The 57,671-nt window shown below is 35.0% G+C and carries 55 protein-coding genes and 2 tRNA genes (2 of these 57 cut by a window edge); 35 read left to right on the top strand and 22 right to left on the bottom strand.

Annotated features, from left to right (window positions below; all coding sequences use genetic code 11):
• The 5 genes from AO58_RS0108645 to AO58_RS0108625 all read left to right on the top strand — a co-directional run.
• Positions 1-171, top strand: the final stretch of a protein-coding gene (locus AO58_RS0108645; RefSeq protein ID WP_024981333.1) for an AAA family ATPase. It extends 372 nt beyond the left edge of the window; only the last 171 of its 543 coding nucleotides appear in the window; the start codon falls outside the window, past its left edge; the stop codon is at positions 169-171.
• A 45-nt stretch (positions 172-216) separates the two neighbouring features.
• Positions 217-2,109, top strand: coding sequence for a RecQ family ATP-dependent DNA helicase (locus AO58_RS0108640; protein WP_024981332.1), 1,893 nt, complete (start codon positions 217-219; stop codon positions 2,107-2,109).
• Positions 2,110-3,054 carry a methionyl-tRNA formyltransferase gene (fmt, locus tag AO58_RS0108635; protein WP_024981331.1) on the top strand — a complete coding sequence of 315 codons (945 nt, stop codon included), beginning with the start codon at positions 2,110-2,112 and terminating at the stop codon, positions 3,052-3,054. It abuts the gene before it with no gap.
• 177 nt (positions 3,055-3,231) lie between these two features.
• Positions 3,232-3,504 carry an HU family DNA-binding protein gene (locus AO58_RS0108630; RefSeq protein WP_024981330.1) on the top strand — a complete coding sequence of 91 codons (273 nt, stop codon included), beginning with the start codon at positions 3,232-3,234 and terminating at the stop codon, positions 3,502-3,504.
• A gap of 119 nt (positions 3,505-3,623) precedes the next feature.
• A complete protein-coding gene (locus AO58_RS0108625; RefSeq protein WP_024981329.1) occupies positions 3,624-4,184 on the top strand; it encodes a YqgE/AlgH family protein in 561 nt (186 codons plus the stop codon).
• Here AO58_RS0108625 and AO58_RS0108620 read toward each other — a convergent pair.
• Positions 4,181-5,017, bottom strand: a complete 837-nt coding sequence (locus tag AO58_RS0108620; RefSeq protein WP_024981328.1) for an aminotransferase class IV — start codon at positions 5,015-5,017, stop codon at positions 4,181-4,183. The two genes, AO58_RS0108625 and AO58_RS0108620, sit on opposite strands and share 4 nt — an antisense overlap.
• A 53-nt stretch (positions 5,018-5,070) precedes the next feature.
• Positions 5,071-5,463, bottom strand: a complete 393-nt coding sequence (locus AO58_RS0108615) for an START-like domain-containing protein (protein WP_024981327.1) — start codon at positions 5,461-5,463, stop codon at positions 5,071-5,073.
• A 150-nt stretch (positions 5,464-5,613) separates the two neighbouring features.
• Here AO58_RS0108615 and AO58_RS0108610 point away from each other — a divergent pair.
• A tRNA-Met gene (locus AO58_RS0108610) sits at positions 5,614-5,690 on the top strand.
• 179 nt (positions 5,691-5,869) lie between these two features.
• Complete coding sequence (locus AO58_RS0108605; RefSeq protein WP_024981326.1) at positions 5,870-6,052, top strand: hypothetical protein; 183 nt, start codon at positions 5,870-5,872, stop codon at positions 6,050-6,052.
• A gap of 50 nt (positions 6,053-6,102) precedes the next feature.
• Here AO58_RS0108605 and AO58_RS0108600 read toward each other — a convergent pair whose 3' ends face one another.
• Complete coding sequence (locus tag AO58_RS0108600; RefSeq protein WP_024981325.1) at positions 6,103-6,555, bottom strand: DUF4442 domain-containing protein; 453 nt, start codon at positions 6,553-6,555, stop codon at positions 6,103-6,105.
• 286 nt (positions 6,556-6,841) lie between these two features.
• On the opposite strand from AO58_RS0108600, the gene AO58_RS0108590 reads away from it, so the two are divergent.
• The 4 genes from AO58_RS0108590 (at position 6,842) to AO58_RS0108575 (ending at position 10,222) form a co-directional block, all read left to right on the top strand.
• Positions 6,842-7,297: a DUF4870 domain-containing protein gene (locus tag AO58_RS0108590; RefSeq protein ID WP_024981324.1), complete on the top strand. Its 456-nt coding sequence runs from the start codon at positions 6,842-6,844 to the stop codon at positions 7,295-7,297.
• Positions 7,298-7,419: 122 nt separating this feature from the next.
• On the top strand, positions 7,420-7,752 hold the full coding sequence (locus AO58_RS0108585) for a PadR family transcriptional regulator (protein ID WP_024981323.1): 333 nt from the start codon (positions 7,420-7,422) through the stop codon (positions 7,750-7,752).
• 2 nt (positions 7,753-7,754) lie between these two features.
• A complete protein-coding gene (locus AO58_RS0108580; RefSeq protein ID WP_024981322.1) occupies positions 7,755-9,479 on the top strand; it encodes a PspC domain-containing protein in 1,725 nt (574 codons plus the stop codon).
• Positions 9,480-9,481: 2 nt separating this feature from the next.
• Positions 9,482-10,222, top strand: a complete 741-nt coding sequence (locus AO58_RS0108575) for a head GIN domain-containing protein (protein WP_024981321.1) — start codon at positions 9,482-9,484, stop codon at positions 10,220-10,222.
• 211 nt (positions 10,223-10,433) lie between these two features.
• Here AO58_RS0108575 and trxB read toward each other — a convergent pair whose 3' ends face one another.
• Together trxB and AO58_RS0108565 are read right to left on the bottom strand one after the other, a co-directional pair.
• Positions 10,434-11,381, bottom strand: a complete 948-nt coding sequence (gene trxB, locus AO58_RS0108570) for a thioredoxin-disulfide reductase (protein ID WP_024981320.1) — start codon at positions 11,379-11,381, stop codon at positions 10,434-10,436.
• 253 nt (positions 11,382-11,634) lie between these two features.
• Positions 11,635-11,709: transfer RNA gene (locus AO58_RS0108565), tRNA-Pro, on the bottom strand.
• 231 nt (positions 11,710-11,940) lie between these two features.
• Between AO58_RS0108565 and AO58_RS17070 the strand changes: the two genes are divergently transcribed.
• From AO58_RS17070 to AO58_RS0108530, 7 genes are all read left to right on the top strand, one after another.
• On the top strand, positions 11,941-12,579 hold the full coding sequence (locus tag AO58_RS17070) for a PliI family lysozyme inhibitor of I-type lysozyme (RefSeq protein WP_024981319.1): 639 nt from the start codon (positions 11,941-11,943) through the stop codon (positions 12,577-12,579).
• 346 nt (positions 12,580-12,925) lie between these two features.
• Positions 12,926-13,693, top strand: a complete 768-nt coding sequence (locus tag AO58_RS0108555; protein WP_024981318.1) for a ParA family protein — start codon at positions 12,926-12,928, stop codon at positions 13,691-13,693.
• A 5-nt stretch (positions 13,694-13,698) separates the two neighbouring features.
• The gene (locus AO58_RS0108550; protein ID WP_024981317.1) at positions 13,699-14,598 is read left to right on the top strand and encodes a ParB/RepB/Spo0J family partition protein; all 900 of its coding nucleotides are present in this window, start codon (positions 13,699-13,701) and stop codon (positions 14,596-14,598) included.
• Positions 14,598-15,158 (top strand): DUF5683 domain-containing protein, encoded by a 561-nt coding sequence (locus AO58_RS0108545; protein WP_024981316.1) that lies wholly within the window; start codon positions 14,598-14,600, stop codon positions 15,156-15,158. The genes AO58_RS0108550 and AO58_RS0108545 overlap by 1 nt, the downstream gene beginning before the upstream one ends.
• Positions 15,159-15,184: 26 nt before the next feature.
• Positions 15,185-15,889 (top strand): 4-hydroxy-tetrahydrodipicolinate reductase, encoded by a 705-nt coding sequence (gene dapB, locus AO58_RS0108540; RefSeq protein WP_024981315.1) that lies wholly within the window; start codon positions 15,185-15,187, stop codon positions 15,887-15,889.
• A 35-nt stretch (positions 15,890-15,924) separates the two neighbouring features.
• Positions 15,925-17,481, top strand: a complete 1,557-nt coding sequence (lepB, locus tag AO58_RS0108535) for a signal peptidase I (RefSeq protein WP_024981314.1) — start codon at positions 15,925-15,927, stop codon at positions 17,479-17,481.
• A gap of 76 nt (positions 17,482-17,557) precedes the next feature.
• Positions 17,558-18,178, top strand: coding sequence for a WbqC family protein (locus tag AO58_RS0108530; RefSeq protein WP_024981313.1), 621 nt, complete (start codon positions 17,558-17,560; stop codon positions 18,176-18,178).
• Between the two features lie 574 nt (positions 18,179-18,752).
• Here AO58_RS0108530 and AO58_RS0108525 read toward each other — a convergent pair.
• From AO58_RS0108525 to AO58_RS0108500, 6 genes are all read right to left on the bottom strand, one after another.
• Positions 18,753-19,796, bottom strand: a complete 1,044-nt coding sequence (locus AO58_RS0108525) for an endonuclease/exonuclease/phosphatase family protein (RefSeq protein WP_024981312.1) — start codon at positions 19,794-19,796, stop codon at positions 18,753-18,755.
• A 98-nt stretch (positions 19,797-19,894) separates the two neighbouring features.
• Positions 19,895-20,761, bottom strand: a complete 867-nt coding sequence (locus tag AO58_RS0108520; protein ID WP_024981311.1) for a rhomboid family intramembrane serine protease — start codon at positions 20,759-20,761, stop codon at positions 19,895-19,897.
• Positions 20,762-20,819: 58 nt separating this feature from the next.
• A complete protein-coding gene (locus tag AO58_RS0108515) occupies positions 20,820-21,578 on the bottom strand; it encodes a rhomboid family intramembrane serine protease (RefSeq protein ID WP_024981310.1) in 759 nt (252 codons plus the stop codon).
• The gene (mutL, locus tag AO58_RS0108510; RefSeq protein WP_024981309.1) at positions 21,575-23,434 is read right to left on the bottom strand and encodes a DNA mismatch repair endonuclease MutL; all 1,860 of its coding nucleotides are present in this window, start codon (positions 23,432-23,434) and stop codon (positions 21,575-21,577) included. The genes AO58_RS0108515 and mutL overlap by 4 nt, the downstream gene beginning before the upstream one ends.
• 168 nt (positions 23,435-23,602) lie before the next feature.
• A complete protein-coding gene (ribH, locus tag AO58_RS0108505) occupies positions 23,603-24,175 on the bottom strand; it encodes a 6,7-dimethyl-8-ribityllumazine synthase (protein ID WP_024981308.1) in 573 nt (190 codons plus the stop codon).
• A gap of 319 nt (positions 24,176-24,494) precedes the next feature.
• Complete coding sequence (locus AO58_RS0108500; protein ID WP_024981307.1) at positions 24,495-25,268, bottom strand: tetratricopeptide repeat protein; 774 nt, start codon at positions 25,266-25,268, stop codon at positions 24,495-24,497.
• A gap of 201 nt (positions 25,269-25,469) precedes the next feature.
• Between AO58_RS0108500 and recF the strand changes: the two genes are divergently transcribed.
• The 9 genes from recF (at position 25,470) to AO58_RS0108455 (ending at position 34,636) form a co-directional block, all read left to right on the top strand.
• Positions 25,470-26,549 (top strand): DNA replication/repair protein RecF, encoded by a 1,080-nt coding sequence (gene recF / locus AO58_RS0108495; protein WP_024981306.1) that lies wholly within the window; start codon positions 25,470-25,472, stop codon positions 26,547-26,549.
• A gap of 10 nt (positions 26,550-26,559) precedes the next feature.
• Positions 26,560-28,689: an ATP-binding response regulator gene (locus AO58_RS0108490; RefSeq protein WP_024981305.1), complete on the top strand. Its 2,130-nt coding sequence runs from the start codon at positions 26,560-26,562 to the stop codon at positions 28,687-28,689.
• Positions 28,690-28,716: 27 nt separating this feature from the next.
• Complete coding sequence (locus AO58_RS0108485; protein WP_024981304.1) at positions 28,717-29,415, top strand: thioredoxin domain-containing protein; 699 nt, start codon at positions 28,717-28,719, stop codon at positions 29,413-29,415.
• A 3-nt stretch (positions 29,416-29,418) separates the two neighbouring features.
• On the top strand, positions 29,419-30,090 hold the full coding sequence (locus AO58_RS0108480) for a DUF2461 domain-containing protein (protein WP_024981303.1): 672 nt from the start codon (positions 29,419-29,421) through the stop codon (positions 30,088-30,090).
• A gap of 31 nt (positions 30,091-30,121) precedes the next feature.
• Entirely contained in the window at positions 30,122-31,135 is a 1,014-nt protein-coding gene (murB, locus tag AO58_RS0108475; RefSeq protein WP_024981302.1) for a UDP-N-acetylmuramate dehydrogenase, read from the top strand.
• Between the two features lie 148 nt (positions 31,136-31,283).
• A complete protein-coding gene (locus AO58_RS0108470; protein WP_024981301.1) occupies positions 31,284-31,898 on the top strand; it encodes an FMN-binding negative transcriptional regulator in 615 nt (204 codons plus the stop codon).
• 73 nt (positions 31,899-31,971) lie between these two features.
• Positions 31,972-33,078, top strand: a complete 1,107-nt coding sequence (locus tag AO58_RS0108465; protein ID WP_024981300.1) for a glycosyltransferase — start codon at positions 31,972-31,974, stop codon at positions 33,076-33,078.
• A complete protein-coding gene (locus AO58_RS0108460) occupies positions 33,069-33,620 on the top strand; it encodes an RNA polymerase sigma factor (protein WP_024981299.1) in 552 nt (183 codons plus the stop codon). The genes AO58_RS0108465 and AO58_RS0108460 overlap by 10 nt, the downstream gene beginning before the upstream one ends.
• A 197-nt stretch (positions 33,621-33,817) precedes the next feature.
• Entirely contained in the window at positions 33,818-34,636 is an 819-nt protein-coding gene (locus AO58_RS0108455) for an energy transducer TonB (RefSeq protein WP_024981298.1), read from the top strand.
• Between the two features lie 298 nt (positions 34,637-34,934).
• Here AO58_RS0108455 and AO58_RS0108450 read toward each other — a convergent pair whose 3' ends face one another.
• Positions 34,935-35,687 (bottom strand): glycerophosphodiester phosphodiesterase, encoded by a 753-nt coding sequence (locus AO58_RS0108450; protein ID WP_024981297.1) that lies wholly within the window; start codon positions 35,685-35,687, stop codon positions 34,935-34,937.
• Positions 35,688-35,902: 215 nt separating this feature from the next.
• Between AO58_RS0108450 and lipA the strand changes: the two genes are divergently transcribed.
• Genes lipA through AO58_RS0108435 form a run of 3 tightly spaced genes read left to right on the top strand, consistent with a single transcriptional unit; the run spans position 35,903 to position 40,011 of the window.
• The gene (gene lipA / locus AO58_RS0108445; RefSeq protein ID WP_024981296.1) at positions 35,903-36,772 is read left to right on the top strand and encodes a lipoyl synthase; all 870 of its coding nucleotides are present in this window, start codon (positions 35,903-35,905) and stop codon (positions 36,770-36,772) included.
• Between the two features lie 47 nt (positions 36,773-36,819).
• Positions 36,820-37,812: a type I glyceraldehyde-3-phosphate dehydrogenase gene (gene gap, locus AO58_RS0108440; protein WP_024981295.1), complete on the top strand. Its 993-nt coding sequence runs from the start codon at positions 36,820-36,822 to the stop codon at positions 37,810-37,812.
• 21 nt (positions 37,813-37,833) lie between these two features.
• Positions 37,834-40,011 (top strand): tetratricopeptide repeat-containing hybrid sensor histidine kinase/response regulator, encoded by a 2,178-nt coding sequence (locus tag AO58_RS0108435; RefSeq protein WP_024981294.1) that lies wholly within the window; start codon positions 37,834-37,836, stop codon positions 40,009-40,011.
• Here AO58_RS0108435 and AO58_RS0108430 read toward each other — a convergent pair.
• The 3 genes from AO58_RS0108430 to AO58_RS0108420 all read right to left on the bottom strand — a co-directional run bounded on the left by AO58_RS0108430 (position 40,008) and on the right by AO58_RS0108420 (position 42,624).
• A complete protein-coding gene (locus AO58_RS0108430) occupies positions 40,008-40,820 on the bottom strand; it encodes a purine-nucleoside phosphorylase (protein WP_024981293.1) in 813 nt (270 codons plus the stop codon). The two genes, AO58_RS0108435 and AO58_RS0108430, sit on opposite strands and share 4 nt — an antisense overlap.
• Positions 40,792-41,817, bottom strand: a complete 1,026-nt coding sequence (gene lpxK / locus AO58_RS0108425) for a tetraacyldisaccharide 4'-kinase (protein ID WP_024981292.1) — start codon at positions 41,815-41,817, stop codon at positions 40,792-40,794. Before lpxK ends, AO58_RS0108430 begins: the two co-directional genes overlap by 29 nt.
• A 66-nt stretch (positions 41,818-41,883) precedes the next feature.
• Positions 41,884-42,624 (bottom strand): BamP family beta-assembly machinery protein, encoded by a 741-nt coding sequence (locus AO58_RS0108420; RefSeq protein WP_024981291.1) that lies wholly within the window; start codon positions 42,622-42,624, stop codon positions 41,884-41,886.
• Between the two features lie 230 nt (positions 42,625-42,854).
• Here AO58_RS0108420 and AO58_RS0108415 point away from each other — a divergent pair, with 230 nt between their 5' ends.
• The 4 genes from AO58_RS0108415 (at position 42,855) to rluF (ending at position 46,541) form a co-directional block, all read left to right on the top strand.
• A complete protein-coding gene (locus AO58_RS0108415) occupies positions 42,855-43,970 on the top strand; it encodes a Nif3-like dinuclear metal center hexameric protein (protein ID WP_024981290.1) in 1,116 nt (371 codons plus the stop codon).
• A 3-nt stretch (positions 43,971-43,973) separates the two neighbouring features.
• Positions 43,974-44,753 carry a zinc ribbon domain-containing protein gene (locus AO58_RS0108410; RefSeq protein ID WP_024981289.1) on the top strand — a complete coding sequence of 260 codons (780 nt, stop codon included), beginning with the start codon at positions 43,974-43,976 and terminating at the stop codon, positions 44,751-44,753.
• 36 nt (positions 44,754-44,789) lie between these two features.
• Positions 44,790-45,641 (top strand): alpha/beta fold hydrolase, encoded by an 852-nt coding sequence (locus tag AO58_RS0108405; protein ID WP_024981288.1) that lies wholly within the window; start codon positions 44,790-44,792, stop codon positions 45,639-45,641.
• A gap of 87 nt (positions 45,642-45,728) precedes the next feature.
• The gene (gene rluF, locus AO58_RS0108400; RefSeq protein WP_024981287.1) at positions 45,729-46,541 is read left to right on the top strand and encodes a 23S rRNA pseudouridine(2604) synthase RluF; all 813 of its coding nucleotides are present in this window, start codon (positions 45,729-45,731) and stop codon (positions 46,539-46,541) included.
• Between the two features lie 142 nt (positions 46,542-46,683).
• Here rluF and AO58_RS0108395 read toward each other — a convergent pair whose 3' ends face one another.
• The 7 genes from AO58_RS0108395 to argS all read right to left on the bottom strand — a co-directional run bounded on the left by AO58_RS0108395 (position 46,684) and on the right by argS (position 56,871).
• The gene (locus tag AO58_RS0108395; RefSeq protein ID WP_024981286.1) at positions 46,684-47,610 is read right to left on the bottom strand and encodes a magnesium transporter CorA family protein; all 927 of its coding nucleotides are present in this window, start codon (positions 47,608-47,610) and stop codon (positions 46,684-46,686) included.
• A 224-nt stretch (positions 47,611-47,834) separates the two neighbouring features.
• Complete coding sequence (locus AO58_RS0108390) at positions 47,835-48,713, bottom strand: bifunctional 5,10-methylenetetrahydrofolate dehydrogenase/5,10-methenyltetrahydrofolate cyclohydrolase (protein WP_024981285.1); 879 nt, start codon at positions 48,711-48,713, stop codon at positions 47,835-47,837.
• Between the two features lie 94 nt (positions 48,714-48,807).
• Positions 48,808-50,160, bottom strand: a complete 1,353-nt coding sequence (ffh, locus tag AO58_RS0108385) for a signal recognition particle protein (protein WP_024981284.1) — start codon at positions 50,158-50,160, stop codon at positions 48,808-48,810.
• A gap of 312 nt (positions 50,161-50,472) precedes the next feature.
• Positions 50,473-52,167, bottom strand: a complete 1,695-nt coding sequence (locus AO58_RS0108380) for an MBOAT family O-acyltransferase (protein WP_081764656.1) — start codon at positions 52,165-52,167, stop codon at positions 50,473-50,475.
• Between the two features lie 11 nt (positions 52,168-52,178).
• Positions 52,179-53,507 (bottom strand): LysM peptidoglycan-binding domain-containing protein, encoded by a 1,329-nt coding sequence (locus tag AO58_RS0108375; RefSeq protein WP_162150400.1) that lies wholly within the window; start codon positions 53,505-53,507, stop codon positions 52,179-52,181.
• Between the two features lie 64 nt (positions 53,508-53,571).
• The gene (locus tag AO58_RS0108370; RefSeq protein WP_024981281.1) at positions 53,572-55,050 is read right to left on the bottom strand and encodes an SGNH/GDSL hydrolase family protein; all 1,479 of its coding nucleotides are present in this window, start codon (positions 55,048-55,050) and stop codon (positions 53,572-53,574) included.
• Positions 55,051-55,092: 42 nt separating this feature from the next.
• Positions 55,093-56,871, bottom strand: coding sequence for an arginine--tRNA ligase (gene argS / locus AO58_RS0108365; protein ID WP_024981280.1), 1,779 nt, complete (start codon positions 56,869-56,871; stop codon positions 55,093-55,095).
• Positions 56,872-57,213: 342 nt separating this feature from the next.
• On the opposite strand from argS, the gene AO58_RS0108360 reads away from it, so the two are divergent.
• Positions 57,214-57,671: the 5' end (the start) of a TonB-dependent receptor gene (locus AO58_RS0108360; protein WP_024981279.1), read on the top strand. Its footprint extends 1,957 nt past the window's final position; the window shows 458 of its 2,415 coding nt (coding positions 1-458); the start codon lies at positions 57,214-57,216; its stop codon lies off the right edge, out of view.

Genomic DNA, 57,671 nt, shown 5'->3' with positions numbered 1-57,671 from the left:
GAAATTTACATCAGCGACAATGAACGCTATGAAGATTACGAACAAGCACAACAAATTCACGTACATTTGAAAGAGACTTACCAAAAATACGGTTATGCTATTACTGAAGTCCCAAAAGATACGGTAGATAACAGAATTAAGTTTATCTTAGATAGAATTAGCACTCCATAAACCCTAAACCATCGCTGCTTTTATTGAACAACAAAATATTTATCCATGGAAGAGGCCTTAGCTATTTTAAGTAAGTATTGGAAACATGATCGTTTCCGCTCTCTCCAAAAGGAAATTATTGAGTCAGTAGTTGACGGAAAAGACACGCTAGCCATACTTCCAACAGGTGGAGGAAAATCAATTTGCTTTCAAATTCCAGCTTTAATGAAAGAAGGAATTTGCCTTGTAGTGTCGCCATTGGTAGCCTTAATGAAGGACCAAGTCAGCAATTTACAACAACGCAATATAAAAGCAATCGCACTTACTGGAGCTATCGGTACGGAGGAAATGATTGATTTATTGGACAATTGTCAATATGGCAACTATAAATTTTTATACCTTTCGCCTGAACGTTTACAATCTGAATGGATTTTAGATCGTATAAAAAGTTTACCGATCAACCTAATCGCAATTGACGAAGCACATTGTGTTTCGCAATGGGGGCATGATTTTAGACCGGCTTATTTAAAAATAAAACAACTAAAAACGCATTTTCCAAACACCCCTTTTTTAGCGTTAACCGCCACTGCAACTCCAAAAGTTAAAGACGACATCATTAAAGATCTCGATTTAAATGCACCTACAATATACCAAAAATCATTTGCCAGAGAAAATTTGGCCTACATGACTTTTGAAACCGAAGACAAGTTGTATCGCGTACAGCAAATTCTCAAAAAAAATCCTGCTCCTTCTATTATATATGTAAGAAATAGAAAATCGTGTTTAGATATTGCAGCACAACTTAATGCTTTGGGTTTTAATGCAACCTATTACCATGGCGGTTTACCTCATAAAGAAAAAGAAAAAAACATGCAGCGCTGGATGCAAGAGCAAGTGCAGGTAATGGTCGCAACCAATGCTTTTGGGATGGGAATCGACAAAGCAAATGTAAAAACAGTTATTCATATTCAATTTCCTGAAAATCTTGAAAACTATTATCAAGAAGCAGGAAGAGCAGGAAGAGACGGCAATAAAGCTTTTGCAATTTTACTCTACAGCCCGTCCGATACTGCACAAGCCATCACACAATTCACCAATAATCTCCCAGATCGATCTTTTGTAAAAACAATTTTCATTAAACTCTGTAACTATTTTCAAATTGCTTATGGAGAAGGAATCAATGAGAAGTTTACCTTTAACTTAAACCATTTTTGTACAAAATATACTTTTCCTATTTTAAAAACCTACCATGCCTTACAATTCCTAGACCAACAAGGCATCCTTAACTTATCACAAGAGTTTTCAGAAAAAGTAACATTGCAATTCCTTATCTCATCTAAAGAAGTCATGCGTTTTATTAGCCTCAATCCAAATGACGAGGAAATTATCTTGACTATCCTTAGAAACTACCCAGGAATATATGAACTTCCCACAGCGTTCAATCATTCATTGATTGCAAAAAAAGCAAACGTTAAAGAGGAAACTGTTCATGCTGTTTTAAAAAAAATGGCCGAAAAAGAAATCATATCCTACCAAGCAAAAAATAATGATGCCACCATCATCTTCAATGAAGTAAGAGAAGACGATCGTACCATAAACCGTGTAATCAAACACTTAGAACAACAAAACCAACTAAAAGAAAAACAATTACAGTGTGTTATTGAATACATTAACAACAAAGAGCAATGCAAAAGCCAATTACTACTAGCCTATTTTGGAGAAAAATCAAGTCAAAAATGCGGAGTTTGCTCCTACTGTATTGTAAGATCCCAAAAAAAAGCCACACCTGAACATCTAGCCAGTACAATACTTTCGCTCTTACAAGACCAAGATTTAAACTCTCGAGAACTCGAAAAAGTGACTAAAAATAAGAGTGAGGCAATTATCTTTGCACTACAACAATTATTAGAGCAAAACAAAATTAGCCTTCAACCCAATAATAAATACACTATACTATAAATGGAAAAATTACGCATCGTTTTTATGGGAACTCCAGAATTTGCAGTAGGCATTCTAGATACAATACTCAAAAATAATTATGAAGTAGTTGGCGTAATCACAGCTGCAGACAAACCAGCCGGAAGAGGTCAAAAAATCAAACATTCCGCTGTAAAAGAATTTGCCTTAGAAAAAGGACTCACTATATTACAACCCACCAATTTAAAAGACGAGGGATTTCTTCAGGAATTAAAAGACCTACAGGCCAATCTTCACATTGTAGTAGCTTTTAGAATGCTACCAAAAGTAGTTTGGGACATGCCAAAACTAGGCACCTTTAATTTACACGCATCACTATTACCAAACTATAGAGGCGCAGCGCCAATTAACTGGGCGATCATTAACGGCGAAACTAAAACCGGTGTAACTACTTTTTTTATCGACGATAAAATTGATACTGGCGCCATGATTCTGAGTAAAGAAACAAACATTGAACCAACAGAAAACGCGGGTCAATTACATGACAGGCTCATGCATCTTGGTAGTAAAACCGTCATTGACACACTACAATTCATCGCAGCTAATGAAGTGAAGACAACCACACAAGAAGACAATGAGAAAATAAAAACAGCTTATAAACTCAATAAAGAAAATTGCAAAATAGATTGGCAGGCCTCAGCCACCACCATTCACAACCTGATTCGAGGACTAAGTCCCTATCCTGCTGCATGGTGCCATTTTAAAGACGATAAGGAATATAATATCAAAATTTTCGAATCTAAAATAATCGAAGAACCGCACACAAAACCTATTGGAAGTATTATATGTAGCAAAAAAGAAATTAAAATAGCTGTTAGAGACGGATACATTCAAATTTTAACCTTGCAATTCCCAGGAAAAAAACAAATGAAAGCAGCAGATCTCTTAAATGGAATTGTTTTTTCAGAAAAAGCAATAGCCCTATAAAGTCAATAAAAACAGGCTTTCCCACCAATACACATCGATTTCGAAAGACTTTTATGAACAAAAAAAGTAAGTTATTAACAAATTTCACTAAAAACCCCAAAATTACTTGTAAAGAATGTAAATCCTACTAAATTTGCTTTGATAACATTTTTAACCAACAATTAATAACTATTTATTATGAACAAATCAGAATTAATCGACGCTATTGCTGCTGATGCAGGTATTACTAAAGCAGCTGCAAAATTAGCATTAGAATCATTTTTAGGAAATGTAGGTGAAACTTTGAAAAAAGGAGGAAAAGTATCTTTAGTAGGTTTTGGATCTTGGTCAGTTTCTGCTAGAGCAGCAAGAGATGGTAGAAACCCACAAACTGGTAAGACAATTCAAATTGCAGCTAAAAATGTTGTAAAATTTAAAGCTGGAGCAGAACTAGAAGGAGCAGTAAACTAATCTTTTCTAACAATAATACAATCAAAACCTTTCTCATGAAAGGTTTTTTTTGCTTTTTAACGATTGTTTTTGGGAAACCATTTGTTTTTTTGTTAAATTTATTTAAAAAAACAGGGGTTATGATTACAGAAAAATTAAAAAAAGGACATTTGCTCATTGCAGAACCTTCATTAATAGGCGACTTATCTTTTAATAGATCTGTAATACTTTTGGCAGATCACAACCAAGAGGGCTCGATCGGGTTTATCATCAACAAACCTCTAAAATACACCATTAACGACTTAATCCCAGAGATTGAAGCTCGTTTTAAGATTTACAATGGTGGACCAGTAGAGCAAGACAACCTGTACTTCATTCATAATATCCCGCAATTAATCCCCAATAGTGTAGAAATTTCTAACGGCATATATTGGGGTGGTGATTTTGAATCAGCAAAAGAACTCATCAACTCAGGATTAATAAGCAAAAACAACATTCGTTTTTTCTTGGGCTATACTGGCTGGGACGAAAAACAATTAGAAAACGAAATGGAAAGCCACTCCTGGATTATTGCCAAAAACCCGTATGAAAACAAAATTATAGGCAAGTCGTCGTCTCGTTTTTGGAAAGAACAACTTATGGAACTAGGAGGCGATTATCTAATTTGGTCCAATGCACCAGAAAATCCGTATTTAAACTAAATTCCAGCATTTTTATTAAGTGCAGCGGTAAGCACTATTGCTGTCTGAACGGAATAGATTTTTTTCCTGTATTTGGTTATGGGCTGTAGGCCTTTTATTACATTAGTCACAAACAACTCATCCGCTTTTTGTAAATCAAAAGGTGAAATTATAGCTTCAACTACTTCTAAATCCGTCTCTTTTTTTGCTAATGCTAAAATTTGTTTTCTCATAATTCCATTTAAACAACCTTCAGAAATTGGGGGTGTTATCAATTTATTTCCCATTCGCATAAACAAATTTCCTTGCAAAGCCTCAACCACATTCTTACTATCATTTAACAATAAACAGTTTTGCAAATCATTTTCTTTTGCAAAAACACTTCCTGTAATATGAATCATTTTATTGGTCGTTTTTAACGAGGAAAGCAACTGCTTGGTGATATAAAAATCCTTAAACAAATCTACTTCATACTCGCCCTCGCTAACACTATATGCCGCATTGCCCAATACAGATGTTTGTATTATAAATGAAACCGAATTATCTGTTGGCAAATAAAATCCACCATCGTTTCTGTAAACCGTTATTCTCACTCTAGCTACCGAATCTAGATTGTTGTTTTTAACCAATAACAATATTTGTTCTTCCAGATATTCTAAGGTGAAATCCATAGGGATTTCCATGCGAACAATACGCATAGTGGCCATTAACCGAAAATAATGATCTTCAAAAAATAAAATTTTTCCATTTACCACTTTTAGTGTTTCAAAAACACCATCCCCGTAAAGAAAACCCCTATTTTGCACTAACAAATTTGCATCAGTTTCCTGTAATGAACCATTAAAATTAATCATAAAAAAAGCCCTAAAATTTATTAGGGCAAATATAGAATATAAAAAAGACTTTCCTAGACAGAACCTATGAGATGTTTTAAATCAGAAATTTGATTTTCCCATAATTGCGAAGCTTCTTTTACCTCATCTTGTTCAGCAAAATCAACAATTAACAAAGAAACATCCTTAGTTAATTCATCTTCTAAAATATGCAGTTCAAAGAAGTAGTCTGTATCTTTATTTTTGTCATCAATCCATCTAAATTTAACCTTCTCACCAGATTTTTTTGAAGCTAAACGAGCTTTCTCTTGTGTATCATTCCAAATAAAGGTAAAAAACTCACCTCGTGAATTAACATCATCAGCAAACCATTCTGCTAATCCAGAAGGCGTAGAAATATATTGATACAATAACTGAGGGGATGAATTTATAGGGAATTCAATCTCATATCTAACTTTTTGAACCATAAGAGCTTTTTTTTTTGGAAATATAAGGATTAAATACTAATCGAAAAGTGTTTTTCAAAAAAAATATTTTTTTTTGAAAAACACTTGCTAGCTCTAAATTTATTTCTATATTTGCACCCGCATTCAGGAAGCAATATAGATCCTGATAATGGCGAGATAGCTCAGTTGGTTAGAGCGCAGGATTCATAACCCTGAGGTCCCGAGTTCAAATCTCGGTCTCGCTACCAAAAGCCTCAAATTTTGTATTTGAGGCTTTTTTTTTGCATCATGATAAAGATCTCCCTGTCAGTTTAAACAAATACAAAAATTTCAAAGAAAGATAAAACTATAACGCTACAGTATGCGAATCATTTAATTCTTATATTTGGGCGTAAAAATAGTCTTTAACTCTATTAATCACTTTACAATGAAAAAATTAGCCACTATTCTAGCCGTTTCATTCTTTGCTTTATCTATTCAAGCACAAGAAGCTCCAGCTAAAGAAAAAACAAAAAAGGAAGCTGCAGCAACTAAAAAAGAAGCTACAAAAACAAAGTCTTCTTGTAAAACAGAAGGTAAAAAATGTTGTTCTTCTAAAAAATCAGAATAAAAAAATGCCTCGATTGAGGCATTTTTTTTGCATTCTCCAAAGCTGAAGAATTATTTCACTCGAACACTCCACTCAAAATCCATTTCAGAAACCTGAACTCCTTTTTCATCGCTTCCAATGGATTTCATCCAAAACGTTTGCCCCTCGCCTGTCGCAATAGTTTGTTTTATTGCTTCTTCTATCAAATGTCCATTATTACAGATAAATGTAATTCTGCCTGTGGCTTTCTTGGTAAAATTCCCTTTGTTGTTAGCTACCAACATGGATATTTTTCTACCACTCTTTTGAATTTGATACATAACTAATGCTCCTGTAGACAATTCAGCCGCCATAGCTTGAACCGCAAAGTACATTGAATTAAACGGGTTTTGATTGATCCAACGGTGTTTTACACTTACCACACATTGCTTTTCATCAATAGCCTTTACTCTTACTCCACAAAAAAAAGCAGATGGCAATTTGAATAATAAGAATTTATTCAATTTTGATACATTTATTTCCATTATTGGTTGGTTTTTGGGTAAAAATACAAAAAAATACTATGCGTACATATAAAAAATAGGCTAGACCTTTATCAACCCTTTTAAATCCAAAAGATTCAATTCCCTTTTTTACTTTTCTACTACAATAACAGCACATATTTACTAATTTCCATTCACCAAGGACAAAAAAGTAGCCCCTATTTCGCTTTGTTTTTGTTAATTTTTTGTTAACATTTACTACTATGCGATACAAGATACTTTCTTTTAGACATATATTTGCATAAGAAATTACTATATACTTTAAATCATGGAAACAGTATCAGAAAAAAACATCGCAACCTTTACTCATTTGAGTACATTGAGCCAGTATATAATTCCGTTTGGAAATTATATCTTCCCTATTTTGATTTGGACTTCAAAAAAGGATCAATCAGAATTTGTAGACCATCACGGAAAACAAGCTATTAACTTTCAATTGAGTATCCTTATTTACTCACTGGTTATGGCGGCAATTGCTTTACCCATTTTAATTTTTACTGTTTTTAACAATATGACCTTTGATGAATTCTACCACAATCAAGGATTAGTGATAAGAAATTTTAATTTTGAAGACCATATTGGACTTATTACAGTTGGAATCATCGCTGCGCTTGCCTTTGTTGGATTTAAAATAGCAGAATTCTTCTTAATAATTATTGCAGCTGTGAAAACATCAAATGGAGAAAAATACCAATATCCATTCACTATTCCCTTTATAAAGTAATCAATTATAAAGTAGTATATAGTAGTCTAATCAACGCTATAAATCATCTCAACTATCACCAGTAATGGAAAGTAATCAAAAAACGAACAGTTCTAATCAAACAAAAAATCAAAACGAAAATTATGAACATTGAAAACACAAAAGCCCAGATGCGTAAAGGTGTTCTCGAGTTTTGCATCTTATCAGTTTTAAAAGAAAAAGATGCCTACACTTCTGAAATATTAGACACTTTAAAAGACGCAAAATTGTTAGTAGTTGAGGGAACCATTTATCCTTTACTAACACGATTAAAAAATGACGGATTACTCAACTATCGCTGGGAAGAATCCAACTCAGGACCACCAAGAAAGTATTATGGTCTTACCGAAATAGGTCAAACCTTTTTAACTGAATTAAGCGGCACTTGGAATGAATTATCCGACGCTGTAAATCTAATAACCAACCAAAAACAATAGTCATGAACAAAACTGTAAATATAAACCTAGGAGGAATGTTCTTCCATATTGATGAAGATGCATACCAAAAATTAACCCGTTATTTTGAAGCTATCAAACGCTCTTTGTCTCAATCTTCTGGACAAGAAGAAATCATAAAAGATATCGAAATGCGTGTTTCAGAATTATTGAATGAAAAACAAAAAAGTGAAAAACACGTTGTAGGGCTGAAAGATGTTGACGAAGTTATCGCAGTAATGGGACAACCTGAAGATTATATCATTGAAGAAGAAACTACACAGTCTCAAAATTTCAATAATTACAACGCCAGAAGCACAAAAAAACTATATCGTGATAAAGAAAAAGGAATGATTGGTGGTGTAGCTACAGGTCTTGGACATTACTTTGGTATCGATGCGGTTTGGTTAAAAATCATGTTCCTAATCTTTGTTTTTGCTGGATTTGGTTCAGGTATATTGGCTTATATCATTCTTTGGATTGTAACTCCAGAAGCCATCACCACTTCAGAAAAACTAGAAATGACGGGGGAGCCCGTAACGATCTCCAATATTGAAAAAAAAGTTCGTGAGGAATTTGAAAATGTATCTGGCAAATTCAAAAATGCCGATTACGATAAAATGGGAAACCAAGTAAAATCTGGAGCCGAAAAGTTGGGAAACTCTTTAGGTGATTTTATCATGACCCTTTTTAAAGTGTTTTCTAAAGTCTTGGGTGTTATTTTAATCTTAATAGGACTTTTTACTTTAGTTAGCTTATTCATTGGGTTGTTTACCTTAGGATCTTCTGCTTTTATTGATTTTCCATGGCAAAACTTTATTGAAGCAGGGAATTTTGCTGACTATCCAGTTTGGAGTTTCGCGCTATTGATGCTTTTCGCTGTTGGCATTCCATTCTTTTTCTTAACAATCTTAGGATTTAAATTATTATCCCCAACAATTGGATCAATTGGAAACATTGCTAAATATAGTTTGTTGGCTTTGTGGTTAATATCTGTTGCCATCTTAATCTCTATAGGAGTAAAAACAGCCACTCAAGTAGCGTATGACGGAAAAACTGTAGCCAAACAAAATATTCCTTTGAATACAAATGATACTTTATTCGTGAAATTCAGATATAATGATTATTATACTAAAGATATCGACGATCATACTGAATTTGAATTTGTACAAGATTCTGCGAACAACAAATTGATCTATTCTAATAATGTAAGCTTAAGAATTTTGTATACTGATGAAAAAACACCTTACATCCAAATTGAAAGAACGGCTAAAGGAAAATCCTTTCAAGATGCTAAATTCAGAGCTGAAAAAATTCAATATGGTATAAAAGTAGAAGGAAATCATTTGTACTTAGACAATTATTTATTGACCGATGTAAAAAACAAATTCCGTGATCAAGAAGTAGAATTGTATTTGTATTTACCAGAAGGTACTTTATTAAAACCAGATGCATCAGTACAAAACTACGATCGTTCAGATAATGATTTCTTCAATTTACACTATAGCTCTGACAATTACGTATACAAAGTAACAAATTCACAGATAAAATGTTTAAATTGCCCTGAGGATGAAAACGAATGGGATGATGTAGAAAACAACAACGATTCGGCCAATGTAACAATTAACGAAGAGGGCATCACGATTAAGAAAGACACTGTCATTAAGTCGGATAAAGATTTCAAAGAATTGAAAATTAACAAAGACGGTATTATTATTAAAACCAAATAGTCATGGTAAAAATCATCACCATAGTAGCAAAATTTATCATTGTTACCTTAGTTGCTTTACTTTTTGCTTCTTGCAATTTAGTAACCAACATGAATTCGATTACCGGCAGTGGTTCTGTAACTACAGAAAAAAGAATCGTTAATGGCGATTTTAAAAGTATTGAAGTAGGAAACGCTATCGATTTGGTACTAGAACAAGCCGATAAAATTGAGATCATAGTAGAAGCCGATGATAATTTGCAAAAAGAAATCACTACCAAAGTAGAAAACGGTAAGCTTATTATTGGATGTAAATACAGTTCTTTCTTGAATATCACTTCGAAAAAAGTAATTGTTCGAGCTCCTATTATAGAAGGTATTGAAGCCAATAGTGCTTCGACTGTAAATAGTAAATCTACCTTTAAAGCTACAGAATTTAAGATTGATGCATCGAGTGCGGCCTCACTAGATTTGAACATAGAATCTGAAAAAATAATTTGTGATTCTGGAAGCGGAAGTAGTATTGAATTGAAAGGTAAAGCCATTAGTTTACAAACCAATTCTTCGAGCGGAAGTTCTATTAATGCTGGCGAGTTGTTGGCAAACGATATCAAATCACAGGCTTCATCAGGAAGTATTCAATCGCTACATCCGTTGGTGAGTCTTGATGCCGAAGCGTCTAGTGGAGGAAATATCTCCTATAAAAACAATCCTAAAAGACTAAAGAAAAGTGAAAGTTCTGGCGGTTCGATAAGCCAAGAATAGTTTTTAGTTGAAACAAAAAAAAAGTCCTTCGCTGTGAAGGACTTTTTTTTGTAATACAAATTTCAGTATGTAACTAAATAAGAGACCATTGCTATTCTTTAGCCTTGATCGCAGTGAAAATCCTTTGTTGCCGGGGTTCGGCAACAAAGATTGTAACGGAGAGCGGGACTTTGAACACAAAAAAGCGCTTTGAATACTGCTCCGAAAAAAATTACTCTTTGGCTGCCAAATAACGCTCGGCATCCAATGCTGCCATACAACCTGTACCTGCAGCGGTAATGGCTTGGCGGTACACGTGATCGGCGGCGTCTCCTGCTACGAAAACTCCTGCCACATTCGTTTTTGAACTTCCTGGAACGTTAACGATATAACCCGTTTCGTCTAAGGTCAAGTAATCTTTGAAGATGTCGGTGTTGGGTTTATGACCAATGGCTACGAAAAATCCAGTTGCTGGAATGTCATACACTTCATCGGTGGTTTTGTTTTTTACTTTGATAGCCGAAACCACTTGCTCATCTCCTAAAACTTCAACGGTATCGTGGTTTAAAAGGATTTCGATGTTTTCGGTTTTGCGTACTCTTTCTTCCATAATTTTGGAAGCTCTGAATTTTTCGCTTCTAACCAACATCGTAACTTTTTTGCACAACTTAGATAAGTAGTGTGCTTCTTCGCAAGCTGAATCTCCTGCTCCAACTATTACTACTTCTTGATTTCTATAGAAAAATCCATCACAAACGGCACAAGCTGAAACTCCACCACCCATTTTTAAATAATGTTGTTCTGATGGTAAACCTAAATATTTTGCAGAAGCTCCTGTAGAAATAATTACAGTTTCGCAGTGTAATTCGATAGTGTCATTAATCCAAACTTTGTGAATATCGCCAGAGAAATCAACTTTTGTAGCCCAACCGTCACGCACATCAGCGCCAAAACGTTGTGCTTGTTGTTGCAACTGAATCATCATTTCTGGTCCAGTTACACCGTCTACATAACCTGGAAAATTTTCAACTTCATTGGTCGTTGTCAATTGTCCACCAGGTTGCATTCCTTGGTACAAAACTGGATTCATATTGGCTCTAGCAGCATAAATAGCCGCGGTATAACCCGCAGGACCTGAACCTATAATTAGGCATTTTATTTTTTCGATAGTATTTGACATTGTGTTTTGAGTTTTTTAAAATACACGCAAAAATAGGATTTTAAAAAATAATAACTCGATTTGAAGTATTTGTTTTGATTATGGGGTAATAAAAAAAAACCTTTTTGAATTTCAAAAAGGTTTTTTGTCGGGGTGGCAGCGTTTATTCCGTTTAACGGAAATTCGATGTTTATCAGCCGATTTTGAAAATAATATGTAAACTGTAAATTCCATATATACAAAAAATCCCTTCTGAAAATCAGAAAGGATTTAGTCGGGGTGGCAGGATTCGAACCTGCGACCTCCTGCTCCCAAAGCAGGCGCGATAACCGGGCTACGCTACACCCCGTAACGCGGGTGCAAATATAGAATACTTTTTTGGCTATCACAAGTAATTTCAAAAATAAAATCACTTTACAATTTAATAAATTCATTAAAAAAATGTATTTAAATCAATAACAAGCACTTATACAGACTTTGAACAACCTACTTAAAAATCATTTATTGCGAGTAGAATTGGGATTATTATTTCATTTTCATTAACTTTAATCTTCTAACCAACTAAAAACAATTATTTCAGATGAAAAAAAATATTTCAACCAGCTTAGTCTTATCCTTAACCCTTTTATCAATTAGTTGTCAAAAGAAATCGGAAACAGTAACATCTAGTGAATCGAATCAAACAAAAGATACTACCACTACCTCCATTTCAAAACCGGAAGAACAAAAGGCAGATTATACAAAAACGGTCACCTATAAAGATATAAGCTTCGCTATTGCAGTAACAGGAAACACTTTGACCATTCAACCAAAAGGTTTTTTGGAAGACAATTCTATTATCACAAAAACAATTGATGGCTCAATTAATAATATAGAAGTTGACGATATTAATGCAGATGGTTCACCAGAATTATTAATTTATGTTACCAGTGCTGGAAGTGGAAGCTACGGAACTGCAATTGGTTTTTCAGGAAATAATAATAAATCAATGAGTGAAATCACAATTCCAAGCATAGTCGAAAATCCAAAAACGAACAAAGGATATATGGGGCATGATGAATTTGCACTTGTTGAGGGTACATTAATACAACGATTTCCAGTCTATAAAGAAGGAGATAATAATAGCAAACCCACTGGAGGCACTCGACAAATTCAATACAAACTTAAAAATGGTGAAGCCTCAAGAGTATTTGTAATTGATAAAATAATTAAATACTAACATTCAATATATCTAACTGTTTTTTATGTATCAATAAACAAGTTTTATGAATTAAGTTGATCCAATTTTAATAAAAAAAATTTAAAAATCTATTTACCTCATTTAATTAAATACTTCTAAAAAAAGTGGAGTCTATCAAATAGCTCCTCTTTTTTTTTACAATTAAAATTTAACAAATAGCTCCAAAAGAAACAGTAAAAAAAATAATTCTGTAATTAGAAGCGCTTTCGCTTGTAAAAAATATAGTCTTGAAAAAAGATTCAGAAAACAATCACAAATGTTCTAAAAATAGATTTTCAATAACCATAAAAAATTGTATTTTTACCGCTCAAAATTAAAAAAACAAATGGGCAAAATCATTGCTATTGCTAATCAAAAAGGAGGAGTTGGAAAAACCACAACATCCGTAAATCTTGCAGCTTCCTTAGGAGTTTTAGAAAAAAAAGTATTATTAATTGATGCTGATCCTCAAGCTAATGCCACATCTGGCTTAGGAATTGATGTGGAATCTGTGGAAATTGGTACCTACCAAATCTTAGAACACAGCCACACACCAAAAGCAGCGGTTTTAAAATGTACCGCACCTAATGTAGATGTGATTCCTGCTCACATTGACCTTGTGGCTATCGAAATTGAATTGGTAGACAAGGAAAATCGTGAATACATGCTTAAAAAAGCATTAGAAAGCGTCAAAGATGAATATGACTACATATTGATCGACTGCGCGCCTTCATTGGGTTTATTAACTTTGAATGCACTTACAGCAGCAGACTCTGTTATTATTCCTATTCAATGTGAATATTTTGCACTCGAAGGATTAGGCAAGTTATTGAATACCGTAAAAAGTATTCAAAAAATACATAATCCAGATTTGGATATTGAAGGACTATTGCTAACTATGTACGACTCTAGATTGCGTTTGTCTAATCAAGTATTAGAAGAGGTTCAAAAACACTTCAACGATATGGTTTTTGAAACTGTAATTCAACGTAATGTAAAATTGAGTGAAGCGCCAAGTTTTGGAGAGAGCATAATTAATTACGATGCAACTAGTAAAGGTGCAGTAAACTATATTCATTTAGCGCAAGAAATAATAAAGAAAAACAGCAAATAGGTTTTATGACAAAAGCAATAAAAAAACAAGCACTTGGAAGGGGTTTATCCGCATTATTAAAAGATCCTGAAAACGACATAAAATCGGTTGAGGATAAGAATGCTGACAAAGTTGTTGGTAATATTATTGAGCTTGAAATTGATGCTATTGAAATAAATCCATTTCAACCCAGAACAAATTTCAATGAAGAATCATTGCGTGAATTGGCCACTTCTATCAAAGAATTAGGCGTAATTCAACCCATTACGGTTCGTAAATTAGATTTTAACAAATACCAATTAATTTCTGGGGAACGTCGTTTGCGTGCTTCAAAATTAGTAGGACTTACTAGCGTACCTGCTTACATTCGTATTGCAAATGATAACGAATCTTTGGTTATGGCTTTGGTGGAAAACATCCAACGTCATGACTTAGACCCTATTGAGATTGCACTTTCGTACCAACGATTAATGGACGAAATACAATTAACTCAAGAACAAATGAGCGAAAGAGTGGGTAAAAAACGTTCTACGATTGCCAATTACTTGCGTCTTTTAAAACTAGATCCGATAATTCAAACAGGTATCAGAGACGGTTTCATCAGTATGGGACATGGTCGCGCCATCATCAATGTTGAAGATTTGGATGTACAAGCCCAAATGTATCAAAAAATTGTGAGTCAGAATTTATCGGTACGTGAAACGGAAACTTTAGTAAAAAACTACCACGAAAGTTTGTTGCCAAAATCTAGCGCTCCCGCAAAATCAGCTGCATTTGAGATCGATGACGAACAACAATACAGTTTTAATTCTTATTTTGGCACCAAAGTAGATTTAAAAGTAGATCCAAAAGGAAAAGGAAAAATAACCATCCCTTTTCATTCAGAAGAAGACTTAAACAGAATTTTAAAATTAATCAAAGGGTAGTGAATTTATTGCGTACCATATGCATCATTACACTTTTGTTGCTACACCACACTGCTTTTTCACAAGAAAAAAAAGCAGTAGCCCTAGTTGCAAAAGATACCGTTGCGCCTCTTGATATCGATCCTCTAACCCCAGCAAAAGCTGCATTTTATTCAGCCATTTTGCCGGGATTGGGTCAAGCCTACAACAAAAAGTATTGGAAAATCCCTTTAGTATATGCTGGTATTGGAACCAGTTTGTATTTTTATATTGACAACAATAGAAAATACAATCAGTACCGAGATGCTTATAAAAGAAGATTAGAAGGGTACACGGATGACAAATTTTCTTTTTTAGACAACAGTAGATTGGTTGCCGCACAAAGAGTATTCCAACGCAACAGAGATTTATCGGCATTAGTTACCGTTGGTTTTTATGTATTGAATATTATTGATGCCAATGTAGACGCGGCTATTATTCAATTTAATGTCAACGAAAATCTCTCATTAAAACCAGAAATTTACCCCAACGATGTAACGTTTCGCCCCAATGTGGGTCTAACCTTCAATTATACTTTTTAAAAAGTACTTATTTTAAATCAAAAAAAATGAAAATTGCGCTTTTAGGATACGGAAAAATGGGCCAAGTAATAGAGCGAATTGCTTTAGAAAGAGGTCATGAAATTGTTTTGAAAAAAGATGAATTCAACACTTATGATGGCCTAGAAAATGCTAATGTTGCCATCGATTTTAGTGTGCCAGCAGCTGCTATAGCCAATATATCTGCGAGTTTCCACGCCAATGTGCCCGTGGTTTCAGGCACCACAGGATGGCTAGCACATTATGACGAGATGATTGCGCTTTGTAAAGAGAAGAATGGAGGATTTATTTCAAGTTCCAATTTTAGCTTAGGAGTGAATCTTTTTTTTGAATTAAATTCATACTTAGCAAAAATCATGGCTCCTTACCATTCATACAAAGTTGCTATGGAAGAAATTCACCATATCCATAAGTTAGATGCCCCAAGCGGAACGGCTATTACCTTAGCAGAAGGCGTACTAGAACATAGTAACTGTTCCAATTGGACCATGGACGCTAGCCCAAAGGACAACGAAATCCAAATTGAAGCTGTTAGAACAGGCGAAGTTCCTGGAACACATACCGTAACCTACAATTCACCCATAGACGCAATAGAGATAAAACACACCGCACACAACAGAGAAGGTTTTGCTTTAGGCGCTGTTATTGCAGCAGAGTGGTTGGCAGGAAAACATGGTGTTTTCACCATGAAAGATGTTTTAAATTTCAATTAATCATAGCTTAATTTAGCTTTTAACATACAGTTTTTATGACACTATATTCTTGGTTTGTTTTCTTTTTAGTTATTCAAATTATTCATTTTTTAGGTACATGGAAAATGTACGAAAGTGCAGGAAGAAAACGTTGGATCGCAGCTGTACCAATCTACAATGCAATTGTATTAATGAAAATTATTGGTAGACCGACATGGTGGACAGTATTACTTTTCATTCCAGTAATCAATTTGATAATGTTTCCTGTTGTTTGGGTCGAAACCTTACGCAGTTTTGGAAAACGCTCTACTCTAGATACTATCCTAGTAATAGCCTCTTTTGGGTTGTACTTGTACTACGTTAATTACACACAACCACTCAATCATGTCACCGACAGAAACTTAAGCCCAGATCACAAAGCTGCCGACACCGTAAGTTCATTACTTTTTGCCGTTATCGTAGCTACGATTGTGCATACCTATTTCATTCAACCGTTTACCATTCCAACTTCTTCATTAGAGAAATCATTATTAATTGGTGATTTTTTATTCGTAAGCAAAGTAAATTATGGCGCAAGGGTTCCAATGACAACCGTTGCTATGCCGATGGTTCACGATACGATTCCGCTAACTAAGAAAAAATCTTATTTAAATTGGCCACAATTGCCTTACATGAGATTTCCTTCTATCGAAGACATCAAACGAAATGATATCGTGGTATTCAACTGGCCCGTTGACACCGTGTATAAATTCAGAGACAAATCTGGCTTGCGTGTAGAAAAACCTATCGACAAAAAATCAAACTATGTAAAACGTTGTGTAGGTTTACCTGGAGATCATTTATCTATAAAAGACGGTTTAATTTACATTGACGGAAAAGAACTTATCTTACCCGAAAGGGCAAGACCTCAATATTCGTACAAATTGGCTTTGGATGGAAAAACACCTATCGATTTTGAATCTTTATTCAAAGAATTAGACATTACCGATCCTGCTGGATTCATGGACAATGAAAGACGCGACACCTTATATATTAGTGCCTTAACAAAAGATGCAGCCGAACGCTTCAAACAAGTACCAGGCATTACAGCAGTTACTAGAATAGTATCGAAAGAGACTGAAAATGGCGTTTTCCCGCATACCAAAAACTGGAACCAAGACAATTATGGACCAATTTACATTCCTCAAAAAGGAAAAACTGTAGATTTAAACCTAAAAACGTTACCCTTTTACAAAACCATTATTGACGATTACGAAAACAGAACCTTAGAAATCAACGGTACAGAAATCCGAATTGACGGAAAAGTAGCCACAACCTATACTTTTGGTCAAAATTACTACTGGATGATGGGAGACAATCGTCATAACTCGGAAGACAGCCGTTATTGGGGATTTGTTCCAGAAAACCACATTGTAGGAAAACCTGTTTTTATATGGATGAGTTGGGATACTAACGGAAAAGGTATCAACAAAATCCGTTGGGACCGCGTGTTTACAACAGTAAACGGTGAAGGTCAACCACAATCTTATTTCAAATATTTCTTGATCGCTTTGATTGCCTTTTTTATCGGAGAATATTTCTGGAAAAAAAGAAAAGCAAAAAACGAAATTTAAAACTAAATTTTAAGTATATTCAAAAGTCATATTTTCCAAACGGATGGTATGACTTTTGACATGTAATGACGCTACTATGAACACTCTTTTACACCCATCCTATTTCCCATCGATTAGCCAAATGGCCGCCATGATCCAAGCCGATAGTATTACTTTTGAAATGGACGACAACTTTCAAAAGCAAACCAATCGCAACCGAACCTATATTTATAGTCCAAACGGCATCCAAATGCTCAACATACCGGTGAAACATACCAGCATGGTACACCAAAAAACGAAAGACGTGCAAATTGAAAATGATTTTGATTGGCAGAAACAACACTTCAAATCATTGGAAGCCGGTTACAGAAGCTCGCCTTTCTTTGAGTTTTTTGAGGACGATATTTACCCATTTTTTGAAAAGAAACATACTTTTTTGATGGATCTAAATTTCGAAACGCTGGCTTTGATCGAAAAATGCCTCCGCTACCCACTGACTTATTCAAAAACCAATGAATATTTTCATGAAGTTGATCCCGGAGTCCTGGACTACAGAACCTTGGTTAATGGAAAAAAAGACCCAAACCTATTTGTTACTTACCCACAGGTTTTTGATGACAAACATGGCTTTATCAACAACTTGAGTGTATTGGATTTAATTTTTAACGAAGGAAAATTTGCTTTAGAGTACTTGCAAAATCAAAAGTTAGTACTATAATCTAAAAAACACTTCTTTTCTTTCTCAAATTTTTAGGATAACACACGGGTGAAGCTACACAGCTACATCCCAATGTCATGAAGTTAAGGAATAATCAATAATTTGATTGCTGATTTTTAAATAACGATTCTTGATTGCTGATGTGTAAACCATTGAAAAAACTAGTTTTTTTTATTTATTGGCACAAAATCTAAAATGCTTTACCAGTTCGCTACCGCTCGGGTCAAGAATCGTTAATCTACAACCAAAAATATCTTAACTTAACAACATTGAGTTACATACAGCACACAAAGGCTTTTATGTAATGTATCCATTTGGGCGTTACCACAAGGATCTGGCTTTACGCTACAATCTTTTTGAGGCAAAAAAAACCTCAAAAAGGATTTTCACTGCAAACATAGTTCATTGAACACCTATGAAAATAATATAAGTGAAATAATCCCTAACGCATAATACCGTAAAGAATAGAAGCAACAGTTATTATCACTACAATTAATAGTTCTTATCGATTGTTAGTACAAAAAAAAAGTGCCAAAAGCCATACTCATTAAAAGACTCATGGCTTTTCATTTGTTTAAAAACTCAACTTAGCCATAATAGGATAATGGTCTGAGTTTTGAAACTTTGGAAAACTCTCAAATTCTTTGACTTCTAGCAGAGGATCTGCAAAAATATAATCTATACGGGCAGGGTAATATCTAAAAGTGTACGTTTGTCCAAAACCTTTTCCAGCTTCTTCAAACGCGTCTTTCAAAGTGCCTTTTACATTGCGATACACGTACGAAAACGCACTATTGTTTAAGTCACCACAAATAATGACAGGATATTTGGATTCTTTTTTATGATCCATTAATATTTTAGCCTGTTCTTGTTGTTGCTTGAAGGCTTTGCTAATGCGATTGAATAATTTATGGGATTTTTGTTGATCCATCACTTCAATATTTTCTGAAATTTCGTGAACATCTGGCGAAATTTTGATGGATTGAAAATGAATATTATACACCCGAATAATGTCTTTTCCACGCTTAATATCTGCAAAAATGGCGTTATTATTTGAATTAGGAAAGACGATATTACCTTGATCCAGGATTGGGAATTTAGAAAAAATAGCCTGCCCAGTACGGATTTTATCACCTTCAATAAAAATATAACGATGTGGATATACTTTCAAATCGATATTTCCGTGATTGGAATATTCTTGTATACAAAGAATATCAGGATTGTTATGATTGATAAATGTTAAAATCTCCTGCGGGATACCATCGCGATCAATCCATTTAAACACATTAAACAAACGCACATTATAACTCATAATCTTAAAATCCTTGGGAGAATCTTGATAGGGTTTCGTGGAGAATTTATAAAATTTATTGATAAAAGTGATGCCCATGAGCAAAACCAATCCCGAAAGGATCATTCTTTTTTTGAACTGAATTCCCCAATAGATAAAAAACAATCCGTTGAGCACAAAAAACACCGGCATAAACAACGTAAATACCGCCAACAAAGGAAAAACTTTGGGAGATAAAAAAGGAAACAGATAAGCAGTAAACGTGAATACAGTGAGTACTATATTCAAGAAAAACATCACTTTATTAAACCATGAAAGGTTTCTCATTATTACTTTATATTTATTGTTTGTTGCAGATCTTTAGAGGCAAGTAGCACCATTTTTAAAATAATATTGGATCAAAATGCATCAAAGACCCCATTCAACTATTTTCCAGCTTTGAACAAAAATTCTTTTTCTTCTTTGGTCAAACAATCGTAACCCGATTGACTGATTTTATCTAAAATTTCATCAATTTGTTGTTGTGTCTTGTCTTTGGTTACAATTCTAGACACTGTCTTAGGAGCTTCTTTTCTGGCATAATTAACGTGTACTTTTTTAAATGGCGTTTTGTTTCGTTTTTGAAACAACGACCAAAAAAAATCAACAACTCCAGAAACTAATTTACTTAAATCCACCCCGCTTACCAAGAGCTTTATATAAACAAAACCAAATAAGGCTCCTGCTAAATGAGAGATGTGTCCCCCCATATTCTCTACACGAAATTGTAACACATCCAACAACAAAACCACTGCCGTAATGTACCACAATTTGATATTGCCAAACAAAAACAATTGCACTTGCATTAGAGGCTGGTAAGTCGTGGTAGCCACTAAAATGGCATAAATAGCAGCCGAAGCTCCAACAATCATTGAGGTATATTGCAAGAAGTAATACGACAACACAAACACTATCCCTGAAAAAATGGCGCTCAACACATACAATCCCATAAATTGTTTGGTAGTGAAAAACGTCAAAAATAATTGACTACAAAAATGCAGCACCATCATATTGAAAAACAAATGACCAATACCGTCATGAAAAAAAGCATAGGTTAGAAAGGTCCAAGGACGACTCAAAGACACCAAAGGATCCGAAGACAAAGCAAGCCAATTTGGAAACAAAAATTGCCCCGATTTGAACTGATAAAAAAACAATATAGCGATCAAAAACACCCCTATATTCCAGAAAATTAGCTGCAACGCAACATTCCCCAAGCGATAACGAGACTTTAAATCATTGAAAATTGTCATAAAATAAAGCTTTTATAAATCAAATATAAACAAAACTACTGAACAGTACTTGCTTAATTTAATTCCAACGATTGTTGTTGAATTGATTTTTTTTCCAATACCACATCATCAAGAACCCAATTAATGCGCCGCCTAAGTGGGCAAAGTGAGCAATCCCAGATGAACCGCCAAAAATAGAACCGCCAGACACACCAGAATATAAGTCAATCAACAATAATCCTGGCACAAAATACTTTGCTTTGATGGGCACAGGAATAAATAGTAAAGCCAATTCAGCATTAGGAAACATGAACGCAAAAGCAACTAAAAGACCATAAATTGCTCCTGAAGCTCCTACCATTGTCCCCATGTAAGCACTAATAAACTCTCTAAACTCGGTCACGGTTAACAATTCTTGCCAACGTGTATCCATTTTCCCTTCACTTAAAATCTGTAAAATTTCGGGTTTTGAAAATCCATTAGCCACTAAGGTATCTATTGCATTTTCGAAGAAATAATAATTAACTCCAGTATGCAACAAGGCTGCACCTAAACCACAGGAAATATAAAAAAACAGAAATTTTTTACCACCCCAAAAATGTTCTAAGGCCGATCCAAACGAATACAAGGCAAACATATTAAACAAAATGTGCATTACATTTGGTAATGGAGCATGCATAAACATGTGGGTAAAGATTTGCCATGAATGAAAACCAGGATTCCCAAAATAATACATGGACAACAAGTGATATGCAGGTTCTCCCACAATCATGGAACCTACATAAAACAATACGTTAATAATCAACAATTGCTTAACGGTTGGGGTAATATTCATCATACAGCAAATTTTTTATCTAAATCTTCCACACGCATCGTAATGAAAGTAGGTTTATTAAAAGGAGAAATATTGGGCTCTTTACAAGCAAAAAGTCCGTTGACTACATTTTCTTGTTCTTTTTCATTCAAATACGTTCCCGTTTTTACTGCTAAGCTTTTCGCCATTGACTTGGCTATGGTATCGCTTTGACTAAAACTGTTTTCGGGAATTCCATCGTGCAAATCGGCTAATAATTGTTCGATAACCAAAGCCACTTCACTTTCGGAAATGGTTACTGGAATCCCAGAAATCACCACATGATCTGTAGCCGAAGTATCAAAAACAAAACCTGTCGCAGTCAATGTGCTTTGTAATTCCGTAATTAAAACCATTTCATCATTAGAAAAAAACAAATTCAACGGAAACAACAATTGCTGACTAGCCGCTTGGTGCATCGTCATATTGGTTAAAAACTGTTCGTATAAAATACGTTGGTGGGCTCGTTGTTGATCTACAATTAGCATTCCTGATTTTATAGGCGAAACAATATATTTTTTATGGATTTGATAGGTTTTTTGAACCGCTTGCTCTACTTCAGTATCTGAAAACAATGAAGAAGAAATAGCATCCGTTTCAAAAGCCATGCTTACAAATTGCTCCGGTTCTGGCTCGGGATCTTGCGTTAAACCAACATACAAACTCTCCCAATTGGAAGTGCTTTCAGGCTTTTTGTAAGTCGAAAAAGATTTTTTTGGCGCAGCATCAACCACTGCAAAAGGATTAAAATCACCATTTACTTCGATAGTAGGAAAAGAACCTTCTACATCTTTGTAATGATATGGCGTGTCTAAATTAGCATCACGATCAAAATCCAAAACTGGAGCAACGTTAAACTGTCCTAAACTATGCTTGATGGAAGCCCTAAGAATCGCGTACAAGGCATGTTCATCGTCAAATTTTATTTCGGTTTTAGTGGGATGAATGTTGATATCAATAGTATTGGGCTCCACAGTAAGGTATAAAAAGTAACTGGGTTGCAAACCGTCTTTTAGTATACCATCAAAAGCTGCCATCACCGCATGGTGCAAATAACCACTTTTTATGAATCGGTCATTGACAAAGAAAAACTGTTCACCTCTACTCTTTTTGGCAAATTCGGGTTTGCTAACAAAACCTTGAATGGTGACAATTTCTGTCTCTTCGTTGACGGGTACCAATTTTTCGTTGGTTTTACCCGCAAAAATACCCACAATACGTTGGCGCAAAGTAGCTGGAGGCAAATTAAACATTTCGCTTCCGTTGTGGAAAAAAGTAAAGTGAATATTGGGATGTGCCATCACTACGCGTTGAAATTCATCGACAATATGACGAAACTCAACCGTATCAGATTTTAAAAAGTTACGACGCGCAGGAATATTGAAAAAAAGATTTTTTACAGCAAAAGAGGTGCCTTTCGGCAAAACAGCCACTTCTTGCGATACAAACTTACTACCTTCGATAATAATATGCGTACCTAATTCCTCTTGATCTTGTTTGCTTTTCATTTCCACATGCGCAATCGCAGCAATGGATGCTAAGGCTTCACCCCGAAATCCTTTGGTGTTTAACGAGAATAAATCTTCGGCCAAGCGTATTTTGGATGTGGCGTGTCGTGCAAAACACAAACGCGCATCCGTTACACTCATACCTACTCCATTATCTATAACTTGTATCAAAGATTTTCCGGCATCTTTAATAATCAATTTGATATCGGTAGCTTTGGCATCGACAGCATTTTCTAGTAATTCTTTTACTACAGAAGCAGGTCGTTGCACTACTTCACCAGCAGCAATTTGGTTAGCGACATGATCGGGAAGCAATTGAATAATACTAGACATTAAAAATTATAGATTAGGGTTTTCTGATGGTGGTTTATGTTTTAAAACCAAGGAGGACAAATTTAAGTAAAAACTATTCGATTTTACTAGCGATCTACTCATAAAAAAAAACAAAAAACCTACACTATTTTGGGTAGTGTAGGCTTTGTAAAAAAGTGCTCTACCACATTATTCTTCAAGCTGTAAAGGCTTGTCTTCGATTTGAAGTGCGCCAGCTCCTAACAAATTTTGAGGTTGAAATTGGTGCGTTAAGGTAGCTTGATGACGAATGTACGCCATTTTAATAGCAGCAATCGCGGCTTCAGTACCTTTGTTGCCATGAATACCTCCACTACGGTCAATGGATTGCTGCATGGTGTTGTCCGTTAACACACAAAAAATAACTGGAGTATCGGTTTGTACATTAAGATCTTTAATGCCTTGCGTAACGCCTTCGCAAACAAAATCAAAATGTTTGGTCTCGCCTTGAATAACGCATCCAATCACAATAACCGCATCTACGTTTTGCGTTTGCAACATTTTTTTTGCACCATAAATCAACTCGAAACTCCCTGGCACGTTCCAACGTATGATGTGTTGTGGGGGCACTTGATTTTCAATGAGCGCTTGAAAAGCACCATTGAACAATCCTTCTGTTATGGTTTCATTCCATTCGGCCACAACGATTCCGAAGCGGAAATCTTTGGCGTCTGGTACTTCGTTTTTGTTATAATCCGATAAATTTCTGTTTTCGGTTGCCATTGTATTATTTCATTTAAATTAAACGCTTGTCAAATGGTTGTTTTTCTTTGGATGCTTATAGATAAGAAACCATGTTTCCTGATAGCCCCGATGGGAGGGAATATCCTTTTTTCACATCTGTCAGGTTTTAAAACCTGACAGATGTGAAAAAAGATAGGAAGGACAGCGGGACGATGTTGGTAAAAAGGCCCAATTCCTGCTGCTCCAAACAACACCATAAATATAGGTATAAAAAAAGAGGTTAAAAATAAAAGGATTCAAAATTTACTTCGAATTCTTTTGCTTTCTAACCTCTTTTGGTTTGAAAAAATTAGTACTGTTACTGTGCTAATCCTATCAATCCATCAACTGAAGCTGATTCAGGAGATGCATCAAAATTTTCTTTGATGTCTGTAAAATACTTTAAAGCTTCTTCTTTTTTACCTAAGCTCAAAGCTGTTTTACCTGCTTTTAATAAGAAACGAGGCGTTGTAAAGTCGTTTTTGTTGCTTTCAGCTGCTTTTACATAAAAACCAAGAGCTTCTTCGGCTTTGTTGGTTTGAGAGTAAGCATCACCAATTGCACCTTTGGCTAAAGCACTTAAAATAGCGTCTTTTGAACTGAATTTTTCTAAATAACTGATCGCCTCAGCGTATTTACCTGTATTTAGGTAAGCGATACCTGCGTAGTAATTCGCCAAATTTCCTGCGTCTGTTCCTGAATACTCATCTGCAATTTTAACAAATCCGAATTTACCTTCAGAACCATTCAAGGCCAATTTGTATAACGAATCACTCGCAACACCATCGGTTGCTTTTTGAAAGTTTTGTTGAGCTACGAACATTTCGTTAGCTGCCTCTTCTTCTTTTGGAGTAGCAATAAATTTTTTATATGCTAAATATCCTACAGTTATCAAAGCAATACCTGCTACGATACCAATAATGATTTTTTGGTTTTTGGCAACAAAATCTTCAGTTTTTGATGCTGTTTCGTCTAGCTTAGAGAAAACTTCAGCAGTAGCGCTGTCTTTTTCATTAATTTGAACTTCTTCTATAGGTTCTTTAACTTCTTTCTCTTTTGGTGTTTTATATCCTCGTTTGCTGTAAGTAGCCATTTAAAATTAATTTAGTGAGTCGCAAAAATAAAATTTTTATTCAAACCCACACAAAAAAAATCACTTTTATATTCAGTTTAAGATTCATTCTTGCTTCAATGCATGAAAAACCAAATAATATGGATAATTTTCAATAATTTGCACCCCTCAAAAATAGCACTCAAAAAAGAGGTTATTACCAATACAAGAGAAGCTTAAAACATGTATTTAAAAAAAATTTCTTTATTCAATTATAAAAATTTTACCGAAGCTGAATTTGAATTTGACAACAAGATTAATTGTTTTGTTGGAAGAAATGGCGTTGGAAAAACAAATGTTCTGGATGCCATCTATCATTTGGCGTATGGAAAAAGTTATTTCAATCCATTGGCGATTCAAAACATCAGACACGGTGAAGATTTTTTTGTAATTGATGCTTTGTTTGAAAAAAATGAGCGCAACGAACAAATTGTTTGCAGCATCAAAAAAGGGCAAAAAAAGATTTTAAAAAGAAACGGTAAAGCTTACGATAAATTTTCTGACCATATTGGTTTCATTCCACTGGTCATTATTTCGCCTGCCGACCGCGACCTTATTATAGAAGGAAGCGAAACCCGAAGAAAGTTTATGGACAGCGTGATTTCGCAACTCGACGCGACCTATTTGCAACAATTGATTCAGTATCAAAAAACCATCAGTCAGCGCAACGCATTATTGAAGTATTTTGCTTTGAACCACGTTTTTGACAAGGACACTTTATCTATTTACAACGAGCAATTGGATGGTTTTGCATCCTTACTTTTCGAAAAAAGAAAAGCCTTTATTGCTGAATTTTTACCTATTTTCAATAAGCATCATCAAGCCATTACAGGAAGTGCAGAACAAGTGCAACTGGTTTATGAAAGTCATCTTTATGAGAATACACTCTTGAATTTACTAAATGAAAATTTAGCCAAAGACCGAGCGTTACAGTACACCAGTTTTGGCATTCACAAAGATGATTTGTCGTTTGAAATTGATTCGTTTCCTATCAAAAAATTTGGATCGCAAGGGCAACAAAAATCATTTTTGATTGCGCTTAAACTGGCTCAATTTGATTTTTTGAAACAACAAAGTGGCGTAAAACCGATACTACTTTTTGATGATATTTTTGATAAGCTAGATGAATTTCGGGTAGCCAAAATTATCGAAATGGTAAAAGACGATTCGTTCGGCCAACTCTTTATATCGGACACTCATCCCGAGAGAACTGAAGCCATATTGCAATCGACTTACCAAAGCTATTCACTAATTAAATTATAATTCAAAACACATGAATAACATTACAATTAAAAAAATAGGCTTACTTCTTCTTTTTCTATTAACACTCTTAACCCAGTATTTCATATACAAAATATGGAGTTCTGACAACTATTTACAAGACAATATCAATCAAAATGCCTATTCTTTATTAAAACCAAATAAATCTTTAGTTTTTTCAAACCTGGCTACAAAAAATTATCTTGAAGCGGGAAACCATTTTAATGAATACATACAATATCAAAAACCTATTTCTTTGAAAAAATACCAACTTTCATTGGATAGCATGACTGTATATTTGGATAGCTTAAACTATTTAAATAAAACTAACAAAGATTTTTCGGTAGTGATCAAAAATAAAAAACAAATTGAATTAGAAGTGGTCTCTCTTAAAAATCAATTAGAAATACTCATTAATCAAAAATATGATAAAGATAAAAGCAATATCAATCCTGACTTTTTAATAAAAAAATTCAATTACGAAAAAATCCTAAGTTCAATCACTTATGACACCATTAAAAAAGTAACCGAAACCAAGAAAAAATCCTTTTTTGGAAGAATTGGAAATGCTCTAAAAGGAAAGTCAGATGTAGACAAACAAGAGGTGCAATCCATTATAAAAATGGTTTTTAATAATAAAGAAAAATCAGGTACCTTTGAAGATCAACTCCGAAATACTTTTTTACTTACAGAGAAATACTATTTAAACAATTTTAATAGAATAAAAGCCACTTACAATTCATTAAAAAACAAAGACCAAGAATTATTAATCATAAATAAAAACATTCAAAATAAAAGCCAAAAACTTATTCTGGCTTATTCAAAATCGGCTCAAGAAGCTAGCCGAAATAAATTCAATCAAGCAATTCAAGACTATAGTAACGAAAACATTAGGCATAAAAAAAATATCTTTTATCTACTTATTTTAATGAGTGGCGCAACTGTGATTTTAATTCTTTACACCATTTATACCTATATAAATGAAAGCAAATTGCAAAAAGCAAAAGCAACTACAGAGAAAAATCTTGATTTAAAAAACCAACTCATCGGAATGTTATCACATGAAATGAGAGCACCTTTAAACATTATTTCAAAATACTCTGAAAAAATTAAAAATCAAAACTCAAATACCGAGTTAACGAAGGATATTAATTCACTTTATTTCACCTCAAATTCACTACAAAATACTGTAAATCAGATTTTAGATTTCTTAAAAAACGAAAACTCTAAACTTAAATTATTCAATACTAACGTGAATTTAAAAAAAGAAATAATCCCGTTATTGGATACACTACAAACCATTTCTGAAACTAAAAACATCACAATTGTTGGTAATATCAACAAGAATGTCGATACGCTTGTTTGGGCAGATAATATAAAAATTCATCAGCTTTTTTACAACACTGTCATCAATGCAATAAAGTTTACCAACAAAGGAACAATAACCATAAATGTTGATTTAAACAAACAAATAAGTAACTACCAACTTGATGTCTCAATCATAGACACAGGTATAGGAATCCCAGAAGAGGACTTGAAAAAAGTGTTTAATAAATTTTACCAAAGCAAAAGTCATCAAAAACAAATGAGCTATGGCGCGGGATTAGGACTCAATCTATGCAAGAGTATTGTCGACTTATACAATGGAAATATTGATATCAAAAGTAAAATAGGAATTGGAACAGAAATTTCATTTACTCTCTTTCTTGATAAACCAAACGAAAATCAAGAAACATTTGAGACAAAATTGAAAAATCAAACAAAAAACAGCACTATTAAAGCAGTAATTATTGATGACGACCCTGTAATTATTCAAATTGTAAAAAAATTAATGACCAATATAGGCTTTGAAATTGTAACTTTTGGCAGAGGACCAGAAGCAAAAGAATACCTAAAAAATAACATTGTAGACCTAATACTAACTGACATTCAGATTTTTGATTACTCCGGTATAGATTTAGCAAAAGAGATTAAAGCGTTAACAAATCAGAACAAAAACAAACCAATAATTGCTTTATCTGGAGACACATATCTTGATACTGTAGAGATAAATAGCTTTGGCTTTGATGAAATTCTAATAAAACCAATTAATAAAGAGGAACTTTATCAAAAACTATATAACCAACTACAAAATAAACCGTAATTTTATTTACCTTAAAAATTAAAAAAAATGAAGCCCTTTTTTATAACTTTTATTTACCTAAGTATAATCCTTAGCTCGTGCCAAGCACAAACCTCAAAAAACATTCAATTACTGGAAGCCCCAGCTTTTGCAGAGAAAATAAAAAACACCCCTAACGCACAAATCCTTGACGTAAGAACCCCTCAAGAATTTGCGGGCGACCATATTAAAAATGCCAAAAACGTCAATTGGCTCAATGCAGATTTTGCTGCAAATGCAGCAACATTAGACAAAACAAAACCAGTTTTTGTGTATTGCAAATCGGGAAATCGCAGCAACAAAGCAGCAACAAAACTTTCGGAAATGGGATTCAAAACCATTTATGACCTTCAAGGTGGCATCCTGAAATGGGATGCAGATGGACTTTCAAAACCAAGCGAAAAACTCGTTGGAATCAATCGCCAACAATTTGAAGCACTTTTGAACTCAGACAAAAAAGTACTAATCAATTTCTTCGCCCCTTGGTGTGCGCCTTGCAAAAAAATGGAGCCTTTCATTTTAAAAATGCAAAAAGAAAATAGCGACAAAGTTGTTATTGTTCGTTTGAACGCCGATGAAAACAAAACCATTATGAAAGAATTAAAAGTAGAAGAACTTCCAACCCTACTTTTGTACGAAAACAACAACCTAAAATGGAAAAGTAGCGGTTTTGTAAGCGAAGAAGATTTGAAAAAACAAATACTATAACCTATGGTTTCTGAAAGCACGATACAATTCTTAAAAGATTTAAAAACCAACAACAACAGAGAGTGGTTTTTAGATAATAAAAAACGATACGAAGCGGTAAAAAAAGAATACTATCAACTAACCGCTGATTTCCTGGATAGTATGAAGAATTTAGATCCAGCTTTAGCACTTTTGGAAGTAAAAAACTGTGTATTCAGAATCAATCGCGATATTCGTTTTTCAAAAGACAAATCACCATATAAAACCCATTTGGGCATTTGGCTATCCACCGGTGCCAAAAATGCTGAAGCGGCTGGATATTATTTACAAATCGATGCCGAAAATCCTTTTGTTGGCGGCGGAATGTATTGTCCTCAACCCGAACAAATTCAGAAAATCCGAAAAGAAATTAACTTTTTTCATGACGATTTAATAGCCATAACTAGCGACAAAGATTTCGTCTCCAATTACAAAGCACTGAATCGTGACGAAAATTCAACGTTAAAAAATCCGCCAAGAGGCTACGAAAAAGACAACCCAGCGATTGAATTTTTAAAATTGAAAAGCTACACCGCCACCGAAAATTTCAATCCTGAACTTTTGACGCACAAAGATTTTATTCCGTTAATGGTTCAAAAAATGATTGCTTTGCGCCCGCTAAACGAATTCCTCAACAGAGCTTTAGAAATAGAATAACCTGTTTGCAACAGACAAAATAATAATCCCTATGGAAATCCTTGAAAATTTTTCGTTAAAAAAATACAACACTTTTGGCATTGAAGCCAAAGCCAAACAATTCATTGCCGTTCACTCTACAGAAGAACTACAACAAGTTTTAGCAAAGCATCCCAACGAAAAAAAATTCATTTTGGGTGGAGGTAGCAATATGTTGTTAACCCAAGACATTGACGCCTTGGTCATCCACATCGATTTGAAAGGAAAAAAAATAATCGATGCCAATGACGATTTTGTTTGGGTGGAAGCCCAAGCTGGCGAAAACTGGCACGAGTTCGTACTTTGGGCCATCGACCAAGATTTTGGTGGACTTGAAAACATGTCGCTTATTCCGGGTAATGTGGGTACCACTCCCGTTCAAAACATTGGCGCTTACGGCACCGAAATCAAGGATACTTTTGTTTCGTGCCACGCGATGCACATAGCCACCCAAGAAATCAAAAGTTTCACCAATGCCGATTGCCATTTTGGATACCGCGAAAGTATTTTCAAAAACGAAGTGAAAGGGCAATTCGTCATCACCAGCGTGATTTTCAAATTAACCAAAACAAATCACCACATCAACACCTCTTATGGCGATATTACTGGAGAATTAGCCAAAAACAACATTGAGCAACCTACGCTAAAAGACGTGAGCAACGCTGTAATCGCCATCCGACAAAGCAAATTACCCGACCCAAAAGAATTAGGCAACAGCGGTAGTTTCTTCAAAAACCCAATCCTTCCAAAAGCCGATTTCGAAAGCATCCATAAAAAATTTCCCGAAATGCGCTTTTTCGAGGTCTCACCTACCGAGGTCAAAGTGCCTGCGGGTTGGCTAATCGAGCAAGCGGGCTTCAAAGGCAAACGCTTTGGCGACGCGGGAATCCACAAAAATCAGGCGCTGGTACTTGTCAATTATGGCAACGCAACGGGTCAAGAAATCGTGGCGGTCTCCAAAAACATCCAAGAAACCATTTTCAACACCTTTGGCATCCACATCGAAGCCGAAGTGAACATCATTTAGGAGCGAAACAATAGGCTATTCAGGAAACAAGGTTCCCGCTTTTCGCTATAATCTTTTGTGCCGAACCCCGGCACAAAAGGATTTCCGCTTCAATCGGGGCTAGAGAGCCACAAAAGGCTTTTTTGTAAACATCTAAAAATTCCAAAAAATGTACACACCCGATATTTACCAACTAGAAAATCCCGATAGCATTCGCGCCTTTCTAAAACAAAATGCTTTTGGTATATTAATCAATCAGACCAACGGAAAATTGTGGGCCACGCACATCCCAATGGAATTGGATTATAATAGCGAAGGAAAAGAAATCTTGCACGGTCACCTCTCCAAAGAAAACCCACAAGGCAGCGCTTTTGAAGACAATGCTGAAGTTTTAGCCGTTTTTACAGGTCCACACGCTTACATTTCGTCTTCTTGGTACGACCACGAAAACGTCCCAACTTGGAATTACACCGCCGTTCACGTATACGGAAAAGTAAAAATCATTCACGGAGAAGCCGTAATCGAATCTCTAACAAAATTGGTAGACAAATACGAACAAGCCTCAGCCTGTCCAGTAAAAGTTAGTGAGTTGTCCAAAGCTACGATACGACAAGCCAAGGGCGTAATTGGCTTTGAAATTGAAATCACCCAAATCGAAGCGACACAAAAAATGTCTCAAAATCGCGACGACCACAATTATAAAAACATAATTCAAGAGCTAGAAAAAACGCAATCATCTTCAGCTATTGCCGTTGCAGAAGAAATGAAAAAATTAAGAAAGTAAATGACCGATTGTATGGAAAGTTTGCAATTGATAATTAACTTTGCAGCCATCTTATCAGAAACCAATTAGCACAATGTTTTTATATCTACTATACTTTTTTATCGCCTTAATTGTAATACAATTTGTATACTATATCGGTATTTTTAGTAAATTTTCCTTCACAAAACCAGAAGCAATTACCCCAAAAAACATTCCTATTTCGGTAATCGTTTGTGCCAAAAATGAAGAAGAAAACGTAAAAGAATACATTCCTATTCTTGCACAACAAGACTATCCAACCTTTGAATTAGTGCTGATAGATGACGCTTCTAGCGACGAAACATTAGAGGTTTTCGAAGCCTTTGAACAACAATACCCAAACATTCGATTAGTTAAAGTAAAAAACAACGAAGCTTTTTGGGGTAATAAAAAGTACGCCATGACCTTGGGTATTAAAGCCGCAAAATACGAGCATTTGCTATTCACAGATGCCGATTGCTTCCCGCTTACCAAAGACTGGATTACCAATATGTCCGCTCATTTTGACCGTGACAAAAAAATAGTTTTAGGCTACGGAGGTTATACCAAAATCGCCAATTCTTTTTTAAACAAAATCATACGCTACGAAACCGTATTAACGGCGATTCAATATTTTTCTTGGGCAAAAATCGGAAAACCCTATATGGGCGTGGGACGCAATTTGGCCTACAAAAAAGAAGTTTTTTTTAGTGTAAATGGTTTCATTGAGCATATCCAAATCCGATCTGGAGACGATGATTTATTCATCAACCAAGCGGCGAATGCAGACAATACAATAATCGCAACTTCGCCAGAAAGTTTCACTTATTCTGAGCCTAAAAAAACATACAAAGAATGGTTCAATCAAAAAAGAAGACATGTTACCACTGCCGAACATTACAAAACCAGTGATCAAGTGCAATTGTCCGTGTTTTATGCTGCACAATTACTCTTTCTACTTGTTGGGGTAACTTTGTTATGTTTTCAATACCAGTGGATTTTGGTGGCTAGTTTGATGGCCTTTCGCTATCTATTTTCTTGGATTAGTTTTGGGTTTGGAGCTAAAAAATTAAAAGAAAAAGATATTATTTATTGGTTTCCTTTACTTGAAATCTGGCTTATATTCATGCAAATGAATATCTTTATTACCAATATTTTTTCAAAACCCGTACATTGGAAATAAACCACAACATTGACAAAGCCAAAAAAGGCGATCAAATTGCTTTTACCTTTTTATTAGACCACTTTTGGAACGAAGTGTACGGCTTTATGCTCAAAAGAACCGAAAACGAAACAGACGCCGAAGACATCACCATAGAAACTTTTTCGAAAGCCTTCGACAAAATAAGCACCTACAACAGCGAATTTCAATTTAACACTTGGCTAATTGCTATCGCCAAAAATGTACACATTGATTTGCTTCGTAAAAAAAAATCGAACCTATTTGTCGAAATCACAGACGAGCAAGATCGCCAAGCCTACAATATTGCCGACACTACTCCTTCTGCAGAGGACGAGTTAATCATAGAACAAAACTTATCTCAATTACTTCTTTTTATCAAAGAGTTAAAACCACATTATCAAGAAGTCATTCAATTGCGTTACTTTCAAGAATTAAGCTACCAAGAAATCGCCAATAAAATTGACGAACCCATTAGTAATGTAAAAATTAAACTCCTGAGAGCTAAAAAGTTACTAGCAGAAATCATTCAGCAAAAACGCTAGTTTCATCAAAAACCAGGATTTTTTATTTTTATTTTTTCAACAAAAACACCGCTAAACTACATATTGAATACAAAAAAAGTTAAATACTTAAAATTATTTTTATAATTTAACACAATAACAAAACACTTATCAACGTTGTTAAATATAAAAATACAGCTTATGATACTATAGTTACTTAACCTCTAAAACTATACACCATGAATTCAAGTATTTACGAAAGCCGTTGGATTGAAATTGTTTTTGCCGACAGAAACAAAACGTATGGCGCCTATCAATTGCGTCAGGAAAGCACCAAGAACACTATTTCCGCATTTTTTCTTGGAGTTATAGTAGTTTTATCCGTGATTAGTGTTGCAGTACTAATCAACAAACTCAATTCGAACACCCTTACCGAACCTGAGATTCCAGAATTCGTGGTTCGTCCGATAGATTTAGACGCAATAATTCCTGTAACTCCAGACGAGCCCGTTAAAAAAACGACCCTTCCAAGTGTGAAAAACCCAGTTGAAACAGTGGTAACCGCAAAGCAAATGACGAATCCTCAAATAGTAAACGCACAAGCAGCGACTACAGAAGTACCAACAAACAATGAGTTCACGCAATCGAATACTACAACCGCTGTAAGTGGTGAGGCAACAACTGGAACGGTGACTACTGCAACACAAGGCACAACTCCCGAAGCAGAAGCACCCAATAATAGCATTGTCAACACCACTATGTTAGACAAATCACCAGAATTTCCTGGTGGAATGAAAAAATTCTATAGCTACGTGGGGAATAACTTTGCAAAACCAGACATCGAAGGATTAGAAACTATCCGTATATCGGTAGCTTTTGTAATCGAAAAAGACGGAAGTTTGACTGACATTCGCGTATTAAAAGATCCTGGTTACGGATTAGGACAAGAAGCTGTTCGAGTTTTGAAATCACTGAAAACGAAATGGACGCCAGGGATTTTAAACGGTAAGCCCATGCGCACCGCATACACTCTACCAATTATAATAAAATCAGAATAAAAACCAAACAAGGAGGTTGCCTAAACCAACCTCCTTATACTTTCAAGATAAAACACTTCGCTCCTAGTCGATCTTAAAACTATCCACTTAATTCTATTTTACACAGCATTTTGCGCTAGGAATTACTTCACTTATACTATTTTCATAGGAGTTCAGTGAACTTCGTTTGCAGTGAAAATCCTTTTTGAGGCTTTTTTTGCCGCAAAAAGATTGTAACGTAAAAGCCCGACCCATGTGGTAACGCCCAAAAAGTGAAATTTAAAAAAAGGGCTGTTTAGTGAAGATTAAACGAAAAAATCTATTTCTGAGAACGCTCGGGAAAATCTGTAATTACGCCACTTACTTTCAAACGCTTCATCTGAGCAATATCCTCAGGATTATTAACCGTCCAAGGGAAAATTTTAAAATTATTTGCTTTCAAAATGGCTACGTTTTCGGCATTTAAGAACTTAAAATTTGGATTAATAGCTTGTACCTGCAATTCCTTTCCTGTAGCAATAATCTTTTCTATTGGATCTTTATGCACCAATAAACCAATTGCAATGGAACGATTCAAGTTTCTCATTTTTTGCAACTCTTCAACCCTAAAACTTGAAATGAAAAAATGTTTGATTTTCCATCCTTTTTTCAAATAACTTTCGATGATTTTATAAGTATCAACTGCTGTATGCTCTCCTTTTAATTCAATATTAAGCACGGCTCGTTTATCAATTTTTTCAATCACCTCTTGCAAAGTAGGTATTTGATGCTTTCCTGCAACTTTTAACTCACGTAACTCCTTAAAATCAAAATCTTCAATTTTACCTTTTATTCCCGTAAGCCTTTCTAAATTATTATCATGAAAAACGACCAACTCCCCAGATTTTATTTTAAACACGTCAATCTCTAACATATCTGCTTTTAACTCCACTGCTTTCCCTACAGATGCTAAAGTGTTTTCCGTTTCATGTCCCATAGCACCACGGTGGCCACAAACCAGAAACTGATTCGAACTACAACTCATAAATAAAAAAGATCCTGCACAAAATCCCAACAATGTAAAATACTTCATGTTTTTTTTAGTTTTATTGAAACAAAAATATAAAACTTCATTCGCGCAACCTACAAATTTTCAAGAGCATTCAAACTTTTATTTTTAACAACAAAAGGATCTAAGTATCGCTCTTATTTAGCATAACTTTACTTTATTTCACTAAGCCCATACCACAACTTCTTTTTTTTTCAATGCAACTTTACCTTATCTTTGTGCTTCTGAAAATTGAACATATGGAAACTGCTACAGAAAATACATTACCCGTAGGAAAACCAAAATGGTTAAAAGTTAAATTACCTATTGGTCAAAAATATACTGAATTAAGAGGATTAGTTGACAAATATAGCTTAAATACGATTTGCACCTCAGGAAGCTGCCCCAACATGGGAGAATGCTGGGGAGAAGGCACCGCTACCTTTATGATTTTAGGAAATATCTGTACCCGCTCTTGTGGTTTTTGTGGTGTAAAAACAGGTCGTCCAGAAACCATCGATTGGGATGAACCAGAAAAAGTAGCTCGATCAATAAAAATCATGAAAATCAAACACGCGGTCATTACCAGTGTAGATAGAGATGATGTGAAAGATGGAGGTTCGATCATTTGGAACGAAACGGTTAAAGCCATTCGAAGAATGAATCCAACCACGACACTTGAAACACTTATTCCAGATTTTCAAGGAATAGAACGCAACATTGATCGTATTGTTGAGGCAAATCCAGAAGTAGTATCGCACAACATAGAAACCGTTCGTCGCTTAACGCGTGAAGTACGTATTCAAGCCAAATATGACCGTAGTCTTGAAGTGTTGCGCTATTTAAAAGAAAAAGGCATCAACAGAACCAAATCTGGCATTATGCTGGGACTTGGAGAACAAGAGGAAGAAGTTTTTCAATCCCTAAGAGACTTGCAACAAGCCAATGTGGACATCGTTACTATAGGGCAATATTTACAACCTAGCAAAAAACACCTTCCGGTAAAAGAGTTTATCACACCAGAACAATTTGCCAAATACGAAGCCTACGCTTTATCACTAGGCTTTAGACATGTTGAAAGTGGCCCACTAGTACGTTCATCATACAAGGCTCAAAAACATATTTTGTAGACCCTATATAACAAATCTCATTAACCAAAAAAAACAAAACCAACTCATTGAAAACAAGAATTGCTATAAATGGTTTTGGTCGAATTGGCCGTAACTTATTTCGCCTTTTATTGGATCACCCTAGCATTGAAGTTATTGCCATCAACGATATTGCCGATATTGCTACGATGGCGCATTTAATTAAATACGATAGCATTCATGGGGTTTTGAACAAAAAGGTGAACTATGACGCCACGGGTCTACTAATTGACGAGACTCATTACTTGTTTTTTAACGAAAAAAAAGTAAGTGATCTGGATTGGAAAAAACACAATATCGATTACGTCATCGAATCAACCGGAAAACACAAGACTTTTGAAGAGATCAATGCCCATATTGTAGCGGGAGCTAAAAAAGTGATTCTATCTGCTCCCGCCGAAGTAGAAAACATCAAAACAGTCGTGCTAGGAGTAAACGAAGCAATCTTAGACGGTTCGGAAACTATAATTTCTAACGCAAGTTGCACCACCAACAATGCTGCTCCAATGATTAAAATTATCGATGAATTGTGCGGCATAGAACAAGCGTACATAACAACGATACATTCATACACTACCGATCAAAGCTTACACGACCAGCCTCACAAGGATTTACGAAGAGCACGTGGAGCCAGTCAATCTATCGTTCCTACGACTACAGGAGCAGCAAAAGCATTGACCAAAATATTCCCTAAACTAGAAGGTAAAATTGGAGGTTGTGGAATCCGAGTTCCAGTGCCCGATGGTTCGTTAACCGATATTACTTTTAATGTAAAACGAGCCGTAAGTATCCAAGAAATAAATGAAGCATTTAAAAAAGCTTCTCAAAACGAACTCAAAAACATCCTCGATTATACAGAAGACCCAATCGTATCTGTTGACATCATTGGCAATACCCATTCGTGTTTATTTGACGGTCAGCTTACTTCTGTTATCGACAAAATGGTAAAAGTAGTGGGCTGGTATGATAACGAAATTGGATATTCATCACGAGTTATAGATTTAATACTCCACACAAGATAGACTGTACCAATGATACAAAAATTGAAATACTTACTTCTTTTATTTTTTGCCAATAGCTTTTTATTGTTTTCAGCTACGCAATCGATAGATAGTATAAGTATTTATCAAGAGTGGTCAAATTACAATACTAAAATCAACAATTACTCAAAATCAGTACACTTTGCAAAAAAAGCTTTAAAATATAGTCAGTTAAGCAAAAATATTGAAGCACAAATTGAACAAAACTTTCTAGTTGGCAAACTGTATTTTGATTTAAAAAATTTTACAGAAGCGAGTGCTTACTTCGAACAAAGCCTACAGCTATCACTTGGAAAAGCATCAGATTTTAGAAAAATAAAGACGTATTATTTTCTTGGCTTTTGTGCTATTGAAAAAAAAGAATGGAAAAAGGCCGAGCAGTACTTCATGAATGCAGATCAAGCATCCGCATTGAACCCTACTAATCAAAAAAAAGTAACTCATTTGCTTAGTACTAAAGCAAAACTGTATTACTCCAAAAAACAATTTCAAATAGCCTCAGAAAACTTCAACCGAGTGCTATCGGAAGCTGATGTTGCGCTAGAAAAACACTACATAGAGGAAGCGTATTTATACTCCGGTTTCATCGCGATGCGCAACAAAAAATACAGTGCCGCCCAAATCTATTTTGCAAAAGCACATAGCATCAATCGTGCAACTAAAAACTTAATAAACAAACAAACGATTTTACTACAGCTAAGCAAATGCTATAAAGCTATGGGCAACAACGATCGCGCCTACTCATATTTGGAAGAATATTATTTACTCAAAATTCATTTATTACAAAAAATTAATGCCGCACAGAATTTAGAAAACTTCAAAAAATTCAAACAAGACCAAGAATACAAAGCCTCAATCAAAAAAAATAAAGACCGACAAAAAGAAGAAGATAATGATAAATATTCTAAAGTAATCAACATCTTAGCTATTGCATTGATCACTATTTTATCATTATTAAGTTTGTCATTATACAAAAACAACATCATCAGAACCGAGACTAATTCTCTTTTAAAAGAAAAAAACCAAGAATTAATTATCGCAAAAAACAATGCAGAAAAAGCTTCGAAAGCTCGTTCAGAATTTCTATCTACAGTAAGTCATGAATTAAGAACACCATTGAATGCTATAAATGGCATCACGCATTTACTTTTAGAAGAAAATCCAAAAAAATCACAATTAAAATACCTCAATTCACTGCAATTTTCAGGCAATTATTTAGCCACTTTTATTAATGAAATACTTGAGATCAATAAAATTGATGCCAACAAAATAGAATTAGAATACATTCCTTTTCAACTGAAAGAATTAGCAACCAACATACAGAGTTCACTGCAAAAATTTGCATTGACCAACCAAAATGAATTCATTTTAGAATACGACGAAAACATACCTGAACTTATCATTGGCGACCCTACAAAACTGTCTCAAGTTTTTCTGAATTTAATCAACAATGCCTTAAAATTCACTCATAATGGAAGAGTGACCATCGTAGTGAATTTAGTCGAATCCAATAACGAAAATTTAAAAATCAATTTTCAAATTATTGATACTGGTATCGGAATCCCTGAAGATAAACTGGCGTTAGTTTTTGAAAATTTCTCACAAGGATCCGTTGAAATAAACAGAAAGTATGGTGGAACAGGACTTGGACTAACCATTGTCAAAAAACTAGTACGAGTTTTAGGTGGCAAAATAAAACTCAAAAGCACCCCTGGAAAAGGATCAACATTTGAATTCACTCTTCCTTTCAAGAAAGCAGAAAATCTTGAAAAAGTACCCGAAAAAGTATTCAACTACGATGAGAAGAATTTTAAAAGTAAAAAAATTCTGTTGGTAGAAGACAATAAAATCAATCAAATGATCACCAAAAAAATGCTGGAAAACAAAGGCATTATTTGCTTGATTATTGATAACGGTGAAGGTGCGGTTCAACTAATGAACAATCCTGAACACGAGTATGACCTAGTATTAATGGATGTTCATTTACCAGGAATAAACGGAACAGCAGCTACAGCAGAAATCAGAAAATTTGATTCAAAAACACCGATCATAGCTTTGACCGCAATTTCATTAGATGAGAATAGAGAAATGCTACTTTCTTACGGAATGAATGATGTGATTACCAAACCATTCATTCCAGAAGAATTTTATACAATTATTTCAAAATACTTACAAAATTAATACGTAATAATTAGTTCTCTGATCAATTCCCTAACTTTAGGTTCCGCTCCTTTGGCTGCTTCTAGTACTTCGTCGTGCGAAATGGTGTCAATACTATCTGCATCACCCATATCCGTGATTACCGAAACACCAAAAGTCTCGACATCCATATGACGGGCTACGATAACTTCGGGCACAGTTGACATTCCCACACAATCAGCACCTAGAATTTTGACCATTTTGTATTCAGCCAACGTTTCAAAAGTAGGCCCTTGCAAACCTAAATATATTCCAATATGCACTTTGATGGCCAATTGTTCCGCCAAAGAAGCAGCGTGAGCAATCATTTTTCGGCTATAAGGTTCACTCATATTGACAAAACGAGGACCAAAACGTTCGTCATTTTTCCCACGTAAAGGATGCTCTGGCAAGAAATTGATATGGTCTTTCAACACCACTATTGAACCCACTTGATACTCTGAATTTACTCCTCCAGAAGCATTAGAAACAATCAATTTGGTTATACCTAAATATTTCATCACTCGAACAGGAAAGGTCACTTCCTTCATGGAATAGCCTTCGTAAAAATGGAAGCGCCCTTGCATTGCCACAACCTTTTTGTCTCCAATTGTTCCAAACACCAAGGCTCCTTTATGACCTTGCACGGTTGATACTGGAAAATTTGGAATTTCGGTATACGGCAAAGTGTACACAATTTCCATTTCTTCTGTAAAACTTCCTAATCCTGAACCTAAAATCACCCCATACTCAGGCGTGAAATTGATTTTATTTTGAATAAAACTAACGGTTTCTTGAACTTGTTCCCACATAATCTAAAATAGTTTGATCGAATTCTTTTTCATTACTGATAAAAGAACTTCGAATTGGTAAATAATATAATTGTTCGGAAAGAATGGAATCTTTCAATCGAACATAATCTTTTTCGGTAGTAATAATCTTTCTACCCTTGGCTTGCTTCTGAATAGCACCAATTTCGCTTTCGCTAAAATGGTGATGGTCTGGAAATGTCAAACATTCATCATCCTCAGCTTTGAGATGCTCAAAAAAAGATGCTGGTTTTGCAATTCCTGCCAAAAGCAATTTGGATTCTTTTCCTAAATCGGCCAATTTTAGCTTGGTCTCTTTTGAGTAAACCGAATCCTCATAATCAATAAAGGTAAAATATAATTGCTGATTTTCGACTAAATTGAGTTGGTTTTTTATCCTTATTTGTTCCGAGGCGGAAAGGTTTTTAGGACATTTAGTAACCACTACAATAGCTGCTCTTTCAGCTCCACTTCTACTTTCTCTTAAATTTCCAGTGGGCAATAGGTAATCATTAGCATAAATATCTCCGTAAGCCGTTAGTAGCATATAAAAACCTGCTTTTACTTTGCGGTGTTGATAAGCATCATCTAACAAAATAATTTCAGGAGATTTTTTTTGAGACAACAATTGTTCGATACCATTTTTCCTGTCAGCATCTACAGCTACTTGAATAGCAGGAAACTTTTGAAAAAACTGAAAAGGTTCATCTCCCAAAATCGCTGCATTTACAGATGAATCCGCTAGTAGAAAACCTTTAGATTGTCGCTTGTACCCACGACTCAAAGTTGCCACTCTATATTTGCTCAAAAGCAACCGAATCAAATATTCAATTTGTGGTGTTTTGCCCGTGCCACCAACACTTAAATTTCCAACAGCTATAATGGGCATTGAAAACGAATACGATTTTAAAATTCCAACATCAAAAAGAAAATTTCGGATAGTAGTAATAACGCCATAAACAACAGCAAAAGGAAAAAGTAATTTTCGGAGTAATTTCATAGTACGAAATTAGAACAAAATATTAAAACTACCCTAAACAACAATCAATTTATAGCAACAATTGTGCTAATTTGAACTTGTTCTTCTTTCTAAATATTCTTTATGTTTTTTAAATAAAAAATCCAGCAAAGTCAATTCATTTTTATTAATAAACACCTTTTTAGACTCAGGATCTTCCGAACAAAAAACTAAAAAATTATCGATTTCCTGCTTTTCAAATTTCAATTTTTCTTTGAAAAAAGCGTCATTTAAACTGCTTAAAGCATATGATTTAAAATCTTCAATCGGTATTTTTTTAGTTTTTACATCATCAGGATTTTTAAATAGACTGATGATCTTTCTTCCTATTTCCATCAGATCTGGCCCATTAGTAATGGTGCCATCATACACCGCAGGATTTTTAAGATTAGGATCTTGCTTTGTGATTCGATATTCAGTCGCTTGTTCATAATTTAATTGTGGTACTTTAATTTTATTGTTTTTAACAACAACTTCATCTAATTCAATGGCAGAACGAAAAAGTTTCACAACAAATTTATCGGGTTGAAAACAAGCAGGAGTTATTACAATTTTTTTTAAAATATACTCTTTTGAGTAAAACGCCAAAACATCATTATTCTTACCAAAAATTTCAAAATAACCTTGACTATTTGTTTTGGTACTTTGTTCCGTATTCAAATTAATAACTTCAACGCTTATTGCGGCTAATGTGTCACTTACGACCCATCCTTTCAGCAAATTACTGGTTTGTGCACTTCCAAAACAAAAAAATAAGACATTTAAAATCAATAGGAATTGCTTCATCATATAAATAATATTTAGACTACAAAAGTATCTAATTCCTGATTTATCTTTCAAAAATTATCTTAATCTACTGTTAATGAATACTTAAATGTTTGACTCGGGTTAAAAACGGTATTTACAACATTCCTGTATTTTTAAATAAAAAATCTAAAAAGCAGTATATTTGTTTGCTATTACAAGTACTCCCGACCTTGATGAACGTAATTAGATTGAACTCAAAAATTAATTCCTGAATGAAAATAAAACAAATTCTATCCCTACTTGAAGAAATGGCGCCACTTGGTTATGCCGAAGATTTTGACAATGTGGGTTTATTAGTAGGCAATCCAGAAGACGAAGCCACTGGTGTTTTGGTTTGTCACGACGCCCTAGAAACCGTAATCACAGAAGCAATTAATAAAAATTGCAATTTGGTCGTGTGTTTTCACCCTATTCTTTTTTCGGGCATAAAAAAAATTACGGGGAAAAATTATGTTGAAAAAGCGATTCTAAAAGCGATTAAAAACGATATTGCCATTTATGCCGTCCACACTGCTTTAGACAACCATCCTGAAGGTGTAAATCAAATTTTCTGTAATGCATTGGGTTTAACAAACACCAAAATATTGATCCCAAAGCAAAATTATATACGCAAATTGATCACCTACACTATTCGTGAAAATGCCGATGCTGTTCGCAGCGCTTTATTTCAAGCAGGCGCAGGAACTATAGGCAATTATGATAATTGTAGTTTTAATTCTGAAGGAACCTTTACCTATAAAGGCAACGAAAACAGCAATCCTGTTGTGGGAGAAAAAGGCGTTTTATCAACAGGAACCGAAACCAAAATAGAAGTCGTTTTTGAAAAACATTTGCAATCCAAAATTCTAAAAGCACTATTTACTACTCATATCTACGAAGAAGTAGCTTACGAAATTTATGATTTGCAAAACAATTACCAAAAAATTGGTTTAGGAATGATTGGTGAACTTGAAGAACCGATGGAGGAATCTTCGTTTTTGCATTTTGTAAAAGAAAAAATGCAAGCAGAAGGCATTCGGCATTCCGCTTTTTTAGGCCGTCCCATCAAAAAAGTAGCGGTTTTGGGTGGCGCAGGAAGTTTTGCCATTTCGCAAGCCATACAAGCAGGAGCCGACTCTTATTTGACCGCAGATTTAAAGTATCATCAGTTTTATGAAGCGGAAAACCAACTCCTTTTGGCCGATATCGGACATTTTGAAAGTGAACGGTATACAAAAAATTATATTGTTGAGTATCTTCGAAAAAAAATCCTTAATTTTGCACCCGTCTCGCTACCAAGCGGAATCGTTTTATCAGAAGAAAATACAAATCCAGTTAAGTACTTATAGAATATGGCTACTACGAAAGAATTAAGTGTTGAAGAAAAGTTAAGAGCAATCTACGATTTACAACTTATCGACTCAAGAATTGACGAAATCAGAAACGTAAGAGGAGAACTTCCTTTAGAAGTAGAAGATTTAGAAGACGAAGTTGCAGGTTTAAGCACACGTACTGAAAAATTAAAAGGAGATCTTGAGGTGATCGAAGACATGATCAAAGCAAAGAAAAATGCTATTGATGAACACAAAGAAGCCATCAAAAAATACACTAAACAACAAGAAACAGTTCGTAACAACAGAGAATTCAACTCTTTGACCAAAGAAGTAGAGTTTCAAGAATTAGAAATTCAATTGGCTGAAAAGCAAATCAAAGAAATGAAGGCTTCTATCGAACACAAAAAAGAAGTAATCACCAATTCTAGAGAAAAATTAGAAGCAAAATCTTCTCACTTAAAACATAAAAAATCTGAGTTAGAAGCGATCATGGCTGAAACTCAAAAAGAGGAAGAGTTTTTAACTCAAAAATCAGCAGAATTTCAAGCAACCATCGAAGAGCGTTTATTAGCTGCCTACACCAGAATCAGAACAAGTGTTCGTAACGGATTAGCGGTAGTTTCTATTGAAAGAGGTGCTTCTGCAGGTTCATTCTTTACCATTCCACCACAAACGCAAGTTGAAATTGCTGCAAGAAAGAAAATCATCATCGATGAGCACTCAGGAAGAATCTTAGTTGATAGTGTCCTTGCTGAGGAAGAAAGAGAAAAAATGGAACAATTGTTCTCAACAATCTAAATCTAACAAGCCTCCTTTTTAGGAGGCTTTTTTGATATGAAAAAAACCGCACTTTATCTTTATATCAAATGCTTAGGTTTAGGACTAAATCTACTAAGTTTTGCGTTCCCAAAAAAAGCAACCAAAATTGCTTATGGTTTATTTAGCGAACCAAGAGCTGGGAAACTAAATAACGAACAACTTCCTGAGATTCTACAACAGTCACAATCCGAAAAAATAAGTTATAAAGACTCTTTTTTTCAAACCTATACTTGGAAAGGGAATGACACCATAATTTTATTAGTACACGGATGGGAAAGCAATGCTTCTCGTTGGGAAAAACTATTACCGTTCCTAAAAAAGTCTGGCAGCACTATTGTCGCTATTGACGCACCTGCCCACGGTCTGTCTAGTGGAAAAGAATTTAGTATTCCACAATATGCAGCATTCATTCATCTTGCGGTTCAAAAATTCAATCCTGATTACCTTATTGGTCATTCCATTGGAGGTCAAACGTGTTTGTACTACCAATCGATGTATCAAAACAAAGCGATAAAAAAAATGGTAATTTTAGGTGCTCCAAGTGATTTTACCATTATACTTTCCAATTTCATCAAATTATTACGACTCAATACTACCATTGCCAATAATATCGAGAATCACTATTTAAACCATTTTAAGCTAGACATTAATCAATTCTCAAGTCAACTGTTTGCTAAAAAAGTGGATACAAAAGGTTTTATTGCGCACGATACATTAGACCCTGTGGTTAAAATTGCAGAAGCTAAAAAAATTGCTGCCACTTGGAAAGATGCCATTTTCTATGAAACGAATGGTTTGGGACATAGTATGCACGACAACCAACTGTATCATAAAGTAAGTGATTTTTTATTTGAAAAAGAAAGCTAAGAATCCTCCCAAAACACAATTTTAATTATAAAAACAAACAATTGTATTAGTATCATAAACTGCTATTCAATTTTGTATTTTTGCATTATGGAAGAAAATCTAAAACGACTCAATAAATTCATTGGCGAAACAGGATATTGTTCTCGTCGTGAAGCCGATAAACTAATCGAAGAAGGCCGAGTAACCCTTAATGGTGTGGTTCCTGAAATGGGAACTAAAGTTTCGCCTCAAGATGAAGTACGCATAGACGGAAAATTGATTACTGAAAAGCACGAAAAATTAGTGTACTTGGCTTTCAACAAACCCGTAGGCATTGAGTGCACAACCAATCTGGAAGTTCGTAACAATATCGTAGATTATATTAATTACCCTAAACGTATTTTTCCTATTGGCCGATTGGATAAAGCCAGTGAAGGCTTAATTTTTATGACCAATGACGGAGATATTGTGAACAAAATTTTGCGTGCTAGAAACAACCACGAGAAAGAATATACAGTTACCGTAAACAAACCTATTACCGATCGTTTCATTCAACGCATGGGGAATGGCATACCCATTTTAGAGACCGTTACCCGAGAATGTAAAGTAGAACAAATCAGTAAATACATTTTCAAGATCATTTTGACTCAAGGTTTAAATCGTCAAATTCGAAGAATGTGCGAATATTTAGGCTATGAAGTAACTGCTTTGAAACGTATCCGAATCATTAATATCTCATTGGATATTCCAGTAGGACGCTACCGAGATTTGACCGATGCTGAGATTAAAGAACTCAATGCATTAATCGAACCTTCAAGTAAAACAGAAGAAGCCAGTTTACCTAAAGCTGAAGCTCCAAAACGAAGAGCTGAATTCATCAAAAGAGAAGATCCTAGATTTAAGAAACGAGGCGAATATTAAAAGTCCTTCTTATTTGTAAAAAACATTAGTCATAAATAAAGCCCGTTCTAAAAAAAAACGGGCTTTATTCATAGACAACAAAACGGTTATTCGTTTGTTTTTTTCTTATCATATAAAAACAGAATCTGCATTTTTCGAACCATCAAAACCATCTTTTTTTCTTAAACAAGAACACGCCAAAAGTAGAGAGCAATACTGATACAAAAATCAAGATAAGCATTCCATAATTATTGTCTTCCAAATTATTAGGCACATTCATTCCATACAAACTCGCTATTACTGTAGGAATCATCAAAATAATAGAAATTGAGGTCATTTGCTTCATGATCGTATTCATATTATTGGATATTACCGAGGCATAAGCATCCATCGTACCCGTCAAAATATCGCTATAAATATTAGTCATTTCTTGCGCTTGACGCAATTCAATTTCAACATCCTCCAATAAATCAAGATCATAGGTTTCTCTTTGTGCTTTTAAATTTTTCAATCTATGAAGCAAAATATCGTTACCTTTTAATGAAGTCACAAAGAAAACCAAACATTTCTCAATTTGAAGTAAGGCTTGTAATTCTTCGTTTTTGATAGACTTTTCCAAATTATCTTCTGCTAATTTTATCTTTTGATTGACTTGCTTTAGATATTTCAAATACCAAACACTAGAAGACAATAACAGTTTCAAAACCAAATCAAAATAATCTTTGACATTGTTGTTTTTACGTTGCGAATAGGCGACAAAATCAGTTAACATTTCTGTTTTATAAAAACTAATCGTAACACATATCTCCCCTTTAAAAACCACTCCAACTGGAATGGTATTAAATGGTAATTTTACATTATTTGTGTTTACTGGAATTCTGAGGATAATTAAGGTCCAGCCATTCTCGATTTCGATACGGGGTCTTTCATCAATATCCTCGATATCATTGTAGAATTCTTCTGGTACTTTAAGTTCTTCTAGTAGGTATTTTTTCTCTTCTTCTGTTGGACATTCAACATTAATCCAACAATTAGGAGTCCACTCTTTGGATTCAAACAATCCGTTATTGTTTTTGTAAAACGCTTTCATTTCAAAATTCTATAGGTTAAGTTATAGCTTCTTGAAATGATTTCAAGAGCTTTATTTCTTCAATTTTTCCGAATAATAATCGTCCATTGGGGCTAATTCTTTTAAGTTTTGCAAAAGTATTCTTTAATTTTTAAAAAACTGACCTATCGCAGAATTAATCAATACATTAAACAAAAAAACCTCAAACTTTCATTTGAGGTTTTAGAGTAGTATAGTATATTTTGTTATTTCATTCTCATTTTTCGGGCCAATAAAGTATTCTGTAACAACATAGCGATAGTCATTGGTCCCACACCACCCGGAACTGGAGTGATGAATGACGATTTTTTGCTAACCCCATCAAAATCAACATCACCTGTTATTACATATCCTTTTGGATGTGAAGCATCAGCTACACGAGTAATTCCCACGTCGATTACTACTACTCCATCTTTTACCATATCGGCTTTTAAATAATTAGGAACTCCTAAAGCAGTGATAATGATATCCGCATTTTTAGTAAATTCCTCAATATTTTTAGTGCGGCTATGCGTTAAGGTTACTGTAGAATCGCCAGGATTTCCTTTACGACTCATCAAAATACTCATGGGTCGCCCAACAATATGACTTCTACCAATAACCACAGTATGTTTGCCCACTGTGTCAACATTGTAACGTTTTAACAATTGCATGATTCCAAAAGGAGTGGCAGGAATAAATGTTTCCATATCCAGAGCCATTTTTCCGAAATTAGTAGGATGAAAACCATCTACGTCTTTGTCGGGATCAATCGCTAATAGGATTTTTTCTTCATTGATATGTTTAGGCAACGGTAACTGAACAATAAAACCATCTAAGTTATCATCTTCGTTTAACTCCTTGATCTTGGCTAACAATTCGTCTTCGGTAATGGTTTCAGGCAAACTCACCAAAGTAGAATCGAAACCAATTTGCTGACAAGAACGCACTTTACTACCTACATACGTTAAACTCGCCCCATCATTTCCTACAATTACAGCAGCCAAATGAGGCACTTTCTCTCCATTCTCTTTCATTTGTTGTACTTCAATGGCGATCTCTTTCTTGATATCCTCTGATGTTTTTTTTCCGTCTAATACTTGCATTTTTTGTATTTAAATTTAGTTATGTTTGGTTTTGGTTGATGTAAATGACAAAGGTTTAAAAACTCATCTTACTGATTTTTTAAACCTTTGCTTTTTATCTTGGCATTCCTCCAGGCATTCCTTTCATGCCGCCCATCATTTTCATTAAATTCTTTCCGCCTGGACCTTGCATCATTTTCATCATTTTGCTCATTTGGTCGAATTGTTTCATCAATTGATTGACTTGCTCTACTTTGGTACCAGACCCTTTTGCGATTCTAATTTTACGCTTGGCATCAATTAGAGCCGGTTTACTGCGCTCGATTGGAGTCATGGAGTGAATGATCGCTTCAATATGTTTGAAGGCGTCATCTTCAATTTCGATATCTTTCATGGCTTTAGAGGCACCTGGTATCATTCCAACCAAATCCTTCATGTTACCCATTTTCTTTACTTGTTGAATTTGCGTTAAGAAATCATCAAAACCGAATTCGTTCTTAGCAATTTTCTTTTGTAATTTTCTAGCTTCCTCTTCGTTGAACTGCTCTTGTGCACGTTCTACTAACGAAACAACGTCACCCATCCCAAGGATACGCTCGGCCATACGTACCGGATAGAAGACATCAATCGCCTCCATCTTTTCGCCAGTTCCTACAAACTTAATTGGTTTGTTTACAACAGTCTTGATAGACAAGGCCGCTCCACCTCGAGTATCACCATCTAATTTGGTTAAGATTACCCCATCAAAGTTTAGGCGATCGTTGAAGGCTTTGGCTGTATTCACCGCATCTTGACCCGTCATGGAATCCACTACGAAAAGGGTTTCTTGAGGCTGAATGGCTTTGTGAACACGTTCGATTTCGTTCATCATTTCCTCATCTACCGCTAAACGACCTGCGGTATCGACGATGACTACATTGAAACCATTGGCTTTGGCGTGTTGGATTGCGTTTTGGGCAATCTCTACAGGATTTTTGTTTTCTGGTTCAGAATATACCTCAACGGCTATAGAATCTCCAACAACATATAATTGTTGAATCGCTGCTGGACGATAAATATCACAAGCAACTAAAAGTACTTTTTTATTTTTTTTGGTTTGAAGATAGTTGGCTAACTTTCCAGAAAAGGTAGTTTTACCAGAACCTTGTAAACCTGACATTAAAATCACGGATGGATTTCCTGAAAGATTAATGCCGGCTACATCGCCACCCATTAATTCAGTTAATTCGTCTTTGACTAATTTTACCAACAGTTGCCCTGGTTGCAAAGTCGTTAACACGTCTTGTCCGATGGCTTTTTCTTTTACTTTGGCGGTAAAATCTTTGGCAATTTTAAAGTTAACATCGGCATCCAATAAGGCACGACGTACTTCTTTTAAGGTATCGGCTACGTTGACTTCGGTAATTTTTCCGTGTCCTTTTAAAATATGAAACGCTTTATCTAACTTATCGCTTAAATTATCAAACATGATTTTCTATTTTTTTGAAATGCAAATATACTATAAAGGTTTAGAGGCACAAAGATTTGAAGTTTAAACTTTGTAGAATTTAGCCTTTTTTGAGCACAAAAAATGACTGTATAAAACCGCTAGATTTGATGGTTTTATAGGCACAAAGACAATCCAAAATGCAACTCTATAGCCCCGATTGCAGTGGAAATCCTTTTTTGGACCTGACAGGTTTCTAAAACCTATCAGGTCTAAAAAAAGATTGTAACGGAAAGCGGGAAACTTGCCCATAAACAAGCCCTTTGTGCTGCTCCTAAAAAAAACAACAATGTTTTAAAACTGGAAATAAATAAAGGGGACTAATTCACTTGATGCCATTGCTGCGACCAACCAAAACGTAAGGGCGAGTACCAAAGCTTTCAATACCATGGGTAATTTATCAAACAATCCTTTTAAAGATTGGGTGATTTTTGCTGGTACAAAATGCAATACATACCCGATGGTAATCATTATGAAAACGTTTTGATAGCCTGAAATTACAATAGCCCATTGTTCCCAATTGAATTGTAAATCGCCTATTAAAGTAATCATGTCTATGGCGACTGAAAAATCTTTGGCTCTAAAAAAGATCCAACAAAAAACTACAAAATGAAAAGTCAGCAACACGGAAAGTACGGTAGTAATGGCTTTCCAAAAAGTGAATTTAGCATTTTTGGGCGATGGAAAATAATCCGAAAATAATTTATTAATAGCTAATGCCACGCCATGTAAGGCGCCCCAAATAATGAATTTTAGACTTGCGCCGTGCCAAAATCCTCCTAGTAACATGGTGGTCATTAAGTTCACATTAGTAAACATAGTTCTTTTCTTGTCTTTGGCCAATAGAAAAGTCAAACAGAAAACCAACAACGAACCGATGGCAATTGCCAATGGAATGGGACTTACAGGATAATACCATGTTGCCCATGCGATTAATCCTGCAAAAAACAAAATAGGAAACAAAAATCCTCCAATACTTCCTTTGCGGTTTCCTCCTACTGAAATATACAAGTAATCACGCAACCAAGTGGAGAGTGAAATGTGCCATCTTCTCCAAAATTCGGTGATAGAAGCCGATTGATAAGGGGTTCTAAAGTTAATAGATAAACGGAATCCCATTAAGAGCGCGATTCCGATTGCCATATCCGAATAGCCCGAAAAGTCACAATAAATTTGAATCGTATAGCCATAAGAAGCCATCAAGTTTTCAAAAGCGGTATAGCTTTTGGGTGCATCGAAGACGCGGTCGACAAAATTCAAAGATATATAATCCGAGATGACTGTTTTTTTGATTAATCCACCGATGATCAAAAAGATGGCCGAATCAAAATCTTCTCGTGAGAGTTTGATTTTGCTATAAATTTGTGGAATAAACTCAGAGGCTCGAACGATAGGCCCCGCCACCAACTGCGGAAAGAAGGATACGAAAAACATATAATCCAACATGTTCTTGGTGGGCTCCAGTTCTCGTCTATAAATATCGATGATATAACTCATAGATTGAAAAGTATAGAACGAAATTCCGACAGGTAAAATCACATCAATAAAATGAATTTGCCCTTCGAAAAGCAAATTATAATTATCAATTAAAAAATTAGAATATTTAAAATAGCCTAAAAATGATAAGTTAAAAATAACACTTATGATCAGAAAGAATTTACGGTAGCTTTCTTTTGTTTCTTCGTATAAAAATTTAGCCAAGGTATAATCGACTAATCCCGAAAAAACCAACAAACAAAAGTATATGCCACTGGATTTGTAATAAAAGAACAAGGAAAAAGCAAACACATAAATATGGCGATACACCCTAGTTTTGGCCTTGGTGGTCAAAATATAAATAGGATAAAACAACAAAAATAATCCTAAGAAAAAAGCGGTATTAAAAAGTATGGGTTCTTTGGGATTGAAGGTTATCCAATCTTGCACTCTTGCGGCATCAATAACGCCAAAAGTAGTATTCAACCAATTTGTTATATCTGAAAAAGTAATCAAAATAATAGTTATTTATTAAATTCTTTAAAAGTAGTCATCAACATATTCGAGAGCATATTGCCTTGTAATTGATAACCGTTTGTGGTGTAATGTACGCGGTCAGGACTCATTAGTCCTTTACCATACATTTTATTCACGTCATGCATCCCGCCCAAAGTTTGAAACAAATCCCAAACTGCATAGTGTCCTAAAGTAGCGTAGTTCACCAAAATCTTGGCGTACTCATCCACAAAAGTATTTAGCTTATGGTGTGCCAAATAGGAAGGTGGTGGCGTTATGATCAAAACATCGACATTGGGTTGCTGTGTTCTGACTTTCAACAAAAATTCTTGCACTTGTTTTAAATACACCAAAGGAGCAATTTTTCCGTAGGATTCATTGGTACCCAAAGAAACAATAATTAAATCAGGCTGTAGTGCATTTAGTTGTTCAAAAAACAACGGATGTTTATTGTAATCCGAATATTTAGCGCCGTTAACACCTATGTTATGATACAAAACACCTGGTTCATTATTCTCTAAAACAATACCATTCAGAGCGTACAAAGACTCCTCTTTATTGGGCAAAATCACAAAACGATCCATGGCTTTATCCGAGGTACAAAAATGATAATTTGCAGCTTTCTCCAACGGATTTGCGTGGTACTGCGTGCGCACCATCGATTTTTCGGTGGTTTGATCGGTTGGAATTTTCAAGGTCTTCCCGGCAGTGATTTTGGTATTCGTTAGTTTATTTTCCTTTTTAAGTTGCGCTACGCTGATGTTGTATTTATCGGCTATAGTTGACAAAGATTCCCCTTTTTTAATAGTATGCACTACTTTTTTGGGCACCGTTTTGACGGTTACTTTTTTCTCAATATCGCCCACTTGTTCAAAAAGCGTGGCATTGTTTGGCGTGATTATTTTTAAGGTAGTAAAGTAATCTTCTTTGTTTTTAACTTGTAACGAAAGTCGCAAACTCTTGGACGTACTGGTCAATGAAAACCCACAAATCCCCACTGGACTGTCATTGAGAGGCAAGATGTTTTTATAGTTATTCCATTTTATATTAGAGGAAAAACGAACATCAGATGCTCCGTTGGTATGAGCCAAGGAATACGGAAATACCAATCCGCGACCTCCATTGCCAAAGTATTGCTGTAAATTATCTCTGGTTACCGCAGTCATCACATCACCTTGGATATGCGAATCACCCACGTGAACAATGTTTATTTTTCCTTTTTTATCGGTTTGCAATGCTTTTAATTTTGAAAAAAAGGTGGATAATTCAACCCCATTTTGAATTCTTTGTGGGTAAAATTCTTGTCCAGAAATCTCATTTGTTGTCAAAAAAACCATAAGCACAAGTATAAATGTGTTGCTAAAAAACTTGTCAAAACTCAGCACAACCTTAGAAATAGCATCAGTTTTCATTTCCTTCGTCCGTTTTTGTCCCCTCGGGTACTAAATTTAAAGTATCGACAACTGGTTTTGCGTTCATCACTTTGACCTTACTGCGGAGTCTTTTATATTCTTGATATCCATTCATAAGATGTTGGTACAACATTCCCGCCACTTTTTTAGAACCTCGCATGTTAAAATGCGTATAATCCTTGTTGGCCATCACGGGCTCTTCATCCGCCCATTTGATCATGGAGCCATCGCCTCCCATCAAAGTATACAGATTAACATAACCCGATTGGGTTTTTAATGCATAATTACGTTGCGCATGGGTTAAGGGTACTACGGCCGAATCGGTTTTCATTTCGGTCTTATATTTCGTGGCTTTATCGGCTGTAGAAATAATCAATATTGAAGCGCCGGGAAATCCTTCACGCAGACGGTTTACGGTTTTGGTCATGCTTCGAGCGTACCAATTATAATCTTTGGTTCCATAATTTAGCACATTCGTCCCGTAATGAAGGACAATCAAATTGTAATTTAATTTTTTATGAAAAGCCTGCATCAAAGCGGGATCAAATTTTGATATTGGAATTCCTGAATTACCTCTTTGGGAAAAATTATCAACATGAACCCCTTTACCATTGTCAAAATTAAATCCATAGATGGGTACCGATTTGGCATTGGTAAAACTCAAGCGTAAGCTTTTCAGACTTCCTTTTTTTAATACAATCGTATTGAGTCGATTGACAGCCGCTAAGGTTTTATGAATCGTATCCTTATCAATAGCATATTGTACTTGACCAAATAAATGATCAGAACTACCATAGAATAAAGTAGGATTATGTAACATATTCGTGTTCTTGGAGCGGCCAGCGGTATATTTAACCCAAGTTTCTTCCGAAGGATGATTGGCAAAAAACACTTGGCCGTTGACACCAAAAGGACGAATTGGATTTTTTACATTCAAATACGATTGTTTCTTCCAATTGTTGGAAAACTCATGCAATACTGAACTTCTTGAGGCTGCCGATTCTGAACTGATCGATACAAAACCCACACCTTGCCCGCCAAAAGTATTTTGAAACGAGGAGCGAATGTCTTGCACAATCATATCGCCATCGGTCATAGAATCGCCAAAATACGCAATACGAACTTTGGCTTCTGGATTCTTTTCAACTTGGTACAATTGTTCAAAAAATGGAATCAAAAACTGATAACCTTTATAATTCTCTACGGTTTCTTCGGGAAAGGTAACGCCTAATACTTCTTCAAAAACAACCTTTTGATCCGACATGGTATCATTAGGCGTAGCCTCAGCTAGCTCAGGTTCGGACTCAAAAGCATCAATCAGCATACTATCAATAAGTACACTTTTGGTAGGCGATTTTGAAGCATCAAATATCCTTTTGGGCAACACTTCTTTAATGCCTAAAAAAAAGATAGCGGCTAATAAAAGGATACAAAAGGATCTAAAAAAATATGATTTTGGTGTTTTCACAAGTTTTGAATTGAAAAAGAATAAACTTATTAGTGTGACAATTTACATGCGTTCTGGAACATTAATTCCTAATAAACGGAAAGCTGCCGCAATCGTATCGGCTACTTTTTTGGACAATTGTACTCTAAAGGTTTTCTTTACAAGGTCTGCTTCACCTAAAATAGAAACGGCTTGGTAGAACGAATTGTACTCTCTAACCAACTCATACGTATAATTGGCAATCAACGCCGGACTATGATTTTGAGCCGCATTCTGAATCACTTCTGGGAACAATTCTAATTGTTTGATCAATTCTTTTTCTTTTTCATTCAATTCGTTTAGAGCACTTGGCGCAGAAAAATCAAAAGCCGCTTTACGAATAATCGACTGGATTCTGGCATAAGTATATTGAATGAAAGGCCCTGTATTTCCAGCAAAATCTACAGATTCTTCTGGGTTAAACAAAATGCGCTTTTTAGGGTCAACTTTTAGAATGTAATATTTCAAGGCTCCTAATCCAATGGTGCTATATAAAGCAGCCTTTTCTTCGGCTGAATATTCGTCTAATTTACCCAAATCTTCTGCAATTTTTTGAGCGGTATCCGTCATTTCTTGCATCAAGTCATCGGCATCTACAACAGTTCCCTCACGACTTTTCATTTTTCCTGAAGGCAAATCTACCATTCCGTACGAAAGGTGGTACAAGCTAGATGCCCAATCAAAACCTAGTTTTTTTAATATCAAAAACAATACTTTGAAGTGGTAATCTTGTTCGTTTCCTACTGTGTACACCATTCCTCCTACATCAGACATGTCTTTTACACGCTGAATGGCGGTTCCAATATCTTGCGTCATATAAACCGCTGTCCCATCTGAACGCAAAACAATCTTACGGTCCAAACCTTCATCAGTCAAGTCAATCCAAACCGAACCATCAGGATCTCTTTCGAAAATACCTTTATCTAATCCTACTTGCACGACATCTTTTCCTAGCAAATAGGTATTACTTTCGTAATAATAACTATCAAAATCAACTCCCAAGTTTTTGTAAGTAGTCGCAAAACCATCATATACCCATTGGTTCATTGTGCTCCAAAGTGCTTTCACCGCAGCATCACCCGCTTCCCATTTCAACAGCATTTCTTGGGCTTCCAAAAGAATAGGCGCTTGTTTTTTAGCTTCTTCTTCGGTTTTACCTTCGGCCATTAATTGGTTGATTTCTTCTTTGTACGCCTTATCAAAAGCTACGTAATAATTCCCCACCAATTTATCTCCTTTCAAGCCTGTGCTTTCTGGAGTGGCTCCGTTTCCGAATTTTTGCCAAGCCAACATCGACTTGCAAATATGGATTCCTCTGTCGTTGATGATTTGTGTTTTGTATACTTTTTTTCCAGAAGCTTTGATAATTTCCGCCACTGAATACCCCAAAAGATTGTTTCTAACATGTCCTAAATGCAAAGGTTTATTAGTGTTAGGCGAAGAATATTCTACCATTACCGCTTTAGCATCTGGATTTGGCGTTACAAAACCATAACGAGTATCGTCTTTGATTCCGTTGAAGAAATTCAAATAGTAGGCATCGGCAATGACAATGTTCAAAAAACCAGATACCACGTTAAAACGAGCCACTTCGGCTACATTTTCTACCAAATAATTTCCAATTTTGTTTCCTAACTCTACCGGACTACTTTTGATTACTTTCAATAAGGGAAAAATAACCAAGGTAATGTCTCCTTCGAATTCTTTTCGAGTCGCTTGAAATTCAACTTTATCAAGAGAAACGTCAAATAAGGTTTGAACGGCTTTATGAATAGACGGGGTAAGAATATTTTGTAATGACATGTAAACTGTGTTTTAAAAGTGGGCAAAGATACTGCTTATTTAGCAATTAGAAAACCGCTTATTTTATGAATATGTTCGATTTTTCCTAATACTATTCAAAAAAATAACAGTGCTTTCTGTTTTTTTTGAAATGGAATCAAAAAAAGATTTTACAGTGCTCTTTTCCAGCAATAAATCTCTGACTTAAAATCAATTAAAAGTAAATATTGTTTAGCCAAAATGTACCTAAAAAGCCTAAAAAAAGGGTACAATCGTCTTTCAAAGTAAACATTTCTTAATTTTTCTTGTAACATATCGCAAGCTTTAGCGTCTAAATAAATCATCAATCAAAATCAATCAATCATGAAAATCAAACTAATCACTTTTCTACTACTAAGCGTAGTTGGAATAGGAACGGCACAAAATTCTGGAAAAATCACCGGAAAAATCACTGAAAAAATTTCAAACGCTCCGATATCTTATGCTATCGTTTCACTAAAAGACAACGGAAAAGTTGTCTCGGGCGCTAACACTGATGACAATGGCGAATTCACCATTAAGAATTTGGCTTTAAAAAGCTATACCATCGAAATTCAATACATCGGATTTAGAAAATACATCGGTTCATCCATTTTAAGTGAAAACAAAAAAGAAGCCACCTTCAAAGTTAGCTTAGAAGAGGAAGCAACGCAATTGAAAGGCGTAAACATTGTAAGCGAACGCTCTACTATTGAACAAAAAATCGACCGAAAAGTAATCACTGTCGGAAAAGATTTGACTACGGCAGGTGCTTCAGCTTCTGACATTATGAACAATATTCC

This window comes from Flavobacterium succinicans LMG 10402, assembly GCF_000611675.1.
Classification (GTDB): domain Bacteria; phylum Bacteroidota; class Bacteroidia; order Flavobacteriales; family Flavobacteriaceae; genus Flavobacterium; species Flavobacterium succinicans.
The sequence above is the reverse complement of the archived record's forward strand: the minus strand, read 5'-3'. Positions and strand labels throughout refer to the sequence as shown.

Bases quoted from the DNA above. Each gene is read 5' to 3' on its own strand.
- AO58_RS0108640 (WP_024981332.1), top strand. From the start codon at position 217: ATGGAAGAGGCCTTAGCTATTTTAAGTAAGTATTGGAAACATGATCGT.
- fmt (WP_024981331.1), top strand. From the start codon at position 2,110: ATGGAAAAATTACGCATCGTTTTTATGGGAACTCCAGAATTTGCAGTA.
- AO58_RS0108630 (WP_024981330.1), top strand. From the start codon at position 3,232: ATGAACAAATCAGAATTAATCGACGCTATTGCTGCTGATGCAGGTATT.
- AO58_RS0108625 (WP_024981329.1), top strand. From the start codon at position 3,624: ATGATTACAGAAAAATTAAAAAAAGGACATTTGCTCATTGCAGAACCT.
- AO58_RS0108620 (WP_024981328.1), bottom strand. From the start codon at position 5,017: ATGATTAATTTTAATGGTTCATTACAGGAAACTGATGCAAATTTGTTA.
- AO58_RS0108615 (WP_024981327.1), bottom strand. From the start codon at position 5,463: ATGGTTCAAAAAGTTAGATATGAGATTGAATTCCCTATAAATTCATCC.
- AO58_RS0108605 (WP_024981326.1), top strand. From the start codon at position 5,870: ATGAAAAAATTAGCCACTATTCTAGCCGTTTCATTCTTTGCTTTATCT.
- AO58_RS0108600 (WP_024981325.1), bottom strand. From the start codon at position 6,555: ATGGAAATAAATGTATCAAAATTGAATAAATTCTTATTATTCAAATTG.
- AO58_RS0108590 (WP_024981324.1), top strand. From the start codon at position 6,842: ATGGAAACAGTATCAGAAAAAAACATCGCAACCTTTACTCATTTGAGT.
- AO58_RS0108585 (WP_024981323.1), top strand. From the start codon at position 7,420: ATGAACATTGAAAACACAAAAGCCCAGATGCGTAAAGGTGTTCTCGAG.
- AO58_RS0108580 (WP_024981322.1), top strand. From the start codon at position 7,755: ATGAACAAAACTGTAAATATAAACCTAGGAGGAATGTTCTTCCATATT.
- AO58_RS0108575 (WP_024981321.1), top strand. From the start codon at position 9,482: ATGGTAAAAATCATCACCATAGTAGCAAAATTTATCATTGTTACCTTA.
- trxB (WP_024981320.1), bottom strand. From the start codon at position 11,381: ATGTCAAATACTATCGAAAAAATAAAATGCCTAATTATAGGTTCAGGT.
- AO58_RS17070 (WP_024981319.1), top strand. From the start codon at position 11,941: ATGAAAAAAAATATTTCAACCAGCTTAGTCTTATCCTTAACCCTTTTA.
- AO58_RS0108555 (WP_024981318.1), top strand. From the start codon at position 12,926: ATGGGCAAAATCATTGCTATTGCTAATCAAAAAGGAGGAGTTGGAAAA.
- AO58_RS0108550 (WP_024981317.1), top strand. From the start codon at position 13,699: ATGACAAAAGCAATAAAAAAACAAGCACTTGGAAGGGGTTTATCCGCA.
- dapB (WP_024981315.1), top strand. From the start codon at position 15,185: ATGAAAATTGCGCTTTTAGGATACGGAAAAATGGGCCAAGTAATAGAG.
- lepB (WP_024981314.1), top strand. From the start codon at position 15,925: ATGACACTATATTCTTGGTTTGTTTTCTTTTTAGTTATTCAAATTATT.
- AO58_RS0108530 (WP_024981313.1), top strand. From the start codon at position 17,558: ATGAACACTCTTTTACACCCATCCTATTTCCCATCGATTAGCCAAATG.
- AO58_RS0108525 (WP_024981312.1), bottom strand. From the start codon at position 19,796: ATGAGAAACCTTTCATGGTTTAATAAAGTGATGTTTTTCTTGAATATA.
- AO58_RS0108520 (WP_024981311.1), bottom strand. From the start codon at position 20,761: ATGACAATTTTCAATGATTTAAAGTCTCGTTATCGCTTGGGGAATGTT.
- AO58_RS0108515 (WP_024981310.1), bottom strand. From the start codon at position 21,578: ATGATGAATATTACCCCAACCGTTAAGCAATTGTTGATTATTAACGTA.
- mutL (WP_024981309.1), bottom strand. From the start codon at position 23,434: ATGTCTAGTATTATTCAATTGCTTCCCGATCATGTCGCTAACCAAATT.
- ribH (WP_024981308.1), bottom strand. From the start codon at position 24,175: ATGGCAACCGAAAACAGAAATTTATCGGATTATAACAAAAACGAAGTA.
- AO58_RS0108500 (WP_024981307.1), bottom strand. From the start codon at position 25,268: ATGGCTACTTACAGCAAACGAGGATATAAAACACCAAAAGAGAAAGAA.
- recF (WP_024981306.1), top strand. From the start codon at position 25,470: ATGTATTTAAAAAAAATTTCTTTATTCAATTATAAAAATTTTACCGAA.
- AO58_RS0108490 (WP_024981305.1), top strand. From the start codon at position 26,560: ATGAATAACATTACAATTAAAAAAATAGGCTTACTTCTTCTTTTTCTA.
- AO58_RS0108485 (WP_024981304.1), top strand. From the start codon at position 28,717: ATGAAGCCCTTTTTTATAACTTTTATTTACCTAAGTATAATCCTTAGC.
- AO58_RS0108480 (WP_024981303.1), top strand. From the start codon at position 29,419: ATGGTTTCTGAAAGCACGATACAATTCTTAAAAGATTTAAAAACCAAC.
- murB (WP_024981302.1), top strand. From the start codon at position 30,122: ATGGAAATCCTTGAAAATTTTTCGTTAAAAAAATACAACACTTTTGGC.
- AO58_RS0108470 (WP_024981301.1), top strand. From the start codon at position 31,284: ATGTACACACCCGATATTTACCAACTAGAAAATCCCGATAGCATTCGC.
- AO58_RS0108465 (WP_024981300.1), top strand. From the start codon at position 31,972: ATGTTTTTATATCTACTATACTTTTTTATCGCCTTAATTGTAATACAA.
- AO58_RS0108455 (WP_024981298.1), top strand. From the start codon at position 33,818: ATGAATTCAAGTATTTACGAAAGCCGTTGGATTGAAATTGTTTTTGCC.
- AO58_RS0108450 (WP_024981297.1), bottom strand. From the start codon at position 35,687: ATGAAGTATTTTACATTGTTGGGATTTTGTGCAGGATCTTTTTTATTT.
- lipA (WP_024981296.1), top strand. From the start codon at position 35,903: ATGGAAACTGCTACAGAAAATACATTACCCGTAGGAAAACCAAAATGG.
- AO58_RS0108430 (WP_024981293.1), bottom strand. From the start codon at position 40,820: ATGTGGGAACAAGTTCAAGAAACCGTTAGTTTTATTCAAAATAAAATC.
- lpxK (WP_024981292.1), bottom strand. From the start codon at position 41,817: ATGAAATTACTCCGAAAATTACTTTTTCCTTTTGCTGTTGTTTATGGC.
- AO58_RS0108420 (WP_024981291.1), bottom strand. From the start codon at position 42,624: ATGATGAAGCAATTCCTATTGATTTTAAATGTCTTATTTTTTTGTTTT.
- AO58_RS0108415 (WP_024981290.1), top strand. From the start codon at position 42,855: ATGAAAATAAAACAAATTCTATCCCTACTTGAAGAAATGGCGCCACTT.
- AO58_RS0108410 (WP_024981289.1), top strand. From the start codon at position 43,974: ATGGCTACTACGAAAGAATTAAGTGTTGAAGAAAAGTTAAGAGCAATC.
- AO58_RS0108405 (WP_024981288.1), top strand. From the start codon at position 44,790: ATGAAAAAAACCGCACTTTATCTTTATATCAAATGCTTAGGTTTAGGA.
- rluF (WP_024981287.1), top strand. From the start codon at position 45,729: ATGGAAGAAAATCTAAAACGACTCAATAAATTCATTGGCGAAACAGGA.
- AO58_RS0108395 (WP_024981286.1), bottom strand. From the start codon at position 47,610: ATGAAAGCGTTTTACAAAAACAATAACGGATTGTTTGAATCCAAAGAG.
- AO58_RS0108390 (WP_024981285.1), bottom strand. From the start codon at position 48,713: ATGCAAGTATTAGACGGAAAAAAAACATCAGAGGATATCAAGAAAGAG.
- ffh (WP_024981284.1), bottom strand. From the start codon at position 50,160: ATGTTTGATAATTTAAGCGATAAGTTAGATAAAGCGTTTCATATTTTA.
- AO58_RS0108375 (WP_162150400.1), bottom strand. From the start codon at position 53,507: ATGGTTTTTTTGACAACAAATGAGATTTCTGGACAAGAATTTTACCCA.
- argS (WP_024981280.1), bottom strand. From the start codon at position 56,871: ATGTCATTACAAAATATTCTTACCCCGTCTATTCATAAAGCCGTTCAA.